The sequence below is a fragment of the Bifidobacterium bohemicum DSM 22767 genome, from assembly GCF_000741525.1.
In the GTDB taxonomy this organism is placed as follows: Bacteria; Actinomycetota; Actinomycetes; order Actinomycetales; family Bifidobacteriaceae; genus Bifidobacterium; species Bifidobacterium bohemicum.
Genome location: NZ_JGYP01000001.1, coordinates 519,045 through 576,715, shown reverse-complemented (window position 1 = coordinate 576,715; position 57,671 = coordinate 519,045). Strand labels below are relative to the sequence as shown.

The following is a 57,671-nucleotide window of genomic DNA, read 5'->3' as shown; positions in this document are numbered from 1 at the left end:
CCGCACCATCGACTCCGGCGGCGAAGGCGGCTCCGCCTCCGCCAACCCCGAAAAGGACCCTGCCGGAAGCGGTGAACCGACCGACTGGGAGGCCAAGTACAACGAGGCTGTGAAGCATTCCCGTGACTGGGAGAAGCGCGCCAAGGACAACAAGGCCGCCGACGAACTGGAACAGCTCAAGGCCAGCCGGATGACCGAAGCACAGAAGGCCGAGGCCCATGTCAGGGAGCTCGAAGGCAAGGTATCCGCCTACGAGGCCGAGAAACAGCAGGTCGACATCCCCGGGGGCTACTCGACAAGGTGTGGTTGAGGACGCACAAATCGGTGGGCAAATCCGTGTGGGCGAACTTAGTGTCGGTGCGGGGTGGCTGATCCACAGGTTCGACGGCTGGCATGCCGGGCTGTTCGTCTTCAACAAGAACTCTAGACGTGTCCATAGCATGGACCTGAAGGTCGGTCGGACCGCGTCAACGACGCCCAATTCCATGGCCATCACCCTCGTGTCCAACTCGGTAAATACGGGGCGCACAAACCGTCCGGGTTCTGGTTGAGCCTTACCGGGAAGGTCGCCTCATTACCGGGAAGACCGGCATTCCGCAGGAGCGACTTGACAAGGGTATGGTCAGGACCGTGAGGCTGCGCGCTACCACACAAATTGGTGATACCGTTGTTGCGGTACCTTGGAAGTTCAATACGGACGGTGACAAATATTCTCTGTCGGTTGGAATCAAGGATGTAAAACAGCGTTTTATCCGGCAGGACGCTAGGTGGGATGGTCACTTCTCTGGCGCGTCTGGTGTCAGTGGCATTGGTGGCGTTCAGGGAAACGAACCGACAGCAAGAGGGTCGACCTCATACTCGGCTTAGGTAAGCGGCTGGATGACGGGACGATCGTCTATCCGCCGCTGAGGCTCGGGCAGACCGATGGTCAATACAGAGCATCAATCAAACTCACGGCATCGGCTAAAACGAGCATGGATCTAGTGCTTGGACAGACGAAAATCGATCGCAAACCGGGGTTGTCGGTCACATTTTCCGCGTTGGCCAATATAAACGGTGGGCAAGGAATTACCTTGGTAATATCACACACCCGCTAGGATGCAGAAGGCGAAGGATACCTGCCTAATCACATTGGCGGGTCCGGCAGATGTGGACGGTCATCAGGGCGTCACGTTGCTGGCCAAGCCGGAACCCGCACGGCGTTCCCATGGTTGTCGGTTACGTTCCTGTGCAGCGTTGGCGTGCATGGTTCAATGAACATGCGTGAATGCTGCTGTTCCTCTAGTTGCTCGTTTTCACGGCATTGTCGTGTTTGTCTTTTTCGGCATGGGACCCGGGCGGTGGATGTATGTCCACCCCCGGTTTTCTTGTCCGGAAACGGCTTGTAGCGGGATGGGCATGTCTTGTTTCCGTGGAACCCCATCTTTTTCCTGCTCCTGTATACCGAATGTTCCCGCAAACCCCATCTGTAACGCTATATTGTGAATAGCTTCTTGGACGTTTTCCGGCAATGTGTTGTGGGATCTTTGTCCTATGCCGCGCTCCCGCGTTCGGCAAAGTCCGGAATCGCCGTATCCTCATCCATATCGACGGCAAGGTCGATATGTCGATCCGGTCGTCATTCATGGTTCCAAATATCGCGACTCTGCAAGATGTGGGTACCCGAGATTGTTGGGCAACAACACCGTGATTATTCTGGACTTGGTGCAGATAGTGCGGTGCCCTTTCCAGTTTGGTTCGTATGTTTGCCTGGAGGCATCCCGCGTCTGTCTCAGGGTCCGCTGATGGCGATACAAGACTTTGAACGCGATTGTTTTTTTTTTGAAGAAAATTCGGCATCTTCACAACGGGCGGAGCTCCTCGTAATTGCGGTCTTGGTAATTGCGGTCTTGTGCGCTGCGCCACGAGGTTGTCTTTTCGGAACCGCGATGTGTCGGACGGTCGCGAATGTCATTTGCGCCTGATGTGTCCGATTCATCGTCGGTTGTGCACGAACGAGGTAAGGATGGGGCCGTTGGGGTCCGTCAGCGGATTCGCCGGGTCAGTGCTGGCTGAGCAACCGGATATAAGACTGATTCCGTCTTATATCCACGGTGATGTTGAACTCGTCTGAGTAGGGACTGTATATGACGGTTGCTGTGGCTTCCATGGCGTGGTTGGTGTCGAGCAATCGCTTCCATCGGAAGGTTTGGTCGCGTGCGATGTGTCCGACGAGCTGTCCTCCGATCCAGACGCCTATGGCGTCTTTGTCGTAGGGATTGTCGGGTTGGGCCGCAATGAGGGCCGGGGCGGTTTCCTTATAGTCATGAGAAAGACTGTTGAGTTTCTCTTCCGTCATGCCCATCGCAGCCATGATGTTCGTGCGGTAAAAGTATTCGTCCACAATCGGCGTGACCGGTTCGGGTACATCCATCGGTTTGCCGCTTTGCTTGTATGCGTTGTAAGCGGGCGAAACGTATGAGGGGTTAACGGTTGTGTCGTTCAGCTGTACGGTTGGGAGCGAAGGATAATCATCGGGATAGTGATCGAGGGGTTGCATGGTTTCATCCGTTGGGCCCTGGAGTGATGGCGTGGCGGCGGGTGGCGGATCGAGCGGAAAGTCCTCTTCGGGAATGTCGTATGATGAACGCTGCCCGGTTTGTGAAAGGCGTTGCCTCTCTTTTTCGATGATTTCCTTGGCCAGTTGCGGCTCGGAGATATCAACGGCTTGTGATGAACTCTGCGCAAGTTCTGATTCGCGCGCATACTGGTCGAACGTGCGTTGTTTCCAGTCGAGCAGCTCATGAATGCGGCGGTCCGTCTCATTGGTGTTCAGGAGATGGTGGATGGTTACGGGGTTGATCTGTCCCATGCGATAGGCCCGAGCTATGGCTTGTTCCTCGGTTGATGGCTTCAGTTGTGGTTCGCAGATGATGATCACCGAAGCGGCTTGGATATTCAACCCGACACCACCTGCCGCAATCTGAGAGAGTAACACAGCAGGATAGGGATATTCTGAATATTCGTCGATTATTCGTTGTCGCTCCTCGGCGGTTACGCTCCCGATGATCGGCCCGAAGGTTTTGATGTTGTTGGTAAACAGGACTTGCTGTAGGTTACGCAGGGAAACATGGAAATATGAGAAGATGATCGTCTTCCTGTTATTCTCTATGGCCTGATTCAGTATTTCAATGATTTTCTTCGTTTTTGATGATTTTTCCGCATTGGCGATTCCCGCCGTTCTCATGCCGGTGAAGTTGTTCGCGTCGAGTGCCGCCAGGTAGGTTTCGCTGTCGCTGGCGGTGAACCCAAGCCAATCGTCGATGTCGATCCTTTTCGGTAATTCGGTGAGTACGTCTTCCTGATTACGGCGCAGGTAAATCGGGGCTATGGTCTTGCGAAACTCGACGGGCGTGTTCGCGGCGCCCAGTTTGGCCCGAATGTCTGGATTGATGTACTGGGCGAGGTTGGAGATTTCCTCAACGTTGTTCTCCAGTGGGGTCCCGGTCATGAGCATTGTATATTGAGCGTTCCCGATAAGCTTCCTGCAATGCGCTGTGCGTTGCGCGTAAGGGTTTTTGATGTAGTGCGCCTCGTCGATGATGAGGCAGTCGATGGTTGTTTCAGGGGCGATTTTGCTTGAGAGACCAGTCAGGGTCGTATAGGTTGTTATGCAGATTCCACCCTGCTTTTCCCAATTGTGCATTTCCCCGAGTTTGTTGCTGCCATAGGCCTTGTGGACTGTGAGTACCGTGTGCGTCTTGGCTTCGCGTGTCCAGTTCTCGATTACCGAAGCCGGGCAGATGACCATGAAATGATGCATGCCGGGCTTAGTCGCGCTCAGATGGGCGCATACCGCGAGCGCCTCTATGGTTTTACCCAGTCCCATCTCATCTCCGATGATGACTTTGTGTTGGGAGAGAGCGAATTTGGCGGCGAATGATTGATAGCCTCTCAGGGAAATGTCGTGTAGCTCACTGGTGTCAAGACGAGTCGTTTCGATTTTGCCGACCAGGTCGTCATCCAAGTCTCCGGTGGATGAGGTTTGCTTGTTTGGCAAGAGTCCTAAATTGTCGAGTATGGTTGCGTACTTGGCCGGATTGGATTTGAATCGGGCGATGGGGTCGGTTTCGTTGGTGTCTGATGGCAGGGTGTCGAACCATTCCGTCGTTGCCGTAAGTGCGGTTCCGATGAAAGAAAGACTGGCTTCGTCTTGGGGGAAGATGATGCCTGTTGCGTTTTCCGGAATCGAACTCAGCAGGGAGCGCAGAAAATCAACGCCTTGGGCAAGTTCGTCTGGTTTTGTGATATGCGTGAGGGAATCGTATGTGACAAGGCTTGATATCAGTCGTGTCATGGACGGATCGTGATTGTCGGTTGATAGGTTGATTTTGCTGGATTCTATGGCGGCGTTATAGAGATTGGTCGAGGCCGCTATGATTCTCTGGGCGAATACCTGTCCGATTCCGGGCAGTGATTCCAGGTCGTTGGCTTCTCTGAGCACTTGGTCGACGGTATCGATGCCGGCCTGCGTCAATGGCGCGGTTCGTATCTTACCGGTACTGACGCTGTCCAGCTCCTGTACCGCAGTCTTCCGCATCACGATTCGTGCCTCGCCTTTTCGTACCTGTTCGGCGCATGTTTGGATGGAGTCTCGGCATTCTTCTATGTTCCTGTCGATGGAGGCATAGGTGGAACAGGCTCGCCGTATTTTGCTCAGCTGCTGCATGGTAAGGATCAATGGTGCCTGTGTGGCTTTGAGCGTTGAGGAGATGATGGATAGGGCTCGGTCGTTTACGTCTGTGTCGGCTAGGTTGAGGTAGTAGGACTCTACCGAAAGGGTGCGATCGGCGAGCTCCTGTCTGATACGCCGCCAATCGTCGCTCTGATATATCTGACTGAGCGATTGGACGTCTGTCTGGTACTCTCGGCGTTTATTGGAATTGAAAAGGCGTTGTATCTTCGTTGAACCGGAGATTCGTTCGAGGATGGGCTTTGCGGTCTTCGATAGATATTCGGCTACGCCGACCAGTCTTTGATCGGGTACCGGTGCGTTTTGTCCTTTGGCTATTGCCGTCAGTGCGGCCTGATCGGATTCGTTCATCCACAGACAATTGAATTGAATCCGATCGTCGATGGAGGTATGGCGTGCGCGTTGGAGCATTGACTGCAGACTCTGGCGATAGCTGTTTTCGTGGCTGTCGATGGATGACAGGAGGCGCTCGCCTTCCTCCGTGGCGTCCTGCAGGCAGTCGCGCATGCTGTACACATCATCATCGCGCTTGCTCATTGGGTGTTGTCTCCTTGTCCATGGACCTATCGGTTCCCGTTTTGCGGGTCGGAACAATGTGCTTCCCTTGTGCTGTCGGTTCCAAAACTTCTTGAAACTCGGAGGTTGGCATTATGCCGTTCTGCTTTTATGGAGTGGTTTTCGGAACGCTTACTCAATTCGTCATTTGTCTCTTCCAATGAAATCCCTCCACGCGTCGTCTTCGTTCGCTCCTACCAGTGTAGGGAGCGTTGGGGATAACGATGTAGAGCTGAAAGTCCGCTCGTCATGGACGGTTGGTCACGAGCTGAAACGCGCCCGCGGCGGGTTTGGCCATCGGGAATAGGCTGCCGTCATCGGTGAAGTGTCCACGAAGGTCCTTCTGCACGCGTGGGTCGAACGCGGGCGCGCTGGCTGAAGGCCGTCCCCACCACCGGGCAGGATCGCCGTGTTTACAAACCGTTGCGAATGGTCGTGAATGGCATCAAGCCCGTGGTAAGGGAGATTCGTTCACCACGTCGGATTGTCAACGGGTTGTCGGTTGTATTAGAGAGTGAAATTCGTGCAGGTTTCTTTTTCGGATTCAGATTGAAATCGTCAGAGATGTTTACCTGCTGTTCGATATGGGTCACCAGATCGCCTTCCCGGTGTGTCCCACAGTGAGCGACCGTCTGTGCATCCGGTAAGTCGGCCTGTTCAAAGGCTGCGCTCTTGCACAGACATACGGAATGGTGTGTGGGAATGTCGATGGATTGCTGAGCCGCGGCTTGTGCATTCCATTCTATGGGCTCATTGGAGAACAGGAAGCGTGTCTGGCTGGTGAAGTTGGCGTTGTTGATGGTATTGACCCACTGCCGACTCATGCTGCCGTTCTGACTGGAAAGTGTGGATGTGACATGCCAAGCAATCATCCTGCGCCCCTGATCGTTCGGGTGAAGATAAACCCCGTAGCGGTCTGTGTTTCCCCATCCCCATATCCAGGCGTCCTCTATGGGAATAAGGCGTTGAGGCAGCGAGAATCGGCGTGCCACGTCGAGCATGACAGAATAGTTGTTTCGTTGGGTTTTGGTTCATGCGTCACATGCCGTCGTTCCAAAGGAATGGGATTATCAGGAATCTTGCGGAGGGATACAGGGCAGTGGCGCGGACGAGCCACTGTGTGAACAGGCTGTACACGTCTCAGAGACTGCCTCCGGGATGTCCGTCGTTTCACCGCCTGCCAACAGTCCGAGCCTTGCTTGGTCATCGGCACCGGCTTTGTCGAGCTGATCGGCGAAGGTGTTATGCTCTCCGACTCCACAGAAGCCTGCGCCATTGCTTGCGAAGCATCTGACGTCGTCATATCTCAGAGCGAAAGCCACATAATACCACTAGTGCTTTTCAATCTGCAATGTCGGTCCGTCGGTATTGCCGCGCAAATCAACTGCCCCTGCGCTGTATGAATCGCCGAATACAATCACTCTGCCAGGATGGCGCATCTCTCCATTGTCCAACATGTGAACTCCTGCAGGTCAATTCATAACGGTTTGTCAGTCCGCGCCATAATGGTGGTACCGGCAATCTCAGCGCCGTTTCTGCCAAGAGCCTTCGGTCCTTTTGTCGGCTACTATCTGCCACTTCCCTCATAGAAGGATCGGGATAGTTGCTCTTCCATATCGAGTATTTTAAAAAATTATAAACATTTTATATTTTTGTGAAGTAAGCGCTTGTTTTTTGGTGCGTAAGCGCTTACTATTAGAGCTGTGCAATGTAGCACACTGCTAAAAATCAGGCGTGAGGTTGCGTCTTGAACATACAAAAGGAGAAAAAGTGAGTAGTAGGCATTCAGCGCGGAAGTTTTTTGCCATCGTGGTGGGTTTATCGATTTTGATGGGGGCGTCAGCTTGCGGGGCCAACGGTTCTCAGAGCGCAAACGGAACTAAAACTGGGACTTCCGGTTCTAGTACGAGTAAAACTCCCAAGCCGGTGACCGTATATTTGGGCAGGCATGGCCAGACGACTTCCAACGTGATGCATCGTTCGCAGGGCTGGAGTGATTTCACTCTGACGCAAGAAGGAGTAGACGGTGCAAAATATTTGGGGTTTGGACTGAAAGGGACGAAGTTTGCCGCTGCCTATTCCGGCGATTTGACTCGGCAGGTTAAGACGGCTCAAGGTGCGTTGAAGTATTCTGGGAATTCTTCGGTAAAGTTGACACAGGATTGGCGTTTGAGGGAATGCAACTTTGGCAGTTTCGAAGGTCGTCTCGACGCTGCACAGAATGATGTTGACATTTCACGGTACTACGGTTATAAAGACCACGCTGACTTAGTTGCAAAAAATGGTAGGGATGCGGCAGTTGTACAGCAGAACGGATATTACGAGCTAGATAAAGCGAACAAGCTGGGCACTGATTTGCCTGAGCAGTTCCGGGCTGAAAGTGCTCAGGCGGTTGAGGACAGAATGACAAAGGTCATGACTTTAATCGCGCAGCAGCAGGAGAAGCGGGGTGGCGGAAACGTCCTGATAATCAGCTCAGGTTCCGCTATCAATTTCTTCCTCTATGCTCAGAAGTTCCCGGAGTACACCGGTGCGGCCATCGGTAATGATGCCATCACCAAGCTAACCTATAAAAATGGCAAATTCACCTTGGATGGTCCGATTGGATCGCTGGAGTACTTCAACTCAGGCAAGGAGAGGGTCGGCAAGTGAGCATTTCAATGTCTGCTCTTGATTCTGATTCGTGTTGTCGACATCGTTGCTGATGGGAAGTGATCTGTCTCTTCTGAGAAATATTTGAATGGGATTGTGCCTCGGTATTCAAGCAATGGAATCACTACGGGCATAACAAAGAAGCGTGTAAGCGTTTGCGTTTTCCTACGTAAGCGCTTACTATAAAAATTGCAATAAGAGGGTGCGCAGTCGCATCTTGTCAACAAGGAGGTAGAGAAGTGAGTGTTCACAACACCAACAAGGTCTTGGCGGTTGTCATAAGTGCCGCAACACTCGTCGGGATGGGCGCATGCGGGGGTTCGTCTAATTCCTCGGCGCCGAACGACAGTGCAAAAAATAGTGCGAAATGCGGCGATTACAAGCAGTATGGTGACCTTAAAGGCAAAACCGTCACCATGTATGCCAGCTGGATTGATGAGGAGGGTAGCGCGACCGATAAGTCGTTTGACGCTTTCCGTCAGTGCACTGGCGCCAATGTGAAATTCGAGGGTTCGCGTGATTTGGCCGTGCAGTTGCCTGTGCGCGTGAAATCCGGATCGGCTCCCGATGTTGCGGTGGTTCCCCAGCCGGGCCTGCTTAGGAGTATGGTTAAGACTGGTAAGGCCAAGCCTGCGCCCGATTCGGTCGTCAAGAACGTGGAGAAGTACTATTCCAAGGACTGGAAGGAATATGGCTCAGTCGACGGCAAACTCTATGGAGTCGCCATGGATGCTTCGTCGAAGTCGTTCATCTGGTATTCACCTAAGAAATTCAAGGAAAAAGGCTATACGGTTCCTCAGACTTGGGATGAGATGATGGATCTGACCAAGAAGATCGCTAAAGACAATAAGGGCGGGAACGTCAAGCCCTGGTCCGTGGGCATCGAAGGTGGTTCTGACACGGGTTGGCCTGCCACTGATTGGCTTGAGGATGCGGTCATTCGCTTCACGGATGCAGACACCTACAACAAGTGGGTATCACATGAGATTCCGTTCAACGATCCGAAGATCCTTTCCTCGTTCAAGGAGATAGGCAAGATCCTCAAGAACAACGACTATGTCAACGGTGGTTTCGGCGACTCGCAGTCGATCGCCTCCACGGCATGGCAGGATGCAGGCAATCCTCTGATTGAGGGGACCGGCTACATGATGCACATGGCGCCGTTCTATCAAACCAACTTCAAGAGCGCGGATGCGAACATCAAGATTGATCCGGATGGAGATGCATGGGTGTTCCAGATGCCAGGCAAGGAGAAGGGCAGCGCTCCAATGCTTGGAGGCGGCGATTTCGCATTCGCATTTTCCGATCGGCCTGAGGTCAAGGCCTTCCTGACCTATCTTTCGACGCCCCAGTGGGCGAATGAACGCGCCAAGCAGCTTGGCGGCTGGGTCTATCCGAACAAGGCCATGGACGAGTCACTTCTGGGGTCCAAGATCGATAAGCTCTCGTACGAGGCTCTGACAAACCCGAAGACCGAGTTCCGTTTCGATGCCTCTGATCTCATGCCGTCCGAAGTTGGGTCCGGTAGCTTCTGGAAGAAGATGACCGAATACTTTGCCCAAAACAAGTCAGAGAAGGAAACGCTCGACGCGATTGAGGCTTCGTGGCCTAAGGACAAGTAAATTTTTGTAGCATGGGCTCAAATGGTAAATGATGCGATGGTTCGGTATCTTGACACTCTAAATGCCGAACCTTCGCGTGTAAATGTTGTTTTATAAAACCGACCGCATGGAGGCGGTGTCATGAATATATTGCTGCACCCTGAAACGGGTGTCGAGAAAATGCTGGCGATGGCCGTGGCAATCTTGCTGTTCGTTGCAGTCGTAGCTTTGGTGCTTTTTATTACCAACCTGCCTAAGCGTATGCCCTCATGGGGTGTGGCACTGCTCTTTTTGTTCCCGGCAGTTCTTTTAATTTGTTTCGGTCTGATCTACCCCACGGTAGTCACGTTCAAAAATTCCTTCTATGGACGTGATGGAACCCAGGGGGTCGGATGGGCCAACTACATTCAGATTTTCACTAGTCCTGACTTCCTGAGAGTGCTGCTCAACACTGTGCTTTGGACGATTCTGGTACCATTGGTGGCTACCCTTGTCGGCCTAGTATATGCCGTTGTGGTCGATCGCACCCGTTATGAGAAGCTGGCCAAGACGCTGATTTTTCTGCCTATGGCCATCTCTATGGTTGGCGCTTCGATTATATGGAAGTTCGTCTACGACCAGCGTGTGGGCTTGCTTTCCGCCGCATATACGGGGATTGCAAAATTTTTCGGGCACACCGTGCAAGCGCCTCAATGGCTTATGAATGCTCCATTGAATACTTTCCTGTTGATTTTCGTGATGATTTGGATTGAAGCCGGTTATGCGATGACGGTCCTTTCGACGGCCATCAAAGGGATTCCCGAGGATTTGGTCGAGGCCTCGCGCCTTGATGGGCTCAATGCGTGGCAACAGTTCATCTATCTGACCATTCCGATGATTCGTCCGTCCATCGTGGTGGTCATCACCACCGTCGCTATGGCGGGATTGAAGTCCTTCGATATAGTGCGTACCATGACTGCGGGTAATTACGATACTTCGGTGATCGCAAATGAGTTCTATACGCAATCGTTCCAAAATCAAAATACGGGTCTTGGGGCGGCCTTGGCGGTGCTGATGTTCATCATCGTCATTCCGGTGGTCGTCTTCAATATCAGCCAACTGAGGAAGTCGCAGGATGTACGATGAGTGAGAAGAAAACGAGACTGACACGCCGCGAGAAGGCGTTGATTCGTACCAAGAATAAGTTGTCCTCGCCTTGGGCCACGGCGCTTTCCATCGTTATCGCCGTGCTGTGGACCATACCGACCGTTGGCCTTCTGGTCACGAGCTTTAGGCAGAATCGTGTGGCGATTTCCAATTCTGGATGGTGGACGAGTCTCATCCCCAAGAACTGGTCTGATTTCGGTTTTGGTAATTATAAAACCGTGCTTGGCGGAGGCTACAACCTTGGCGGCTACCTGATTAATTCGTTCGTCATTACGATTCCCGGCGTCTTGATTCCGATTACCCTGGCTCTTCTGGCCGCTTATGCGTTTGCATGGTGCGACTTCCCAGGCAAGAACATCCTGTTTATCGCGGTGTTTGCGCTGCAGGTCGTGCCCGTTCAGGTCACCATGATTCCGCTATTGACACAGTATGTAAAATGGGGTATCAATAACACGTTCTGGGTCCTGTGGCTCTCGCACACCATCTTTGGATTGCCATTGGCGATTTTTATGTTGCATAACTTCATGTGCGATATTCCCAAGGAGCTCGTGGAAGCCGCGAAGGTCGACGGCGCGGGAGATGTGCAGGTCTTCCTGAAGATCGTGCTGCCTCTGATGGTGCCTGCGGTGGCTTCATTCGCGATATTCCAGTTCCTTTGGGTGTGGAATGATTTGTTGGTGGCATTGGCCTTTGCCGGTAACACGCCGGCTACGGCTCCGCTGACTGCGCGTCTTTCCGATATGGTTGGCTCGCGTGGTTCTGCCTGGTACCTCTTGGCACCAGGTGCCTTCATCGCCATGATCGTGCCGGTGGCGGTGTTCCTGTTCCTGCAGCGTTACTTCGTGCGCGGTATGCTTGCCGGAGCTGTAAAGGGTTGATTTCGGTTATCGGTAATTTAGTGATTCCGACGAATGAATGCTGAGGAATCATCGTGATACATAGAGAGAAAGGTTCCGCTTTGAGCAAGTTGGCGGATGCTAACAAAGTCAGCTGGTCCCTCGACCGGTTCGACGCCCTGCTGTTTGATCTCGACGGGGTCCTGACACCGACGGTCGATCTGCACAAAAAAGCGTGGAAGCGGCTGTTCGATGCCGTGCTGCCGGCTGACGTGCCGCCGTATCGCGATGAGGATTACTTCATGTATGTGGACGGCAAGCCACGCTACGACGGCGTGCGGTCGCTTCTGCAGAGCAGGGGGGTGGAGCTGCCGGCAGGCGAGCCGTCCGATTCGCCGGACGCCAGGACCATATGTGGTCTGGGCAACCGGAAAAATGACGAATTCGAGGAGTTACTGCATGAGCAGGGCATCGAACCGTACGGCGATGTGGTTGACCTCTTGCGGCATCTGACCGCTGCCGGCAAGCGTCTGGCGGTGGTTTCCAGTTCGCGCAACGCTCGTGAGGTACTGTTCACCGCCGGCATCCTCAAGTATTTCGACCAGGTGGTCGACGGCAACGTGCGTGCCGCCCAGAGATTGAGAGGCAAACCGGAACCCGACACGTATCAGTATGCCGCCGGAGTGCTTGGCGTTCCCTACGATCGAGCGATCGTGCTCGAGGATGCCCTTTCGGGAGTGGCTTCCGGTCGAGCCGGCGGTTTTGGTCTGGTTGTCGGAGTCGATCGCGGGGCAGGTGCCCAGCCTCTTTTTGAAGCCGGGGCCGACATCGTGATCAACCAGTTGGGGGAGCTGCTGGGCGGAATCAGGCCTCAGGCCGCTGAAGTTGCCGCTGGCCTCAACGCAGACACCGATCCGCTTGATCCCAACAGATACCCCGTTGAAGCTTGGGGTTTCACTGAGCAAGGTGCCCCAAGCGCCGAAAGCGCCACATTGTTCTCCCTTTCCAACGGCACCATCGGAGTGCGCGGCGAGTCCGGCGGGCCGCGTTGCCTTGGATCGGGCACGTTCCTCAGCGGGTTCCATGAGACGTTCGCGATTCGTCACGCCGAAGAGGCCTATGGTTTCGCCAAAGTCGGTCAGGTGGTTCAGGGTGTGCCGGATACCCAGGACTTCAGTTTCACGGTCGATGGGGTCGAACTGCGCTCGCCGGGCTGCGTCGGCCAGTCGCTTGATTTCCGATCCGGGGTGCTCACGCGGCGATATCGTTATGATCTTGATGAAAACGTGCATCTTGAGGTGAAGGTCGAGACCATGACCTGTCTGGCCCGGGCGGACCTTTTGGCGACCAGGCTGACTATCCGTGCCGTAGGCGGTGATATGACGGTTCATCTGGAAAGTCGTGCCAACGGCGACAAGCCGGTGGTCTCTCGCGCCACCGACCCCCGTAAGGCCGACATGATCGCGGATGGAGGACTGGCCAGGCTCGAAATGGACGCCTTGACGCAGAACGACGACCATGAGGCCTATGGGGCTTATCATTGCAAGAATTCAGGGTTGACCATGGCCTTGGGCTTCAGCCAGCAGGCCGATGGCCGACCGGTCGGGCAGGTCTGCGACCTTGAAGTGCATGACGGTTCTGATGTCGTCGTGGTGCGTTACTCCTCATACAATTCGCTCCCGCTCAGCCCCGTTGGCGTTCGTTCCGGCCTTGAGGCGCGGTCCGATGGGGTCGTGGATTCCGTGGAATTGGTGAAGCGTTGCTCCGCCACCTTGGGATGGGCGCAGAGGCAAGGATTCGATGGGCTTGAGACGGCGCAGCGGCAGTGGCTTGACGATTTCTGGGACAGGGCGGATGTGCAGGTTGACGCTCATGGCGATGACGGGCGCACCCAGCAGATAATCCGCTGGGAGCTGTTCGAGCTGGCCCAGGCCACGGCCACCGTGCCCAACGGCATCTCGGCGAAAGGTCTTTCGGGCACCGGGTATTCCGGTCATTACTTCTGGGATACCGAAGGCTTCATTCTTCCCTTCCTGACGTATACGCAGCCGGAACGTGCGCGGCAGGCGCTTTCCTTCCGCTACCGCATGCTTCCGGCCGCCCGCAAGCGTGCTGCGGTGATGAGCATGGACGGCGCGCTGTTCCCCTGGCGTACCATCAACGGCGAAGAGGCCTCGGCGTTTTTCGAGGCCGGGACGGCTCAGTACCATATCGATGCGGACATCGCCTATGCGGTATGTCAGTATGTCGGAGCCACCGGAGACCATGAGTTCCTGGCCTCCGAAGGCATAGATATTCTTGTGGAGACCGCACGCATGTGGGCAAGTCTGGGCTGCGTCGGTGGCGATGGGGCGTTCCATATCAATACCGTCACCGGACCGGACGAATACAGCGCCCTGGTGGACGATAACTATTACACGAACGTCATGGCGAAATTCAATCTCAATCGTGCCGCGGACGCACTCGATTCCCTGACCCCTCAAGAGCGTAAGGACGCGGTCGAACGCCTGACCGTTGCATGATGATGAGCCGGCCAAATGGCGTGAAACGGCCGATATCATGAACTTGCCCTATGATGACGAACTTGGCATTCATCTCCAGGACGACGAGGTGATGCGCCGCGAGCCTTGGGACTTCAAGCATATGACCCAGCGCCCGCTGCTGCTGCACTATCATCCGATGGTCATTTATCGCCGGCGTGTGCTCAAACAGACCGATACGGTGCTCGCGCTGTACCTGCTTTCGGACCAGTTCGACGCGCAGGTCAAACGCCGTGACTTCGATTTCTACGATCCGCTGACCACCGGCGACTCCTCGCTCTCCGCCGCTGCGCAGTGCATTATTGCTGCTGAGGTCAGGCGTGACGAGGATGCTATGCGCTATTTCTATGAGTCGTTGTATGCCGATGTGGCGAACCTGCACAGCAACACCTCCGACGGCGTCCATCTGGCTTCGGCCGGTGGTGTGTGGATGAGCATCGTCGGCGGTTTCGGCGGGCTGCGAGACTCCGGCGGCCGAACCCCCTCGATCAGTCCCCGCCTGCCTCGGTCGTGGTCCGGTCTTACCTACCGTCTGAATGTGCACGGCTCGCTGATCAAGGTGACGGTGCGGCAGGACGGTGTAAGCCTTTCCAGACTCTCCGGCAATCCAGTCGAGCTGTCGGTTGAAGGTCGGGTCCGCACCGTCTGAAACGCCATTGCGTCGCCATCGGTCGGATTGTGAGTGCATCCGCTATGGGGATAAGACTCGCCTGCAGCGGGATGTGTCGCTGCAACCTTCCGTGTCGATCGAGCGTTCGCGGTGTATGGACAGCGTTCGGGCGGGCGGTGCGTGGACGCTCTGTTTTGCGTTTTTTGCCAAGGGTTCTCGCGGTGTGCGGGAGTGATCGGCGTTGTTTTCTGTTGTTGATATCAGTAGGATGGGAACAACGCCATCTGTTGCGCATGTCTTGTTTGAGACGGATGGGCGGGTTTCAAGGGAGGGCGTATGTCCGAAGGCAAAGTGCGGATTGAGGATGTTGCTCGCGAAGCCGGCGTGTCAACGGCGACTGTGTCCCGCACCATTCACGGGTTACCGGGAGTTGGAGCGGAGACTCGCGAACAGGTGCTTGAGATCACCCGTGAACTGGGATATATCCCATCCCATAGCGCCATGTCGTTGGCAAGCGGTTCGACTCATTCGATCGGTCTGGTCTTGCCGGATGTCTCGCGTTGGTTTTTCGCCAATGCGGTTGAGGCCGCCGAACAGATCCTGCGGACCAATGGATATGATGCCTTGATCTATTCTCTGCCGGACTATCGGGAGGGCGGCAGAAGACGATTCGATCCGCGGGTGCTGGATAGCAAAGTCGATGCGGTGGCGGTGATTTCACTCTTCTTCGATAATCGCGAAGTCCGGCTGTTGCGTTCCTTGGGGGTTCCCGCCGCTTTCCTCTCTGTTGACCAGCCGGGTTTCACGCATGTGGGCATTGATGATGAGGACGCCATGTCGAAAGCCTGTGAACATCTGATTGGACTTGGGCATAGGGTGATAGGCCATCTGTCGGGAATGACGAACGACAAGTGTCCGAACGCTCCCACGCAGCGCAGGCGCAACGGTTGGCGTAAGACGTTGCTTGCCCACGGTCTGGAATGTGGCTTGGACCTTGATTCGCCGGCCGATATCATGACCGCCAAAAACGGCTTTGTCGCGGCCAATGCATTGCTTGATCGCCGTCCCGATGTCACCGCGATTGTTGCCTCTTCGGACGAAATGGCGATGGGGGCGATTCAGGCGTTGCGTGACCGCTCGATTGAGCCGGGTCGTCAGGTGTCCGTGGTCGGTATCGATGGGCACGATCTCGATGAGGCCTTTGGGCTCACGTCCGTCGAGCAGCCGGTGCGCCGGGAGGCAGCCAGAATTATTCAACTGCTGCTCCAGCAGCTTGCCGGGGATGAGCGTGTACGTCGAGAGTTGTTTGACACGAATTTGGTGAGACGGGCGTCGTCTGCGCGATTGGAGGACAGGTGAGTCGAGTTTCACTCAAGGTTACCGTTCTCGCGGTTCGGAAAACGTCGAGAATTCGTTGCAGCGCACAGCAAGATTATTGCCTTGCTTTATGTCGGGTACGTTTCGTAACGATTTACGTAAAACGATTAATGTCATTGTAATGCGATAGGTTGGCGACTTTTGGCACTCTGGGCCGTCGTTTCTGTAATCAGAGGGGTTTCTATGGCTAATGCGCTATACGGATTTGGTCAGTAGTTCAATTGTGATAGTATGTATTTCAATTCGGATAAGCGTGTGAAGTTGCTCTCAAAGGCGAGCTGATAATCGTTTTTTGTAGGGCTTTTGTGCAAAAATTGCCATAAAGCTCTTAATGGTTTGGGATGTCGTTTTGTCGGGCGCTCGACGCTTCCTTCTCGAACCTTGAATGAAGAAGGGATGCATAATGAAAAAGATTGTGGTTCTCGGTGGCGGCTACGCGGGAATGCGGGCGATCAAGAAACTGGCTCATGCCAAGCTTGATGCCGAGATCGTGCTGGTAAATAAGAATCCTTACCACTACGAATCCACCCAATTGCACCAGTTGGCCGCTGGTACGCGCGAGGTCTCCGACATCACCTTCGATGTGCGTCAGGTGGTGCCCAAGAACGTCAAGGTCATAATTGACGAAGTCACGCACATCGACCAGAAGGCCAATCGGGTCGATCTGAAAAACGGTGGTCCGATCAATTACGATTACCTGGTCAACTGCCTCGGTTTTGAGTCCGAGACCTTCGGCATCAAAGGCGCGGAGGAGAACGGTCTGTCGATTGTCGACGTGAACACCGCCGAGGCCGCTCGCGACCATCTGGAAGCGGCTTTCAAGCGCTATCGCACCTCCCATGATGAGAACGATCTGCACGTGGTGGTCTGTGGGGCCGGTTTTACCAGTATCGAATACTTGGGTGAGCTTGCCTTCAGGCTGCCTAGGCTCGCCAAGGAATACGGTTTCCCTATGGACAAGGTCAGGCTCGACTGCATCGAGGCGGCTCCTAGAATCCTGCCGATGTTCGATCAGAAACTGTCCAATTGGGGTGTCCGATATCTTGAGAAGCGTGGTGTCGTCTTCCATACGAACACGCCAATCACGGAAGTCACACCCAATGCCGTGATGAGCAACGACACCGCGTATACGGCCAATACGATTATTTGGACCACCGGCGTCAAGGGCAGTCATATCATCGGCGATTCGGACTATGATCAGAAGCGGAATCGCGTGGTCGTCAAAGACGATCTGTCGATCGAAGGCCATCCCGAGGAATTCCTCATCGGGGACGTTTCCGCAGTGCCCAATCCCAACAACGGGCGTTTGTATCCCACTACTGCGCAGATCTCCATCGCGCAGGCTGACACCGCGGCCGCCAATGTCGTGGCGAGCATCAATGGGCAACCTACCAGGAAATTTGTTTTCAAACCGTTGGGGACCGTGTGCTCGCTGGGGCCCAACGCGGGCATCGCCATGGTCGAGGTGTTCGGCCATTGGAAGCTCAAGGGCGTTCTTGCGGCCATCGCTAAGGTGTTTATCGCCGATGAGGCGGTGCTCAAGTTGGCTAATCTCAAGACTATGCTGGAAAGCAAGTGATCCCTTCAGGGTTGCGAATATTACAATAGAGAGGAAAAGTAATGAGCGTCTTAGGGTTGTCGCGATTTCAGTTCGCGATGACGACGGTATTTCATTTCTTCTTCGTGCCATTGTCCATTGGCCTTGCATTCTGTGTGGCTGTTATGGAAACGATGTACGTGGTGAAGAAAAAAGACATTTACCGTCGTATGGCTCAGTTCTGGGGAAAGATTTTCCTTCTGAGCTTCGCCGTCGGTATTGTCACCGGCATCATCCAGGAGTTCCAGTTCGGCATGAACTGGTCCAACTATTCACGGTTCATGGGTGACATCTTTGGCGCGCCTCTGGCCATCGAGGCTCTGTTGGCCTTCTTCATGGAGTCCACTTTCGTCGGTGTGTGGATGTTCACTTGGAATCGGTTCAAGCCGGCTGTCCATGTCGTCTTCATTTGGCTGACATGCATCGGCTCAGCGGTTTCGGCCGTGTGGATTCTGGCGGCCAACAGCTTCATGCAGCATCCGGTCGGTTTCAAGATCGATTCGGATGGTCGTGCGAAGATGACCAGCTTCGGTGCAGTCATCTCCAATCCGCAGCTCTGGCGTGAGTTTCCGCACGTCATCACCGGTGCTCTCATGCTTGCTGGGTTCGTGATTGTGGGAATGAGTGCTTTCGGCTTGCTTCGCAACCGGGACAATGCCTCCAACCGTGCCTTCTTCACCCGCTCGATCCGTGTGGGTGCCATCATCTCCTTGATTTTTGCGGTTTTGGTGATTATCGCGGGCGATTTCCAGACGCTGTACATCATTCACGATCAGCCGATGAAGTTCGCCGCCACCGAAGGCATTTACGATAGCACCGGTGACCCCGCTCCTTGGAAGGTCATCGCCCTGATCAACGAGCAGGCCCAGACTGCTAAGGGCATTGAGATTCCGGGCATGCTGTCGTTGCTTGCGTATCACAGCCTGCACGGCTCGGTCAAGGGCATGAACGCGATCAATCAGGACTTCCTTGCCTCCAAAGGCAAGTTGATTCAGTCCGGTACCGAGCACCCCGAGATTTCGAACTACTATGTGCCCACCAACGTGCTGTTCTGGAGCTTCCGCTTCATGGCTGCCGTCGGCTTCGCCGTGCTGGTGCTGTCGATTCTGGTGCTGTGGTTCACCCGTCGTTCGAAGAACACTCTGGCCTCAAGCCCGTGGAAGCTTTGGATCCTCGGCGTTTGCACCTATCTGCCGTTCGTTGGTACCACCGGCGGCTGGCTGATCACCGAGCTTGGCCGCTACCCGTGGATCGTCTATGGCTTGCAGACCATCGCCGACGCGGTTTCGCCGCACGCCACGGTCGGGAGCCTGTTGTTCACAAACATCGTGTACTTCCTCCTGTTCGTGGTGATGGGTGGAGTCATGATCTTCTACTCGCGGCGCGTATTGCACCAAGGTCCGGAGCAGGCACCTGCAGGAGAGCCGGTTGACGATCCTGAGTATGCTCCGGCGACTGCGACGGCAAGAAAGGTGGCGTTGGCATGATTGACGGAATCGGTATTTTGCAACTGCTTTGGTACTTCGTGATCGCGTTGCTTTTCGCGGGGTTCCTCTTCCTGGAAGGAATTGACTTCGGTGTCGGCATGGCGACTCGCCTTATCGCCCGTGATGGTGACGAACGCGCCATGTATATGCGTGCGGTCGCCCCGCACTGGGATGGCAACGAGGTATGGCTCATTACCGCGGGTGGCGCGATGTTCGCCGCATTCCCGCTGTGGTATGCAAGCCTGTTTTCCGGCTATTACATCCTGCTGTTCCTTGTTCTGGTCGGTCTGATTCTGCGCGGTGTATCGTTCGAGTTCTCGAATCATGCAATCACCGACCGTGAGCGCGATATCTGGCAGTGGGCGAATTTCGTCGGCAGCGTTTTGCCTCCATTCTTCCTTGGCATGATGCTCACGAGCCTCATCCAGGGCATACCGATGGGTGCGGGTTCCGTCGCCTTCAAGAACGGCAAGGCCATCGGCGACGCCAGCAATGCTGTGCCGGGCTTCTTCGACGTGTGCAACCTTCTGTCGATCGTTGGCGGTGTCGCGGTGGTGTTCTTCTGCTTCGTGCATGGTCTGCACTTCCTGAGCCTTAAACTCAGCAAGTCCGATTCACACCACATGCTCAACGCCTCCTCAAAGGTCTACTGGATTGCCTATCCGGCGCTCGTGGTCTTTGTGATTCTGGTATTCTTCTTCACTGACTTCTACCAGAAGCGCACCATCTCCTCGTTGGTGATCACTGTCATCATTCTCGCAGCAGTGATTTGCGGCCATGTGGCGGCTCGTCACGAGCGCGGAGGGTACGCGTTCATCGCTTCGGGTGTCACGCTCGCGGCCGTCATTGCGTTCATCTTTAATGGACTGTTCCCCAGGGTGATGATCTCCAAGGATGGAACGGCCGATCTGTTGATCAAGGATGCGGCCGCTTCGCCGGTCACTTCCAAGGCCATGACCATCGTGCTGTGCTGCCTGCTGCCGATCATGCTCGCATACTTCATCTGGAGCTACTACATCCAGCGTAAGCGGCTTTATACCGACGAAACGACGGCTGAAGAGAAGAAAGCCATCGCTGAATACGGTGTGTGAGCGGCGTTCCACTCAGATGAAACGATGCCTGGCGTTCCACAACGCACCGACCGTTAGGTTCCTTTGAATGGGCCTTACGGTTGATGCCGGGATGTCGGGCATCTTTTATGTTTGATTATTGTCGGAATGATTCAAAGCATAAAACATGGATCACATGACACTTCTGAGCCTCATGGACCGACGAGACATCAATACAGCTGGAGTCTGTCAGCGGCTGATTGCTACCGTGTCGCTCCCCGCGTTGTGCAACGATCAGGGAGCGGCAGGAAAATCCAAGGAAAAGGGAACCAGTGATTGATAAAAGCCTATTCACATTCGATTCGGTGCGTTCGCGCCTCGGGCTGTTGGCGGCGCTTGCGTTTGCGCAGGCGCTTTGCGTTGTGGCCCAGGCGTACGGATTGACCTTGGGATTGGTCGAAGTCTGGCGTCAGCATTCGCTTTCCGCCATCGTCGTGCCTTTGGCGATATTTTTGGGCGCCTATCTGGTGCGTCAGTTGTGCGACGTGGGCAAAGCGCGTGTCGCCAACCGTTATGGCGAACGGATTATAGCTCAATTACGTCCCGAACTGCAACGGAAGGTGTTCACTCTCGGTCCTTCGGCCTTGGCCGACCGCGGCACTGGTTCAACCGTCACCATGCTCATCGACGGGCTCGATCAGGTCAAGGACTATATCGAAATTCTGTTGCCTCGAATGATGGATATGACCTTCATCCCGCTGATTGTGCTCGTGTTCGTGTGGACGCAGGATTGGGTCAGTGGAGTGGTGCTGCTTGCGATGTTCCCCCTGCTCATTTTCTTCATGGTCATCCTCGGTATGGCCGCCCGGGACCGTTCGAACAAACAGTATGCGCAGTTCCGCATCCTCAATAGCAAATTCGTTGACAGCATCCTCGGTCTTCCGACGTTGAAGATGCTCGGTGTGGCGGATGATTACGAGGATGAGATATACAGCGTCTCCGAACGTTTCCGTAAGCGCACGATCAGCGTGATCACCGTGGCGATGACCTCGACGTTCGCACTTGACTTCTTTGCGACCCTCGGTATCGCAATCATGGCCGTGTTCTTAGGCGTCCGGCTGGTCGACGGCACCATTGATCTGATGCCTTCGATGTTCGCCCTCATTCTGGCCCCTGAATACTTCCTGCCGATCAGACAATTCGGTGAGAACTACCATGCGACGCTCAACGGCAAAAATGCCTTGCATGATGCAATGACGTTTCTGGACACCCCGGAACCGCCGCAGGACGACACCCTTGAATGGGACGGCTGGAACGAGGACAGTGAACTGACCATATCGGCTCTTGATTTTGCCTATCCCAAGACAAAGGCCGACGGCGATACCTCGGTTGGCGGTGGTGTAGCCATGAAAGCCGTCGAACAGCAACGTGACGATGAGGATGGGGCCGCAGACGCCTCTTCGACGCCCACAACCAATGCTCTGACGGACATCAGCCTAAGATTCCATGGGTATGAAAAGGTCGCAATCATCGGACGGTCCGGCGCAGGTAAGTCCACGTTGGCGAACGTGCTGGCCGGATTCGATATTCCTCAATCCGGACGGATTGAACTGGATGGCCGACGGCTTGAACACTTCAACGTCACTGCATGGCAACGACACATCGCCTACATTCCTCAGACTCCGTACACGTTCAGCGGCACCATCGCCGACAATATACGGTTCTACGAGCCCGACGCAAGTCGTGAGGCGGTCGGGCGTGCGGCGCATGAGGCCGGGCTCGATTCGTGGCTTTCTCAACTTCCCGAAGGCCTCGATACTCTGATAGGGGAGGGCAACCGAGGTATCAGCGGTGGACAGGCACAGCGCATCGCCCTCGCCCGTGTGCTGGTCGACCAGTCGCGAGAAGTGCTGTTGTTTGACGAACCGACCGCGCACTTGGACATTGAGACCGAATATGAACTCAAGCAAACGTTGCTGCCGTTGATGGAACGGCATTTGGTCGTCTTTGCCACGCATCGCCTGCATTGGCTGGCCGATGTCGATCAGGTGGTCGTGCTTGACCAAGGCAAGGTCGTACAGGCCGGTCGACCCACGGAACTCATCGGGGCAGGTGGCCCCTTGGACGCTTTGATCAATCAGATGGGAGGCAACCAGATTGATGGATATGCCCAATGAACCTGAGGCGACCGGAACGAAGACCGCTTCCGGGCGTGACTATCTTAAGCTATGGCATCGTGACAGCTGGTTCTGGCCTTATTTACGGCAGAACAAGCTGCGACTTGTCCTCATCTTTTTCCTCGGCGTGATGACGTTCGTGTGTGCATCCGGGCTTATGTTCACATCCGGCTATCTGATCAGTCGTTCGGCCCGCCATCCGTATAACATTCTGATGGTTTATGTGCCGATCGTGCTCACCCGTGCCTTTGGCTTGGGTCGGCCCGCATTCAAATATGCTGAACGACTGGCCAGCCACAACTGGGTGTTGCATGTGGTCTCCAAGCTGCGTGTGCAACTGTACAAGACCCTTGCCAAGGACGCCGCCTTCCTGAACGAGCATGAGCGCACGGGCAGCGTGCTTAGCCTGCTGGCGGACGATCTCGATCATCTCGAGAATTTCTATCTGCGCACCATCTTTCCCACCATCGTGGCCTATGCGATGTGGGTTCTGGTCACGCTTTTGATGGGCGTGTTCTCATGGACCTCGAGCCTACTGCTCTTCTTGGCATTGGCGGTTGTGCTGGTGCTCATCCCCTTGATTTCGCTGAACTTCTCGACCGGCCACTATGTGCTCGAAAAGGAGGGGCAGCGTGCACAATACACCGCCATCACCGAAAGCTATCTGGGTCTGAGTGATTGGGTCATCGCTCATCGTGCAGACGATTTCACGAGGCTCGCCGCCTTGGACTTTACAAGAGTGAGGGACAGTAAGAGCAGGCAGAAGGATTTCGATCGCTGGCGCAACTTTGCAATACAAATGGTTTTCGCTCTCATCGCGAGCGGACTAATGGTGGGTGCCGTGTTTACCATGACGGCCACCAAGGATATCGCCAACTGGGCCGCGGCGGTGGTGCTCGCCGTCTTTCCTTTGGTGGATTGCTTCATCGCCGTTGCCCAGGCCGCCGCCGAAGTCCCGCTCTACAGCGATTCCATCGCTCATCTTAACGATTTGACCGATCGGGTCGAATCCCGCCAGGAACCTGAGGCCAAGCAGGTCAAACTGGATGGCCCCGTGCGTTCCATCGACTTCGATCATGTGACTTTCTCATATGGACCCGGTCAGCCGGTTCTGCTCGATGATTTCAGTTTGCATGTCGAGGCGGGGCGGAAGGTCGCTCTCCTGGGACCCAGCGGCGAAGGCAAAACCACCATCCTGCAGCTGCTGCTTGGCGACCTGAAACCGCAATCCGGCCGGGTCCTGATCAACGATGTGCCCGTTGAGGCTTTGCAGTCCCAGCGTTCGGAGCTTTTTGGCTACCTTAATCAGGAGGCTTTCCTGTTCAACTCCACCGTGGCCGAAAACGTGCGGCTTGGACGGCCGGACGCAAGCGACGATCAGGTGTGGGATGCGTTGAAGGCCGTCGAGCTTGATGAAGTGGTGCGCGAGTTGCCTGAGGGGTTGGATACCTCGGTTGAGGAGGCCGGCAGGCGTTTTTCGGGTGGACAACGCCAACGGATCGCCCTTGCCCGAATCGTCTTGAAGAACACGCCGGTGATTCTGTTGGACGAACCGACCATCGGCCTTGATCCGATTACGGAACGGAGCCTGATGGCGATGATTTTCTCGGCCGCAAGCTCCCGCACGCTTTTGTGGGTCACCCATCATCTGCAAGGTTTGGAGCAGGCCGATGAGGTGGTGTTCCTGCAAGACGGGCATATAGCGATCCAGGGTGCTCCTTCCGAGCTGTACCGCACGAATCCTCGTTTCCGCGAGCTTTACCGTCTCGACGCTGGTGACATACGGACTTCCATGGCTGTGTCGCGGTGATGTGGCAGCGGCGTTGAGCTCGCCTGAGGTTGAGGAAAGAAGTAGGGACGGTCGGATTGAATTGGGGTTATTACTTGGTGGTGGTGAGCCGGTGGTTCGTTGGACCGAGACGGGCCTTTCTTTGCCGATATGGTGTTTCAAGGCGCGGTTGATGCCTATCCTGTTGATATCCGTGCAGTAAGCGGTCTGTTAGCCAGGGGCGGCTTCCTGTTGAACCGGTTGTTCTGAATATGAGATGGCGCCCATTCCTGCCGGATGGGCGCCATCTCATATTCAGGTGATGACCGTCGTGGGTTTACTGGAACTGCATGCCGCCATCGACGATCAGCGTTTGTCCGGTGATGTAATCGGAATCCGGGCCTGCCAGGAACGAGACTGCCGCGGCAACGTCCTCCGGCTCGGAAAGACGGCCCAAGGCAATGTCCTTGGAGAATGTTGACATGCCCCATTCGTCACTCTTGCCGGCGTTCTTGCCGACGTTATGAGCGATGTCCATCATCATCGGGGTCTTGACGATGCCGGGCGCGTAGGCATTGGCGGTGATGCCCTCGCCTGCGAGGTCACGCGCAGCCACCTGCGTGATGCCGCGGATGGCGAATTTGGTGGAGCAGTACAGCATCAGGTTCGGGTTGCCCACCACGCCGGCCTGGCTGGTCGCGTTGATGATTTTGCCTTTGGTGCCGTTCTCACGGAACTTGCGCACTGCCGCCTGAATACCCCAGATGGTGCCCGCAACGTTGACGTGGACGACCTTGTCGAACAGTTCCGGGGTGATGCTCTCGATAGGGGTTGTGGGTCCAAGGCCCGCGTTGTTGACGATCACGTCAAAGCCTCCGAAATGGTCCGCGACCTTGTCCACGGCATCCGAGAACGCCTGCTGGTCGGCAACGTCGAGCGTGACGGCCATGGCTTTTCCGCCGGACCGTTCGATGTCGTTGGCCACTTGGCTGGCCTTGTCCTCGTTCAGGTCGGCTACGGCCACGGCGAATCCATCGGCGGCCAGACGCCTTGAGATGGCCTCTCCGATACCTTGCGCACCGCCAGTCACCATTGCGACTTTGGTCATGTTGTCCTCCAATGGTAGATGTTTGCAGAGTGACCTAAATAATCGTAATGCACTATCGGTTCCAACACGCCGAGTAACATGTCAGCGTTTGCTTTTCGTTTTCGCGATGCTTCTGCGGATTATTCGGAGCATGGTCCGAAGCGAACTCTCGTTGTCCACGCCGAGTGCGAAGGGCAAGGTGGACTGAACATTATCCGAAGCCGCTGTGCTCGCACCTCATGGTCTTGGCGATGAATACCGTTTCGATGATTTTTGCCGAGTGGCGCGAGGTCCTGGCCTCCTCAGATGGTCGATGCGAATTTATCGACGGTCTTATCAATCAGCGCGCGCACTGTCCTGTCGATGGTCGGACATGATTCCTCGCTCAGGGCGTCCTTCGCTGCTTTGGCATGCCTGCGGGCCTCGTCTTTTGAGGCTTGGATATACTGCGGGTTGGCTTCAAGATAGTCGAGCGTTCTGTGGGGGTCGCCGAGGTCGAGAATCGATTCGAAACCAGGATCGGCCTCGAGGGCCAGGATCACCGGCAACGTATAGATGCCTTCCCGGATGTCTTCGAGTTTTGGCTTGCCGGCATCACGGTTGACCTCGAAGTCCGTCACGTCGTCCGCGATTTGGAAAGCCTGTCCCAGCTGTGTGCCGAAAGTTTTCGCTTGCTCCAACATTGACCGGGGGGTATCGGTTCCCGTTTCGGCTGCGGAGAGCTCAAGTCCGGTGGTGCAGGCAAGGCGGAAAAGCGCTGCGGTTTTGCCGTCGATGGCCTGTTCATAATGACCTTTGTCGGCCTTCGTGTCGTGGCGTGCGGATTCCTGCAAGAGGTCTCCGGAAACGATTTCCCCGACGGTGCGAGCCTGGTTGATCATGAAGGCGTTGTTGGGCGAAATCTGCGCTATGACTTCCATATAGCGGGAAAGAATGAGGTCACCCAGGTAGATTGCGGTCTTGTTGCCGCGGGTCGTGTTGATGGTCGGCTTGTTGCGGCGGATTGGCGCGTTGTCCAGAACATCGTCATGCACCAAGGTCGCCAAATGAAGGAGTTCTATGGCTTTGGCTCCGTCGATGACTCGCTGCGGCGTCGGTTCGGTGCCGGCGCCACCGGCGTATGAGAAGAGCAGCAACAGGGAGGAGCGAAGCATTTTGCCGTGATTGGCCAGAAGGTCGTGATACTCCCGCTGATATGGGGTAAGGTCGGTTTCCTCATGGAGCAGTCCATCGACGACGCGCTGCATATCCCTAAGCAGTACCTTTTCCAGTCGAATGAGCATGCTGCCTTACCTCTCGGCCTGAAGTGGCATGATTGTAAAATGAATATTGTCAATATATCAAGGTATCCCTATTTTCCTTATATTAAAAACGATTTGACGCGTTTTTTGCATGATTTTTGCGGTTGATGGCGCATTTTAGGCAATCGTTCGACGTTCTGAATTTTGACATGCCTCCGTGAATCCACGGTTCTTTTGTTCCCGGCTCGGAAGTACGTTGTTGCGACCGTTCAGGGTCGTGGCATGGTCGCGGCATCTTGAAATCCGCCGATTCCAGCCTGACTGGATATGTTTAGTGACTCTGCGAGAAGGGGTGGTCACGCCTTCGATCGTAGGCATCGGTACAGGTTGATTATGGCAGCGAAGTTCCGAACCCGTCTTCCATGCCGGTGAATCCATCATCGAATACGTCGATGATCAATCCCCGTTGTTGACGCGAGTGACCGCAAGGACTCCATCAAGTTCTGAAAGATCGCGGATAAGCGCTGAGCTGTCGCGTCCTCGAATCTCGAGGTCCGCCGAAACGATGGACTCCGTATCTTTGCCGGAGGAATTGAGCTTTTTCGGTTTATATGTGGAAAACCCTTCTACGGACACTCCGTATGATGCGCAGACGGACAGTATGGAACGCAACGTGCCATGCCCGTCCGTATATCGCAGATGCAGCATGTCGTCGCTGCTCAAGCCGGGGCTTATGCGGCGTATGAGAGGTGGAAACAGTAGCACGGCCACGAAATATAGCGCGGTGCAGGCCAAGGCCGGCGCCCACATCCCTGCTCCGCATGCGGACCCGATTGCCGCGGTGATCCAGACCGAAGCCGCCGTGGTCAGTCCGTGTACGTGGTTGCGTTGGGTGAACACCACGCCGGCGCCGATGAATCCGATGCCGGAAACGATGGAAGCCGCCACGCGCGAAGGGTCGAGGCGCATCAACGAGCTATTCAGTGCGTCCTGGAATCCGTATTTGCTCAGAATGACGAAAAGCGCCGAGCCGACCCCCACCAATGCTTGCGTGCGCATTCCGGCGTCTTTGTGCCGAGCCTGCCGTTCGATGCCGATGGCGGTCGAAAGCACAAATGCCTCGATCAGCCATATGGTCTGCCAGGCCAATGTGTTCATTGTCGCACCCCTTATTGTTCCGACCGTTTACTGACAAAGTGATTCTCCATCATAGTTATACCCTTCAACAAATCTTGGAATTGAGCCGATTTTCAGCGGTACAAGAGTGCAATACTTTCCGACTGTTCTGGGAAACCTCGCATCGTCACGCAGCGCGCCGTGGCCCGCCGTTCATTGTTCCGTCGTTCTTGGCCGTAGACGATCCGTGTGAAGGCCGCGTTGCGACAGGGCATAGGCATTTTTTTTTAATTTGCAGGAGGCTTGATGCTTTGAAGTATCTGAATCATGCAAAACGACGTTATTCATCGTAGTCCATGGGCGAAGTTCGCGGCCTGCGACCAGGATGTTGCGGTACGAACTGCACGTGACGCGGCCTGCGCTAGTATGGAGTGCATGAATGAAAATGAGAGGCAGAAGTTCGATTTCGCCTCGGTGTTTCCGCAAAAGGGTGATACGCGTCGTCCGCCGGATTGGTGGGGTCGCGCGTTGCTTTATGCTGCCATAGCCGTGTTCGTGAGCCTGTTCGTCTGGCGTTCGTGGAGCAAGATAAGCTTCATCGTGCTCGACATCGTGGTGTCGGTGTTTATCGCTTTGGCCATCGAGCCGTTGGTCATTCGTCTTGTGCGACATGGATGGAAGCGCGGGGTCGCATCGAGTGCATGTATCGTCGGACTTGTGGTGGCGGTTATCGCCTTGCTGGTTTTATTCGGCAACATGTTCGTGGTTCAGGCCATCTCCATCGCCAAGGACGTGCCGGCCCTGTACCGGCAGGCCAACGACCTGACCAAACAATATGCCGACTTTGAGTTGCCGGCGATGGCCAATCTCGGCACTGAGATCGTCAGGAACGTGCAGACCTCCTGGGTCACGGATTTCGCCGGTCAGGCGCTGTCCACCGTTTCCGGCCTGCTGAGCTTTTTCCTCAACCTCACAACGATTCTTATGACGACGTTCTACATGTCGGCGGCCGGTCCGAAGGTTCGCCGCAGTCTGTGCCAGTGGCTTGGGCCGAGTGCGCAACGCCGTTTCCTTCTGGTATGGACCGTGGTGCAGGGTCAAATCTCCAGTTTTCTTTTTTCGCGCACGATTCTCGCGCTGCTCAATGCCACATGCATCTCCGTCTTTTTGATAGTGATCAAGGTGCCGAACTGGTTGCCGCTGGCCATTTTCTGTGGTCTGGTCTCGCAGTTCGTGCCGACGGTGGGCACTTATATAGGCGGCGCCTTGCCGGTGATCTTCGCTTGGAGTTCACGCGGCCTGCTATATGCCGTGGCCGTGATCGTGTTCATCACGGTTTACCAACAGATTGAAAATCTCGTTTTCCTGCCGAAGGTTTCGCAGCGTACCATGGATTTGAATCCTGCGGTCGCCTTCCTTTGCGTGTTGGTGATGGGTGCGCTGTTCGGAGCGCTTGGCGCGTTTTTGGCGTTGCCTGTCACGGCCAGCCTCCAAGCGTTGTTCAAAATGGCCACGAAGCGTTACGAATTGGTGGATTCGCCGCTCATGAGCGACCCGATGCCCACCAAAAAGTCGAAAGTGGTCGAAGGAGCCGAGGTCTTCAGCGAGCACGTCATCAAACCGGTGGCCGTCCATATGCCGCGGGTTGCACAGGGGTCGAGCGCTCGAGTTCCCGTCAGCGAAGAGGACAAGGCCTTGCAGGATGAGGTGTATCACATTCTTTCTGAAGCGCACACCGAATCCAAGAGCGTCACCCTAGATGCCATGGACGAGTCCGAGACCGTTGCGATTCCCCAAGGTGTCGCGCCGCAATCGAATTCGCGCGCCGATAACAAACAGCTCAAGGGTGCTGCGGATAATCCAAGGAGCAGTTGGCACTGATGGTTCTTCTCAACATTCTCGACATCTTCACCGTTATTCTCGGCGTGGTCAGCATCGGCTACCAAGCCGTCTGCGTTGTCGCATCACTGTTTCACCATCGCATCACGTTCCCTGAGGCGCCGATGGATAAACGATATGCGGTGCTGATTTCGGCACGTAACGAACAACAGGTCGTGCCGGAGCTGATCAAGTCCATACGGGCGCAGACATACCCCTCGGAGCTTATAGACATCTGGCTGGTTGCCGACAACTGTACCGACGAAACCGCGAATGTGGTGCGGGATATGGGTTGCCATGTGGTCGAACGCACTGATACCGAGCATGTGGGAAAGGGTTACGCCCTGACATATCTGACCGAGGCGATGATGAAGCAGGGCGCGGATGACATCTACGATGCGTACTTCGTCTTTGATGCGGACAACAGGCTCGACAGGCACTATATGGAAGAGATGAACAAGGCGTTCCAATCGGGCTTCAAGATTCTGACCAGCTACCGCAACTCCGTAAATCTGTCAGACAACTGGGTCTCCTCCGGTTCGGCGCTCTGGTTCATTCGTGAATCGCGGTTCCTGAACAACTCACGTATGTTGTTCGGATCGAGCTGCCATGTGGGCGGTACGGGCTTCATGTTCTCACGGGAGATCATGAAACGTAACAAGGGGTGGAAATTCCATCTTCTGACCGAAGACCTCGAATTCACCATGGACTCCGTGCTGCATGGCGACCGTATCGGCTATTGCGGGACGGCGATACTGTATGATGAACAGCCCGTATCGTTCGAGCAAAGCTGGCGTCAGCGGTTGCGGTGGAGCAAGGGATTTCTGCAGGTCTTCCGCTATTACGGTCCGCAGTTGATGCGTCGAGCGGTGCGTGAACGCGATTTCTCGGCCATCGACCTGACGCTGTTGATCTGTCCGTTCACGGTGATCGGTACGTTGCGTGTGGTCCTCGGACTCCTGTTTGTACTGCTTGGCTTTGTTTCCTTGTCCTCGCAGCTGAACGCATTAGGCCGCTTGCTGGCGGGCGGGGTAATAGCGTTGCTGGGGATGATGGCGCTCGCGGCCCTGACCGTTGTGGCCGAGCGTGGACACGTCGGTGCATCCAACAAGGAGCTGTTCGCCTATGTGCTCAGCTTCCCGATTTACATGGCCAGCTACATACCGATTTCCTTCCAGGCCATCTTCTCGAAAGCGCAGTGGAAACCGATTCAACATCATGGTCAGTAGACGTGGGCGGTGTCGGATATGAACGAGGAGTTGTTGGTGGCTCAACATTGCCATTCAAACAAGGCAGGCGGTGTTCATGAGCCAAATTCAGTCGCCCGGGCGCATCGGCTGATTGTGCGGCGACGTTGGCGTGTGGTCGTGAGCGTGGTGACGACGCTGACGGTTGTGTGCGGCTACGCGTTAGCTGGCGTACTAAACCTCATCGACACACCACTTACGTTTTCCGTGGCGGCGCCCCGGAACCATATGCCGTTCAAGCATCCCACCGTGATATCGGCGACGCCGCTGTCCGGACCGGTGGATTCCCAACGGCCGATCGACAAGGATCAGGCTGAACGCCTCATTGATGATTTTGTGCATGCGTCCGGGGTCGACGACAATCATTTCTCGATTGGCATTGCCGACGGTGAAGGTCATATCGTCGCCTCTCGCCAAGCGGATCTGGCTCTTGAACCCGCCTCCACGATGAAGACCCTGACCGCGCTGGCCGCTTCGAGTGCACTGGATATGGGTTCGACGTTCACCACCGCCACTTATCTGGAAAGTTCCGGCGAACGGCAGCGCAACAGCCCCATCCTGACCATCAAAGGTGATGGCGATATGCTGTTGGGTCCAGGAGTGAACGATCCCGACCACATCAACGGACGTGCAGGACTTGCCTCCCTGGCGGATCAAACCGCCCGGGCATTGCTGTCCAGGGGAGTGAATCGGGTGCGGCTGTGTTATGACGATTCGCTTTTCGGAGACGAACGTTATCCTGCGAATATTTCGGATAACAATCCGAATCACGCCCAATACACGGCGGTTTCGTCCATGGCGATCGACGGTGGGCGGCAATGGGGCGGTCTTGCTTCCCATGATCCTGACACGTATACGGCATATCCCGAGCTTTCGCCGACGCCTGCCAGTGACGCCGCGAATCTGTTTGGTGAGCTGCTGGCGGCTCGTGGTGTGACGGTCGAATCCGGTCCCGATCAGCGTTCCCTGCCTGCCGGCGCAAGTCCGGTCTCGCAGGTGCGTTCCGCCACGCTTAGTGAGGTGCTGGCCTTTGCTTTACGCCACTCCGATAACACGTTGGCCGAACTGTTCGGCAGGCTCACCGCGTTGAAGTCAGGCACCGCGAACTCGCCTGAGGGAGCCATGAAGGCGGTACGTAGCAAGCTTGCGCATTTGGGGGTAGACCTCTCGAACACTCAAATGGCCGATTGCTCGGGTCTTTCTCCGGGTTCGCGGCTGACGACGAACACTCTTTTGGACGTGCAGGCCCACAACGTGAAGGCCGGACAGGGCGTCGCCGCTGCCGAAGGCCTTTCCGTGCCGGGGTTGGTGGGCACCGCAATGGGCTTTCTCGATGATCCTGACGTGGCGGGGCTTCTGCGTGTTAAGACAGGCTCGCTTGAGGGGGTTTCGACGTTGGCGGGCAATGTATCGCGTAAAGGGTCAGGTGTGCTTACGTTTGCGATCATGACCAATGGGGTGACGGATATCGACGCGGTTCACAAAGCCAGAGATGTTTTCATTTCGGGATTGGCCGCACTTTGAAAAAGCAGTAGTGTGCGCATTTTCTCACGGCTTGCGACGCTCTCCAGCCACAGGCGGGCCTGCTGCTTCAAACAGTGATTCATACGACTTTGGTTAGAGGTTGGACAGATGACATATTCGACAAGGCTTAAAAAGTCAATCGGCGAGGTTCGGCGTGCGCTCGATTCTGTTGGCATTGTACGTCAAAACGATCGTTTCGCACGGCATGGCGAGCATGAGCCCGATCCTGACGCTCCGTTGGTGTTGGTGGCGTGTTCTGGTGGGCGGGATTCACTGGCGTTGGCAGGTGTTGCCGGCATCGTATGCGCCATGCTGGGCGTCCGGTGTGGTGCGGTGATTGTCGACCATCGCATGCAGGTTGGCTCGTCACAGGTGGCCGGTCATGCTGCGGACCAATGCGAGGCATTGGGATTGATGCCGGTAGTCGTATGCGCCGTCAACGTTGATGAATCAAGGTCTGGGAGAGGAACCGAGGACGCGGCGCGTGCGGCTCGATACGAGGCTTTGGTCGAGCAGGCATTGCGGCTTGACGCGGCTGTGGTGCTCCTTGCCCATACCCGCGATGACCAGGCTGAGACGGTGCTGATTGATATGGCGCGGTCGGCCGGGGTCGACTCGTTGTCCGGCATGCCGTACTCCTTCCAACGGGATGGCGTGCGCTTCGTTCGTCCGTTCCTGAATGTGACACGCGAGGAGACCACCGGCATCTGCCGGGACCTCCAGCTGCAGTGGTGGGACGACCCTACCAATGGCGATGTGATACAGGCATCCGAACCATTGCCGAGCGACTATCCGTTGCGCTCTCGAGTTCGTCATACGTTAGTGCCATATCTGACTGAATTCTTCGGTGGTGACGTCTCGGCGCATCTTGCATCGGTGGCGTCTGTGGCCAGCCAGGACAAGGATTATCTCGAAAAAGCTGCTGATGGCGTGTATGCGCAGGCCGTGGTGACGTCCGATCGGGTGTCATCGTGTCCATCCAAGCCAGAGGCTCGCCTGGCGGTCGATCTGCTGCGAAACGAACACCCCGCGATCCGTTGTCGTGTCATCGCGCGTGCACTGGCCGGACTGGGTATTCCTTTCGCGTTTCGCCATGTCAAGGCGATCGAATCGCTGATCGTCGACTGGCATGGGCAAGGCGGCGTTCAGCTTCCCAGTCAATATTCAGCGAACAGACAGCGCCACGTCATTCGCGTGTGTCAGAATGGTACCTATGCAGATTGCTGATGTTCAGGAACAAATTGACCATGAACTGGTTTCGTCGCAGCAAATCGAAAGGAAGATTCGACAGGTAGCAGCACAAGTCAGTCACGATTATCAGGGCAGGAGGCCGTTGCTTGTCGCGGTTCTCAAAGGTGCCGTCAACACGTTGGTGGCGCTGTCCCAGGCCATGACCATCGATGCGCAAATCGATTTCATGAGCCTGTCGAGCTATGGTTCCGGTTCGTCAAGTTCCGGCAGGATAACGGTGCGTCAGGATCTTTCCACCGACGTCAAGGGGCGGAATGTGCTTATTGTCGAGGACATCATCGATTCGGGGTATACCCTCGATTGGACGGTGCGCGAACTCAAGCGTCGTGGGGCCGCCAGCGTCGAGGTTTTTGCGCTTTTGGAAAAACCTGCCCGTCGTAAAGTTGAAGTTCCAGTGAAATACAAGGGTTTTGAAGTGCCGGATGAGTTTGTGGTCGGCTTTGGTCTTGATTATGATGAACGGTTCCGTAATCTTGACTCGATAGCGGTCCTGAAGCCGGAAGTCTATGAAGGAAGTCTCGTATGAGTTATTCGCAGCCGCCGCAGCGTCCCAACGGCAACCGCCCCAATAATGGCAATCCGTTTACCAATCCGTTTAACCGCGATCCCAAAACCGGCAATAACGGTTCCAGTGGCAAGGACGACAAGAATCCCAGTAACGGCAAGCGGCCCTTCTGGCAGATTCCATGGGTATGGATCGCGCTGTTGGTGATATTAACGCTTGTCGGATTCCAGATGTTTCTTTCCAACGGCACCCAGACTATCGACACCGTCGACGGTCTGGGACTGCTTGCGCGTGACAATGAGGTGACCCGTGTACAAATCGTCGACAATAAGCAGCTGGTCAAACTTAAACTCAAGGACGATTTCAACAAGCAGGATCCCAAAACCAGGAACACGCACCACTATGGCCGCGATGTGCAGTTCTACTATACGCTCGCCCAAGGCGAGGATATCGTCAAGGCTGTGAAGAAGGCCCAGCCGGCTGACGGTTGGACTGCGGACATCGAGTCCGACGCGATATTGGGAGCACTGATCAGCTCACTGTTGCCCATTGTCCTTATCTTTGGACTGTGCTGGTGGATGTTCAGCCGAATGGGCTCCATGGGTAGCGAAATGTTCGGCATGGGCGGTAAGAAAAACGGCAAACTTCTTGAGGGGGAGCGGCCCACCACTAAATTCGCTGACGTGGCCGGTGAGGATGCAGCCGTCGCCGAAGTCGAAGAGATCAAGGACTTTTTGAAGGATCCTTCGAAGTACAAAGCCTTGGGAGCGCGCATCCCTCGTGGCGTCTTGCTGTATGGCCCTCCCGGAACCGGTAAGACACTTCTGGCTCGTGCGGTTGCGGGCGAGGCGGGCGTGCCCTTCTATGCGATGGCAGGTTCGGATTTCGTCGAGATGTTCGTGGGTCTGGGCGCCTCTCGTGTGCGTGACCTTTTCGAAGAGGCCAAAAAGAACGCTCCGGCCATTATCTTCATCGACGAAATCGACGCAGTGGGTCGTAAACGCGGTTCCGGCATGAACGGCGGGCATGATGAGCGCGAACAGACGCTGAATCAGCTGCTGGTGGAGATGGATGGTTTTGACAATGACACCAACCTGATCATCATTGCCGCAACCAACCGTCCGGACGTGCTCGACAGCGCCTTGTTGCGTCCTGGTCGTTTCGATCGCCAGGTCGCCGTTGAGGCTCCCGATCTCGAAGGTCGTGAAGCGATCCTTAAAGTGCATGCCAAGGGCAAGCCGTTCGTGCCGGATGTCGACCTGCACACCGTCGCGGTGCGTACACCCGGTTTCACCGGTGCCGACCTCGCCAATGTGCTCAATGAGGCGGCCCTGCTGTGTGCCCGTGCAGGTGCCCAACTGATCGACAACCGCGCCATCGACGAGGCCATTGATCGTGTGCAGTCCGGACCCAAGCGGCAGTCGCGGGGCATGGCCCTCGATGAAATGCGCAACACCGCCTACCATGAGGGCGGACACGCGCTGGTGGCCGCGGCACTGCACCACACCGATCCGGTTACCAAGGTCACCATTTTGCCGCGAGGCAGGGCTTTGGGCTACACGGCGGTCATGCCCACGGAAGACCGCTACTCCGAATCGCGCAATCAGCTGCTTGATCAGATGGCTTACGCGATGGGTGGGCGTACCGCCGAGGAGGTCGTCTTCCACGATCCCACCACCGGTGCCTCCAATGATATCGAGAAAGCCACGCAGATTGCGCGTCAGATGGTGCTCGAATACGGCCTTTCCTCCCGACTCGGTTCCGTCAAGTGGGGCAATGCCCAGCACGATTCTGATTCGAGCGATAACTTCATCCACGATTACTCCGACCATACGGCGGAAATCATCGATGAGGAAGTCGAAAAGCTTATCGAGACGGCGCATGACGAGGCATGGAAGATCATTACTCAGAATCGCGATATTCTCGATGAACTCGTGCGTCAGTTGCTGGTCAAAGAGACGCTTAATGCCAAGGAGCTTGAGGTCATCTTCGCGCCGATGAAGAAGGCGCCGGAACGTGAACTGTGGCTTTCCAGCGACGCGCGTCCTGATTCCTATCTGCCCCCGGTTCCGATTCCTGAATCGCTGAAGCGCTCGGTCGGCATAAAGCCCGGCGAGAGCCAACCGCCACTCGAGGGGCAATCGCAGTCATGACTGATCCCATTGAGTCCATATGCGTGTCATTAGGTGAGGTGCCGGTTGACGGCACCTGCCTGAAGGGCTCAGGGCTTGGGGGTGAGTCTGAAACGAAGCGAATGCGTGTGCGGGTGGAGCTGGAAGCTGCGGACGCGACTGACACGGGCCATGATTTGAACGCCATAACGGCGCAGATGGGCGAATATGCCGATCTTCTCAATCGATTGAAGCAGGCCGTTTCCGTAGGCGACATCACGCTGAAGGTTTCGATGCTTGATGGCTCCGTGGATCGGTCTTCCGCCTCCCCGCCGTTGATTGCGTCTTCTGCAACGTCAGGATATGCAGACCAACCTGCGCCTGTCTCTGCAGCTTCGCTGGCTTCTGCCGATGCCTCACTGGCGGTCACTCGAACCGAGGCCCTTGATAACAGGACGACAGTTGCCGTGAACCAGGCGATTGATCCCGCTTCGGCTTCGACTTCGGTCGCTCGGCGTGCCATCGTTGCCATGCGCAGCAAAGCACTCGATGCCGACCGCCGGTTCCGCTCAGTGATCGTGTCTCTTGATGCGGTGCCGGGCAATCAGGTCGAAGGAATATCGCCGCTGTATCAAGTGATGGGTGTGGATGAGTCCGACTCGATGTCCGCCGTGGTTGCCGTTACCGCAAGATGCGATCCAGCCGCCTTGGCAAGTGTGCTTGATTCACTCGAACGGGTTCACGAAGGCATGGTCAGACTGCGGTTGGTCGATTTTGAAGGCGAGGCTGTTTCTGGCGGTGCAGGTCAGGTGAGCGTCGAAGAATCGGCAGAATCGGCCTCCACTGATGCCGCGAATCCTGTGATGCCCCTCGAACAGGTTCGACAAGACGCCGTGATCCTCGCCCCATGGCTGGATATGGATCCGGATGCGCGTCTTGGGGGCGATCCGGTTTCGTACCTGTTGGCGATGGCACCCGATGTCGCCCGTGTAGGCCGCCTTTCCGACCGTTGGATTGTGGGGGATACGCAATGATGGCTCGCAGAACCCCGTGGTGGTACTACGTGGCCGCTCTCATGATCGGCGCGGCTTTCGGCGTTGCCATTGTCAAAACCGCCGAGGTGACAGGGCTTTCGTTGTTGGGGGCGCCTTGGATTGTCGCCGTCGTGCTGGTATTGCTCGGGGTCATCGTATTGATATTTGCCCTGCAGGTCCATCAGTATGCCATTACCGACCCGGCCAAACGTAGAAGTTGGATCAATCCCACCAAGGCCGTATATACCCTGGTTTCGGCCAAAGCGCTGGGACTTGCCGGTGCTGGCCTGGTCGGTTGGTATCTGGGACAGCTGTTGCTGTGTCTGCCGCATTTTGAAGCCTCATATTATCGCGAAGTCATTATTCAATGCGCTGTGAACGCAGTGGTATGCCTGGCGGATATGGTCGTTGGCATCGTCGGCGAGTGGTTATGTCAGTTGCCTCCCAGCGAGGGTCCGGAAAACCCGAATCTCAAGCGTAAATGGCGCAGGTCGCAACGAACCGCCTCTGCCGGAGCCGTATAAATCCGGGTGTCGTCATCAAGCTTTCCGCTCCGCAGACACTCGTATCATTGGCATGACGTAGATGTGACGTGAGAACTGTTGGATTGAGTTTTTGTTGTGCCCTTAATCTCTTCACGCCGTGGAAAGTACCTACGGATCAAAACACCAACGTATTGGGAAAACCGCAACATCCGGGGGTCTGGGCTACTGCTCGGGCACGCGGATGGTGGCCTCCTGGGTCATCGCGGCTATAAGCCGGCCGTCGGCACGGTAGACGCGGGCGGTGCCCAAAGCGCGTCCGTGCCCCGCTACGGGCGCGTCCTGCACATAGAGATGCCATTGATTCATGTCGATATCGTCGTACCACCACATTGAGTGATCGATGGAGGCATAGAAAATCCCCGGCGTTGAGCTGCTCAAACCGGCTCGCCGAAGATCCGGTTCCATCATCACCTGATCGCATTCGTACGCCAGCAGTGCGCGGTGCATGGTCTGTGGAATCGGTCGGGAGGCGTCGATCGGTGCAGTCAGTCGCATCCACACCATTTGACTGCCGCAATCGTTTGCGGCGCTTTCCTGATCGGGTTGAAGCATCACCGTCGAGCCGATGTGTCGGATGTCGAACGGCGACTCACGTGCGTAGTATTTGGCGAACCGTGCTTGTTCGGCGTACGGTTCCATCAGTTCCTGCGCACTCGTGAGCGTTTCGGGGGCTGGTAGGTTCTCGGGCATGGAATCGCTGAACTCAATACCTGTCTGCCCGATCTTCTGAAAGCTGGCCGTGGCCGTGAAAAGCAATTCGCCTTCCTGGGTGGCGTCGATGCGTCTGGTTGAGAATGAGCGTCCGTCTCGTAATGAAGCGACTTCATAGTGGGTGGTTTTATCGAGAGCGCCTACGGTGATGAACGATTCGTGGATGGAGTTGGGCACTTTGTCTTCGCCTACCGTGCCCGCAGCCGCAATGATGGATTGCGCCGAGAGTTGACCGCCATAGATGCGTTCGGTTGGATAGTAGAGGTTTTCGCCGTCGAAGCTGGAACTGCCTTGTTGTGGTCCGCCTTCGAGCGACAGAGCTTTAATGAGTTTGTTGACGGCCCGTTGTGCCCTCGTTTGTGCCATGTTCCACCTTCGTTTTCGGTCATGATTACTTATGAAAGTCTATCTGCGGGCGGCGAAGTTCGTATTAAGCGTTCCGTTATCATCAAAAGGCGTGGTCGATGACCGATTAGGCGATCGACTATTGCCGTTACCGATTTTTCCATGTTTGCGGATGAGCACGGGGAACGGCGATCTTCAGTGCATGATTGCACCAAGGCCTATGCGAAATCTTGATCATAAGATCTTATTTCGCACAACATCCTAAAACTACACAAAATCGCGGGATCTCAGTGAAGACCGCCTATTGGCCATCGTGTCCTATCGCACGTCGCGCCTCCCGGGCGACCGAAATATTCCGGCGGTTCAGGAAGCGCGACGTATCCGATGTCATCAACGCGTAAGCTTGCGATGGATGCGGTGGGGGCGTGAAGCCTCTTCGCCGAGACGCTTGACCTTGTCCTCCTGATAGGATTGGAAGTTGCCTTCGAACCAATGCCATCTGGCGGGATTGTCATCGTCGCCTTCCCACGCGAGGATATGCGTGGCGATGCGGTCGAGGAACCAGCGGTCGTGGGAGATCACCACGGCGCAGCCAGGGAACTCGATCAATGCGTTCTCCAATGATTCGAGCGTTTCGACATCAAGGTCATTGGTCGGTTCGTCGAGCAGCAGAAGATTGCCGCCCTGCTTCAAGGTCAGAGCGAGATTCAGGCGATTGCGTTCGCCACCGGAAAGCACTCCGGTGAGCTTCTGTTGGTCGGATCCTTTAAAGCCGAAACTGGCCACATAGGCGCGGGTCGGCACCTCCACACCGGCCACCTCGATGAAGTCCAATCCGCCGGAGACCGCCTCCCACAGGTTCTTCTTGGGATCGAGTCCCTCACGCCCCTGATCGACGTACGAGATTTTCACGGTATCGCCGATGGTCAGCTCGCCGCTGGTGAGTGGCTCCTGGCCGACGATGGTTTTGAACAATGTGGACTTACCCACGCCGTTGGGACCGATGATGCCCACGATGCCATTACGCGGCAGGGTGAAGGAAAGGTCGTCGATCAGCACGCGGTCACCGAAGGCCTTGTGCAGATGCTTGGCCTCCAACACCTGCGAGCCGAGACGCGGGCCTGCCGGAATCACGATTTCGGAGAAGTCGAGCTTCTTGGTGCGACGAGCCTCGTCTTCCATCTGGTCGTAGCGCTCAAGACGCGCCTTGTTCTTGGCCTGGCGGGCCTTGGGCGAACTCTTGACCCAGTCCAGCTCGTTCTTGAGTCGCTTGGCGAGTTTGGCGTCCTTGGCTCCTTGAATCTCCATGCGCTTTTCTTTGGTCTCAAGATAGGTCGTGTAGTTGCCCTTGTATGGGTATAGCTGGCCGCGGTCCACCTCGCAGATCCATTCGGCCACATTGTCCATGAAGTAACGATCGTGGGTCACCGCGATAACGGCGCCCTGATAATTATGCAGGAACTGTTCGAGCCACAGAATCGACTCGGCATCCAAATGGTTCGTGGGTTCGTCGAGTAGCAGTAGATCGGGAGCCTCCAAAAGCAGCTTGCACAGTGCGACCCGTCGGCGCTCGCCACCGGAGCACACGCTGATGGGTGTGTCGGAATCCGGGCACTGCAAGGCGTCCATGGCCTGTTCAAGTTGCGAATCGAGATCCCATCCGTTCGCTGCGTCGATGTCTTCCTGAAGCTTGCCCATTTCAGCCATCAGAGCGTCGTAATCGGCGTCGGGGTCGGCCATCTGTTCGCCGATTTCGTTGAAGCGAGTCACTTTGTCCGCGATGTCGCCGAACGCCATCTTGATGTTTTCGCCCACGGTTTTGGTTTCATCGAGCGGTGGCTCCTGTTGCAGAATCCCTACCGAATATCCTGGGGTGAGGTTCGCTTCACCGTTCGAAACGGTCTCAATGCCGGCCATGATCTTCAGCAGGGTCGACTTGCCCATGCCGTTGGGGCCTACCACGCCGATTTTCGCGCCAGGCAGGAAGCTCAGGGTCACATCATCCAAAATCACGCGATCCCCGTAGGCCTTGCGTGCCTTGATCATTTGATAAATAAACTCGGCCAAGTCGATGTCCTTACTGTTGTGAAGTCTGTGCGGCATGCGGAATTCGCGCCATTGCGCGTACCGGCATTTCGCTGTGTGTCTCGCGTGAAAGCTGACGGTTCCGGTTGATGCCACTTTCAAAGGTTTACGACAATTCTTCCATATTGAGCCGACAGGTCAGCCTCTGGCCGAAGTGCTTGATTCGGAAAGGCCCAGTGCGCTTTTGATGGCGGGCGTTGCGCGGCAACGAGCCATCGGTCGGACCTTCGATGGATAAGACCTGCGATACCTGCTGGAGACAAATGTGAATTTTTTATGCGCGGGGAACAACCCAAGCTCGAAACTGGTTAATTTTGCTAGTGTGCATCAGGTGGCCCGCGCCGGCGGTCGGCCAACGTGCGCCGTGGAAAGGTAATATAGGGGTAGTAGGAGGTGCGCAATGGACCAGGAGTTGACGAATCGATACGAGGCTTTGCCGATTGAGAACCCCTTGAGTTCTAGCGACGCAAGGGTGCCGGTGGAGATGGAGCAAAGCTCTGGCATTCTGTTGCAGGGACGACGCTTGCGTTCGTTCGCCTATACCACCGACGTTGCTGTAATACACAATACCAATGCGGACGCGATTCTCGCGGTATATCCCTTCACTGGTCAGCCGGTGATCAATCAGGCGGTGCTTTCGGTTGCCCGTGCGCCTGTGTTCGTCGGAGTCGGGGGCGGCACCACGGCAGGTCCACGTGTGCTTGAGCTTGCCGTATTCGCTGAAATGCAAGGAGTTTCAGGCGTCGTTCTCAACGCGCCCAGTGAGGTCGAGTTGGTGCGCGAAGTGGCCATGACCGTTCATATCCCCGTCATGGCGACCGTGATTGATTTCAACGACACGGCTCAGCGCAAGATTGAGGCCGGCGCTCGAATTATCAACGTGGCGGCGGGTCGTCGCACCGCCGAAGTCGTGGCGAAAATCAAGGAACGCTATCCTGAAGTCCCGCTTGTGGCCAGTTCCGGCGGGTCGCGAGAATCCATCATTGAAACAATCGCCGCAGGCGCGAACGCGTCGACATGGACGCCGCCAAGTGCGCAGGATCTGCAAAAGAGAATGATGGACAACTACCGTAACGGCCGTCCCGCCCACCCTGAGGAGGGTACACGCTTCCAGTCCCCGGCCTCCAACAGCTTCTACGCGCAGGGCGCCACCAATGGCATCGTCACCGCCGATGGCATGCCCGCCAAAGCTCCGCGGCACAAGCGTCAAAACCCTTCGGCGTGAGTGCTGTCTTGAACCGTGAACGTTGTAGATGCCATCTGATATTCTCAAGTGTCCATTGAAGCCGTTGCGCTCGAAATAGTGAAATGCGTTTGACGGCTTACCTTTTTGTGAAAGGCTATTGTGCCGAACCGTCATTTTCGTTCATCTCATTTTTCTTGTCCTTCAAAACAGTCAAAACGCGACGTATATATAGATTCCAAGAATTCCACTGATTTCTCAGTGTCTCCCGTTTCCGGAAGTCAGGCCGAAAGTGCCGCTGCCTATGCCAAGACCGGAGACCAGCCCGAGCGGTCATTCGCTGAGCTTGGCGTGCCCAATCCATTGGTGCGGGTACTGTCCAAAGACGGTAAAACCACCGCATTCCCCATTCAAGCCGCCACTCTTGAGGATTCCCTGAATGGTCGTGACATCCTCGGTCGTGGTGAGACGGGCAGTGGCAAGACGCTTGCCTTCGCGATTCCATTGGTCGCGCGATTGGGCGAGGGTGATGTACCGCTGGAGCAGGACTCCTCCGAAGACCTCGACGGCGGGAGTGACGCTCATTCGGGTCGTGATGCCAAACGTGGTAGCGGACGAGGTGGTTCTCGGCGCAGGGGTGGCTCGATGCCGCATCCGCGCGGGCTTATTCTCGCTCCGACCCGGGAACTGGTCAATCAGATCGACGAAGTCGTTGCGCCGTTGGCCGCTGCGTACGGCATGCACGCCACCACCGTGTATGGCGGTGTGAAATACAGTCGTCAAATCGCGGACCTGAACGCTGGAGCCGATATCGTGCTGGCCTGCCCCGGGCGGCTTGAAGATCTGTTGGAGCAGGGTGTCCTGAGTCTGGAATCCGTCGGAATCTCCGTGCTCGACGAGGCCGATGAGATGGCGGATATGGGCTTTTTGCCTGCTGTCGAACGCCTTTTGGAGCAGGTGGATCACTCAGGTCAGCGCATGCTGTTTTCCGCAACGCTCGACCATGGTGTGGACAAGGTGGTCAAGCGTTTCCTCCATGATCCCGTCGTGCATGAAATCGCGCCCGCGGACGCACAAGTGGGCACCATGACCCACCACATTTTCGGTGTCTCCCAAGGCAACAAATACGAGGTGATTCGTCAGTTGGCCAGCGGACGCGGCCGTCGAATCCTGTTCACAAGAACCAAGTTCCAAGCCAAGAAGATGGCCGATAAACTCGTCAAGGCCGGCATTCCGGCCGTCGATCTGCAGGGGAATCTTTCCCAGAACCAACGTGACCGCCATCTGGCGGCCTTCACCTCCGGCGAAGTGCGTGTATTGGTGGCCACTGATGTGGCCGCGCGCGGGATCGACGTAAGCGACGTGGAGCTCGTCGTGCAGACCGAACCGCCAGAGGATCCAAAGTCGTTCCTGCATCGTTCCGGCCGCACCGCCCGCGCCGGCCAGTCCGGCGACGTCGTGACGCTGGTGCTGCCTAATCAGCGGCGTGAAGCCCGCCAAATGCTACGTAGCGCAGGGCTGGAGGTCAAAAGCGTCGATGTCGTGCCCGGTTGCGATGAGATTATGGACCTGGTCGGTCAGCCGGCGCCGTTGGTGGAAGGTTGGTCCCTTCCGACCCCCTCTGCCGCTCGCGGCGGTAAACGCGGCGGGCGTTCAAGTCGTGGACGTGAGGGTTCTCGTAGAGGCCGGTCCGGTCGTGACACATCAGCGGATGGACGGGGTCGCAGTGGTCATGACCGTCATGACCGACGCGATGAGCGGGGTGGCTTCGAGGGGGATGAGCGTCGTGGGCGTCGTGATGGCGGTTCTTCTCGAGTCGGGGGCCGACAAGGCAATCCGCGTTATGAGGATGATGGGGCCGGTCCAATTGAAGCTCGGTCCGGTTATGGGCGTGGCGATCGGGATGTCCGTTTCGGCCATGAAGGCAACGGATATCACGATGGTAAGCGCCGACGTTCGGGCAATCGTGACCGGGCGTGGGACGATCGGTCGAACCCCCGCCGCAATGACCGCAGGTCCGGTGGTCATTCCCGTGGTTCGCGTTTTGATCGTGATTCCTATTCGTACGGCGACTCTGAACGTGACTCATATCAGTCGAGGGGTTCGGGTCGTTCGGGCAAATCACGCGGTGACGGTTTCGATCGTCGTACGCGCAAAGCGGATGGTTTCCGCAGGTCCCGTTCCAGGCGCAATTCCGCACCGTTCAGCAAAGGACGCTGATCCGTTTCCGTTTTCACGGTTCATCGCATGAAAGAAATCTCCGGCAAGAAGGCAGCGGATCCCATGTCTTCTTGCCTATGGTATTCCGTTTCGTTCGATCGAACGAGACGATGGCGCGTTCGAGACGGTTCGATGTCGGCTTGTCGTCGAACTTTAGGGCGTTGGCGGTTTCGTTACGGTTCTTGGATGAGCAATCAAGATTCCCTGGTTTGATAGGCGTAGACAGCCGTTCATCATTATGTCGTCACGTGCTCCGTATTGCTCGCTGCTTGGCCGCTTCTTATCGAACGGCTCTTGACGTCAAAAGGTGGTTATATCCGACTAAAGTTGATGCTGTGAGTGCAAAACGAAGAGGCGGCCAAGCGATGGATGATTGCATGACGGATAAGAGTGGTATGCCGGTAGTACAGGCGGATGCTTCTCCTGTTCCGGACGCTATCGAGGTGCGTGGCGCCAGAGTGCACAACCTTCATGGACTTGATCTCGATATTCCGCTCAACCGGCTTGTGGCCATCGCCGGCGTAAGCGGTTCGGGCAAATCCTCATTGGCTCTGGGCGTGCTCTACGCGGAGGGTTCAAGGCGATATCTTGATGCCTTGTCCACCTATACCAGAAGACGGATGACGCAGGCCGAAAAGGCGCAGGTCGATTCGGTGCGTTTCATCCCTCCGGCGCTCGCGCTGAGGCAGCGCCCCGGTGCCGGAGGCATGCGTTCGACATTCGGCACGTCCACGGAGACGCTGAATGTGCTTCGTCTGATGTTCTCCCGTCTGGCTTCGCACCGATGTCCAAACGGGCACTACTGCAAGCCGACGCTCGACGTGGCCGCCGAGATCCCGATTCATTGCGAACAGTGCGGCGCTCTGGTCGAGCCTCCCAGCGCCGAGGAACTTGCGTTCAACTCGACCGGAGCCTGTCCAACCTGCCAAGGGACGGGCGTGATTCGCCAGGTGGACGACGCGACGTTGGTGCCTGATGAAAGCCTGACGATCGATCAGGGCGCGGTGGTGCCTTGGCGCACGTTCGGTTTTAACGTCCAGCCGGACATCGTACGTGAGTTTGGCGTGCGCACCGACGTGCCTTTCCGTGAACTGACGGACGCGGAACGTGAGATTGTATTCAATGGGCCGGAAGAGAAGAAACACATCACGATCACCTCCATAAAAGGCGTGCACAATCTCGATTTCACCTTCCGCAACGCTCGTCTGACGGTCACCAAAGAGCTTGACCGCGCCACCGATGAAAAGCGGATGAAGAAGGTCGCCAAGTTTCTCGTTGAACGCACCTGCCCCGAATGCGGGGGTTCGCGGCTTAACGAAAGGGCGCGCGCCCCGAAGATAGGGCAGGTCAATCTGGCCGAGGCCACTTCGTGGCCCCTGCGTGATGTTCTCGACTGGGCTTCGACCGTGTCGGCTGGGCTGCCGACAGATATGCGCGGCATGGCCCAGAGTCTGGTCGATGCCCTTTGCGATATGGGTGCCAGGCTGATGCAACTGGGATTGGGTTACCTTACGCTGGACCGTTCCACGGCCTCGCTGTCCACGGGTGAGCGGCAGCGTGCCCAGCTCTCAAGAGCCGTGCGTAATGAGACCACCGGTGTGCTGTATGTGCTCGATGAGCCTTCAACGGGCCTGCACCCGGCCAATATCGAGGGCCTGGTCGGAGTCATGCGCGATTTATTGGCATCCGGCAATTCCGTGGTGTTCGTCGATCATGACGTGAGCGTCTTGAAAGCGGCCGACTATTTCATCGAGATGGGGCCAGGCGCCGGTTCGCGTGGTGGAACAATCGTGGCGCAGGGCGAGCCTGAACGGATACTGCAATCACCTAACTCGCGTATTGCCGGTTTTCTTGCTGGCACCGAGCCGGTCGTAGTGCGGGAGCGCAAAGCCTTGCCGCCTATGTCCACGGCGTTTCGGTCGTTTGTAGAAGGGGATTCAAGGGCGACCGTGAAGAACAATGGCGTTCATCTGATCGACGGCAACGGCGGCGGAACGGGAAGCGTCGCCACGCAAACCGCTGGCAAGGGTTCGAGCGCTTCCTCCAACCGGGTCATCCTGACTGAAGGCATGTCTTCCGGAAACGGCGAAACGGACTGGATCACCATGCGGACGGACCCCATCCACACCGTGCATCCGTTGCGAGTCGCGATTCCGAAAGGATGTATGACAGCCGTTACGGGTGTGTCGGGTTCAGGCAAAACCACGATGGTGCTTGAATCGCTGGTGCCGGCACTTGAGGCGGCGCAGACCGGCGTGGATGAATCCGCTGCCTCCGATGGCACGTCAGGCGATTCGGATTCCATTCGTGCATCCCGACGTCTGCCCTCTCATGTCCGTGCCGTCGATGCCGCTGGCATCAGACGTGTGCAGCTTGTGGATTCCACCCCGATCGGCATCAACGTGCGTTCTACCGTGGCCACCTACACCGGCGTCATGGATATGCTCAGGCGTGCCTTCGCCGCCACGGATGCGGCGAAACGGCGCAAACTCAAGCTCTCCGATTTCTCCTATAACACAGGCTCGTTGCGTTGCCCGCAATGTGACGGCACCGGGCAGATAAGTCTGGATATTCAGTTTCTGCCGGATGTTACGATCGCCTGCCCGCAATGTGACGGCAGACGTTACCGGTCCGAGGCCGATGAGGTGCTTCTGGCTACAGATGCCCACCCGCAAGGGCTGACGTTGCCTCAGGTGCTGGATCTCGAAGTGGACGATGCCCTTGACTTCTTCGTCTCTGATCGGTCGAAGCGCGCCAGGGAGCGGGATTCACCGGAAGCGTTGGACTTGGTGGGGTCAAACAACGGCGACCAACGGACGGATATGGTCTCGCCTTCCCTGTGCCGTCGGATTCATCAGGCGCTCTCGACCCTGCACGACCTGGGTTTGGGATATCTGACCCTGGGCGAGGATACGCCGAGTCTGTCGGGCGGCGAGGCTCAGCGTCTCAAACTGTCCAACGAACTGGGCAGACGGCAGGACGCCACGCTTTTTGTGTTGGACGAGCCGACCACCGGGCTGCATCCGCTCGACGTCCGTACGCTGATCGGCGTACTGGAGCGTTTGGTCGAAGGCGGTGCGACGGTGGTGTTCATCGAACATGACCTTGACATGATCGCCAACGCCGATTATGTGATCGATATGGGGCCGGGTGGAGGCGAGGAAGGCGGTCGTATCGTCGCCGCGGGCACGCCGGATGCAATCGCTTCGAATCCGGCGAGTCTGACGGGTCGTTATCTGGCGAGGCATTTGCGGGGATGATATCATCCGTTTCGAATCACGGATCGTGATATCGGCTTCGGCGTCTCGGATTCGTCGTAACCATTTCGGCAGTGGCTCGAACATCGTGTTTGTGTCCGTAAAGACGGATTTCGGCGGCGTCGCCCATCTGCGGTGTCTTCTTTGCGGTGACCATGCTTCATCGCCAAGAGCCAAGTGATTATGCGACGCTTCAGACGGGTAGTAGACTGAAGGTTTACGAACATGGTTGAGTCAGGTCATTGAACGGGCTGTGTTGCAACCGTGTCGTATGCGAACGCAATGGGATCTTATAAGGAAAGGCATCGGACATTTTGGATTGGCACACCTCGGTTTATGGTTCCCGCACGGGCGGTGCGGGTGGCTTCGGCCTCGATTCCGGTGACGATGAGGGTTTTGGAGGTGTGATTGATTCCGATGGGGGAGTCACCTATGGCTCGGCTGAACCGGTGGTTTCCGAACAAACCCTGCGGCAACTTGGAGGCAAATCATTCTACCGCGCATACGATGTCATCGAAAGCGGTCGAATTCACGATTTTACGTGTACTCCTGGTTCCGAAGGGACCAGACTGGCTGCATCCGTCGAGGCGGCCGACCAGTATGCCGACGACTATGAGGTCGAGACGCTCGTCGACGAGAATCACGGGCAAATACTGGATTCCAACTGTACCTGCCCGGCGTATGGCCGGTATGGATCACTGTGCAAACATGTTATCGCCCTGATAATGCAATATAACGATAAACCCCAAGTGTTCAGGGAACTGCCGCCATATGGGCTCGGGAAATCTTCTGACGGTGCGGTTGCGTCCCGTCGGGCTCGTCGCCCGCCCCGCCGCACCTCGCGTTCGCTGGTGTCTTATATGCATCAGCAGGATTCGCAGCTTGAACAGGAGGCCAAGAACCGCCAGCTCGAACTGTTGAAGGAGGTCAGCAGCCGCGCGTCGGGTGATTCGGGTGGCGTTACGGCCCTTACCCGCCATATGCCCATCGGTTCGGTCACGTTGCGCCCCATGCTTGAGCGGCAGGGCGGGGACTGGTATTTGCATCTGCACATCTGCGTGCCTTCCAAGGGTATTTCATATGTCATCAAGGATGTGCACGGCCTTATCGATTCGATCGGCCGTCGCGAATTCGTTTCGTATGGCAAGAAGCTCGCATTCGTCCATTCGGTTGATTCGTTTGACCGGCGTTCTCGGGATCTGATAGCGATTCTTTCACGCGCCATTGAGATCCGTCGCAGCGTTTCGGGTGACTATACGTTCTATCAGGCCAAAAACGAGGCTCAGCGGATGCGCCTATCGGATGACGAGACCGCTGAATTGCTTGATTTATATGTCAATCAGGATGTCACGCTCGATTATGCCGGAGGTTGGTATGGTTCGGCTATGCCGGTTTCGGTTGTGGATGGCGATCCGGACCTCGGTCTGGTGGTCGAGGCCGCGTCCGATGATGATGGCGTTCGGGATGCCGATACCGGGGAAAATGACGGTAAAAAGGGATACGTGATTCGGCATGATATGGTCATAGAGCAGTTTGTTGTTGGGCGTGTGACGTCCTATGTCATTGTGCATCGACGGCCTATGTCGGATCGCCAGGAACAGGCGGCCGTGAACGCCGAGACCATCGGTTATTCGCAGGATGTGGTCGATACGCCGGTTCATTCGCGACCGGATTCGGCGGCGACTCCGCTTATTTACCGCTGTTCCAAGGCATTTGTGGAGAATCGTGCGTTGCTTACCGTCTTATGCGGGGTCGGCGAGCGTGGCGATCTGTATTTGAGTGCCGACGACATAGAGGAGTTTTCGCGTACGGTATTGCCGGCTCTCGAGCCAGTGGGACAGGCGGAAAACGAGGCAAGGTTGGTTGGCGCCGTCGATGAGCCTGCCGCTGATGTCAATCATGGCGACAACGTCTCGCGTGCCCACGGCATTGCAGCGAAACTGCCTGCTGAACTATGGGCAAACCGACGTGTGCCATGCGTGATTGAAACATATCTGGATCGCGACAAATCCGGCATCACCTGTGATGTTCAGGCTCGCTACGGTGACGAGCGGTTCCACGTGTTTTCGGGTATCGCTCCGGGCGGATCCGTTGTTCGTGACAAGCAGGCCGAACGTCTGGCCGTCGAAGCGGTGCGACAGTATTTCCCTGAGCCGTTCGGGTCGGTCGCCCGTATCCCACAGGACGACGAGAAGGCGATTTACCGGCTGATCAGTGAAGGTCTGCCCGTGTTGCGTGGACTCGGAGACGTTTTTTCCACTCCGGCTTTTGACGGGTTGACGAACAGCCCGCATCCGGTGTTCAAAATAGGCCTGTCAATGAAATCCGGTTTGGTGGAGGTTTCGGCGATAGCCGATGAAATCGACCCTGCCGATGTGCCGGCTTTGCTTAATAGCTACCGTAAACGCCGTAAATTCCACCGTCTGCGTGACGGATCGTTCGTGAACATGGATGATGTCGATGTGAGCAAACTGGATGAGGTGAGCGGCGATTTGGGGCTCAAGCCTTCGGAGCTTGATTCCGGGAGCACTTCCGTGCCTGCGTATCAGGCATACTATCTTGACCATGAAGCGGATCGGCGGGAGAAAAGCGCTGATTTCAGACAATACGTGGATGATTTGAGATCCATTGATCCCCGACGGTACCAGGTTCCGCAAAGCTTTGAAAATGTACTGCGCCCATACCAGATGGAGGGGTTCCGCTGGCTCAATGCCGTGAGCGATAAGGGTTTCGGCGGTATTCTGGCTGACGAAATGGGCTTGGGCAAGACGGTGCAGATGCTGGCGTTCCTGCTTGCGCGACGATCCGAACAGCGCAAGGTCGGGCCTGATCTCATCGTATGTCCTGCCTCGTTGGTCTATAACTGGGCCGCGGAATGTGCCAAGTTCGCGCCGGGTCTGAGGGTCTCGGTGCTCGCCGGGTCAAAGGCTGAGCGTCGTACCATCCTGAATCGTTCGAAGATATGGTATGCGAATCAGCCCGTTGATGGCGCGTCAGGCTTCGATTCCGCTGATCGCCTGAGTTACGAGGTCGAAAACGCCATGAAGGGAGGTTCCTCGCTGAGCCGCGTCGACGGTTCGGCCATGTCCGTCGACTCGGCCGACAATCGTGGCACCGGTGATGCGGGCGGTGAGAATCCTGCGCCATATCATGACGGTTGGCGGAGTGCTGCTGGTCCCCTCCCGGCGGATAGTGAGTATGATGGAACCTTCACTCCGGGCTCTGACGATGCATCGTCTGGTGTATCCGGCTCCGTTCCGGACGTGATCATCACCTCATATGACCTGTTGCGTCGAGACATCGAGGATTACCAAGGTCTGACCTGCTATACCATGGTGTTGGACGAGGCCCAGTACATCAAGAATCATGCGACCAAGTCATCGCGTGCGGTTCGCAGTGTACTGGCGCAGCACCGTTTCGCCCTGACCGGCACGCCGATCGAAAACCGTCTTTCCGAGTTGTGGAGCATCGTTGATTTCCTCATGCCCGGAATGCTCGGATCATATAAGCGTTTTCGAGAGCGGTTCGAACAGCCGATCATGAGCGGCGACCCGGATGCCGAGGCGAAATTGCAGGCATTCGTCGGGCCGTTCATCCTGCGACGGTTGAAGTCGCAGGTTCTCAAGGATCTGCCCGATAAGATCGAGAACGTGATTACCGTGCGGTTGGAGGGGGAGCAGCGCAGACTATACGCCGCGCTTGAACAGCAGTTGCGGGCCACCGTGACCAAGCAGAAGGACATTGAGTTCAAGACCGGAAAGATTCAAGTCCTCGCACAACTGACCCGACTGCGTCAGGCCTGTTGTGACCCCCGTCTGCTTTTTGAAAACGTCGGCAGCAACGTCGTCAAAAAGGATACCCGCGCGTGGGGAGCCCCTGCCCGTCAGATCGAGCGTGCCGATGATGGTTGGGACGATGCGGAGCTTACGGCTGAGGTCGAGGCGAACACCGTTGGCGGTGGACGGAAAACCACAAAACCCCGTAATGTTCCCTCCGCCAAGCTCGACGCCATCGCGGAACTGGTCTCAAGCTGTCAGGACGCCGGTCGTAAGATGCTTATCTTCTCCCAGTTCACCAGCTTCCTGGATCTGATCGCCGAGCGTCTGCGCCGGGATGATGTGGCGTATGACGTCATTACCGGTGCGACCCCTAAGCGCAGACGTTTGGAGTTGGTCGACAAATTCAACGCAGATGACACCCCTGTCTTTCTGATCTCGTTGAAGGCGGGAAACACGGGACTGAACCTCACGGGTGCGTGCGTGGTGGTCCATGCCGATCCGTGGTGGAACGCCGCCGCGCAGGAGCAGGCGACCGACCGGGCCCACCGCATCGGCCAGACCCAGGATGTCAACGTCTACCAGATCGTCGCCAAGGATACCATCGAGGAACGAATCCTGAAGATGCAGCAGGCCAAAAGCGATCTGGCCACACGGTTCGTGGACGATGCGAGCTCCGGATCGGCGGCCGGCATCTCCGCCTTGACCAAGGACGACCTGTTGGAGCTGCTCGGATAGAATATCGTGGTCATATTCTGCTGGCCGGTTGGTTGCCGTCATTGTGGCTCTACGACTATAGTGTGGCGAGAGGTCATCCACAGTGCACCGTCTTCCATGAAAACGAGGGATTTGATGGGAGGAACAGGCGCATGTTGCGTACAGTGCCGGTTACGTTGGGCGCAAGACGCTTTTCTGACGGTTTTCACCGTACGGTTATTTCGGCCAGCACGGCATTTGTGTGAACGCCGAGCACACTCCGATGCGGGTGGATCGCGACCAATCCGTCATGCGTGACGTGATGCGCGATCAACTGGGCAGGGTGTGGCGGATTCTCGGTATCACGGCAGTGTTTAAAGGTCCGAAACGACATTGCAATTCTCGGAAAGCCCTGGTTTTGAAAGTTCATCAAAACGGAGGGTCCTCGTGGTTGGGTTTACGAGGTTTGTTGTATGGTATGTGTTGGGTCGGTGTCCGTGCTCTGGCCTGTCTGTGTGACATGTCGCTATTGAGAATTGCCGCAAAACGCCTGAATTGCCGTAAGGTGCAATGATGTTGTATGTGTGATAATGTTAGGTATTGTAAGTTTCTGTGAGATTATGATGTGTCAGTAATCAGTAAGGAGCAATCATGACGACCATTCTGGTAACCGGAGGTGCCGGCTATATCGGCACGCACACCGACGTCGAGCTGCTGAACAGGGGATACGACATCGTTTGTGTCGACAATTACACCAACTCGTCTCCTAAGGCGCTCGATCGCGTCGAGGAGATCACCGGCAAGCACGTGAAGCGCTATGAAGGCGACGTGCGGGACGAGGCCCTGATGGATCGCATCTTCGAAGAGAACAAGGTCGACTGGGTCATCCACTTCGCGAGCCTGAAGTCAGTGGGCGAATCCGTCGCCAAGCCGATTGAATACTATGACAACAATCTCAACAGCACGCTCGTGCTGCTTAAGGCCATGCGCTCGCATGACGTCAAGCGCATCGTATTCTCATCCTCCGCAACCGTTTATGGCACTCCGGAAAGCCTGCCCTTGACGGAGGAAAGCCCTGTCGGGGGCACGACCAATCCGTATGGCTCGACCAAGCTAATGGAGGAGCAGATGCTGCGCGATGTTCATGTGGCCGACGATTCCTGGACAATCGTCATCCTGCGTTACTTCAACCCGGTCGGTGCTCATGAGTCCGGTCTGATTGGTGAGGATCCGAAGGGCATTCCGGCAAATCTGACCCCTTATATCGCCAAAGTTGCGTTCGGCGAACTGCCTGCCGTGCAAGTGTTCGGCGACGATTACGACACGCCTGACGGAACAGGTGTGCGCGACTATCTTCATGTGGTCGACTTGGCCAAAGGACACGTTGCCGTGATCGACAGGATTGCGAAGCCGGGCGTGTATACCTACAATCTGGGAACAGGCCATGGCTACTCGGTTCTGGAAGTCGTCAAGGCATACGAGAAGGCCGCAGGGCATTCCATCGCCTACGTCATGAAGCCGCGTCGTCCCGGCGACATCTCGGCCTGCTACGCGGATTGCTCCAAGGCCGAGCGTGAGCTGGGCTGGAAGGCCGAGCTGGGCATCGACGACATGGCCGCCTCCTCGATCAACTGGCAGACCAAGAATCCCAACGGCTATAGAGGCGAATAGCAATCGTTCTGAAAACCGATGTCCGGCCACGGCGTTCATGCGTCGTGACCGGTTTTGTTTATTGCGAGCGAAAGGCACACGCAAAAGGTACTAAAGCGTTTTAGTCCTCTATGGTTTGTAAACTTGCTTAGGTATGGAGGCACGGCTCAGTCGCCGAGCGCACGACCTGATGGAGGTTTTGTCAATGATGTCTCAGCTGTTGTTGCGCCAATCCGGTCAGAGCGCGTCCTGTCTCGGGTCGGCGTTGGACTGCGCCGAACAGCCACAGGTCGTTTTCGGACGACGATGAGCCCTTATGCCCATCATATTGATCATCAGTACTGATGTCATGGCAGTGGTACTGATTCGAATCTAAGGAAGGATTCCACATGTTCCTCGCTCCTGACCAAGAGCTTTGCCGCTGCGACCGGGTGCGCCAGCAACGGCTGGAGCCTCATGTCGAGACGGTTCTCGATCATTGCTCGGTGCGTGCATTCGCCAATCCTGGCGAGCCCGAGCCTTTTATGGGCTTCTTGGACCGTGCCCGCGCAGGGCAGGTCGATTTTCAAGTATTTGAGATTCCGGGGTCGTGGGGCACCACTTGGGGCACGACATGGTTTGAGGTCTCTGGTCGGATTGATTTGGCGGCGGCCCAAGGACGCCAGATAGAGCTGGTGGCCGACCTCGGCTGGCTTGCCGAGCGTGGCCCTGGTTTCCAGTCCGAAGCACTTGCTTATACCGCCGACGGCACTGCCATTAAAGCCGTCAATCCCCGCAACAGCTGGGTTCCGCTTATCGATGCTGATGGCACCCGCCATGTTCCTCTCGATGCGGACGGCAATTTCGTTGTTTATCTCGAGGCCGCAGCCAATCCCGTCGTTGAGGGGCCGACGCCGTTCTCACCCACGCATGTAGGGCTCAAGGCAACCGGTAAGCCGGATCAGCCGTATACGTTGCGTCGTATGGATGTCTGCTGTTTCAATCGTGACCTTTTCGACTACGGCATGGATCTTGAAGTCGTGTCTTCCTTGATGCGCGAGCTGAAGGACGATGATCCTCGCTACTGGCAGTTGGCCAAGGCGCTTCAACGTTCGCTCAACGTCTATGACGAGCGGAACATCGTAGGAACGGTGGCTCAGGCGCGTGCGCAGCTGAAGGATGTTCTGTCCCGTCCCGCCGTCAGTTCCAGTGTCAAACATACCGCGGTGGCTCACGCGCACATCGACTCCGCGTGGCTTTGGCCGGTGCGTGAGACCCGACGCAAGGTCGCCCGCACCGTTTCGAACGTACTGGCTTTGATGGATCAGGACCCCGATTTCATTTACGCGATGAGTTCTGCGCAGCAGTACGCGTGGCTGGAAGCGGAGCATCCCGATCTGTTCAATCGCATGAAGGAGCGCATCGCTGAAGGCCGTTTCATTCCCGTCGGCGGAATGTGGGTCGAGTCCGATGGCATGGTGCCCTGCGGCGAGTCTCTGGTGCGGCAGATCACTTTCGGCCAGCGATACTACAAAGAGCACTTGGGGGCTGTGGCCAAGGGTGTATGGTTGCCCGACAGTTTCGGCTACACCGGGTCGTGGCCGCAGATTGCGCTCCGTGCCGGCTTCGAGTGGTTCCTGACTCAGAAGATCTCCTGGAACGACACGACCAAGTTCCCGCATCACTCATTCATCTGGCAGGGCATCGACGGCACGGGCATCCTCACCCACTTCCCGCCTTCCGACACCTATTGCGCTCCCGCGGAAGTCAAGGATGTCGTCTACTCGCAGAAGAACTATCTGGACAAGGACCTTTCGGACCACGCCATCATGCTCTACGGTTACGGCGATGGTGGTGGCGGCCCTAATCGCGAGATGGTAAGCCGCATTCACCGTATGCGCGACCTTGAAGGAGTGCCGCAGATCGACTTCGGCACTCCTGACGACCTGTATGCCAAGATCCGGCAGGACGTCGTCGATGAGGCCAGGGGAGAGACCCCGATTTATCGAGGCGAGCTTTATCTTGAACTCCATCGTGCGACACTGACCGCGCAGCAGGACATGAAGCGCGGATGCAGGCAGGAGGAGTCCATGCTGCGTGTGGTGGAATACCTGTGCGCGGAGGCGAGTCTGAAGGATTCGAACTACCGGTATCCGCGCCAGCAGCTTGACGCCATCTGGCAGAAGCTGCTGCTCAATCAGTTCCACGACATTCTTCCAGGTTCCGCGCTCGCATGGGCGGAGCTTGAGGCTCGCGAGGATTATCAGCGTGACATTCACGCTTTGTTCGAAATCGCTGATCAGGCGGCCTCCGCGATTCATCAGGCTGATTCCTCGCTGCCGGTTGTGGACGACGCCGTGGTACTGCCGGTGGCTGATTCCGGGGACGATTCGAACCATCGCGGTGGCAACTGGGTTGTGCAGCCGGGCGCATGCGCTCATCCGGCCGGCAATGTGTGGCAGGATCGCGTCAAGGATCTTGCTTCGACTGACTTAGAGCTTACCTCGAATGCCGTGTTGCCGGATGTTGGTGCTCCACTTGCTGCGCAAGCGCAGAAGGACGCTGATGGCTCGGCCGTGCTTTCCAACGGGGTATTGTCCGTCAAGGTGGAGGCTGATGGTTCCGTATCCTCGCTGGTTGACTTGGTGAACGGACGCGAACTGGTGCCCGCCGGAACCCGACTCGGACGATATGAACTGATGCGTGATGAGCCGTATCAGTGGGATGCGTGGGATATCCAGCGTGATGCCTTCCTGATGGCGAACGGTTTGGAGGAGTCCCGTTTGGTTGACGTTGCGACGCGTGATTCTGATGGCGCTGCGATCGCTACTGTCAAGTCACATGCCGAGGGTGTGGATATCAAGACTCGGATCATTCTGCACAGCGGTGCGAGCACGCTTGATTTCGAGGCGGGCGTAGAGTGGCACACGCAGGAGCAATTCCTCAAAGTGGACGTGCCGCTGGCACTCGATGTGTCCAATGCCCAATATGAGGCCCAGTATGGCATGGTTGAACGTCCTGTTCAGAAGAATTCACGCAGCCAGGAAGCCATGTTCGAAAGTTGCACGCACCGGTTTGTGCGCTTGGCCGAGGCGGGATATGCAGCCGCAGTGGTCAACGCTACGACTTATGGCTCGGATGTGAGTCCGATTGGCAATGTGACGGGCAATAATACGTCGGCGGGAGCTTTGGACGGCACCGTGCCGGCAGGTCATGGCACGATGGTCAGGCTCTCGCTGCTTTCCGCGCCGCTGTATCCTGATCCGGACACCGATCAGGGGCATCACGAGTTCGCGTGGTCCGTGGTTGTCGATGCCTCCGTTGACCGTACACTTGCTCAGGCCGCTCGGGTCAATGCTCCGGTCTTCTCGGCTTTGCCGGTATTCGAGCCGATCGCGGTTGCGCAAGCCGAGCGGGGGAGCATCGTGGTCGATTGGGTCAAGATGGCTGATGACGGTTCCGGTGACGTGATTGTGCGTCTCTATGAGCCTGCTGGCGGCGAGGCGTCTGGCAGATTGCATGTCTGCGCCGAACTGGCGGGCGCTGTGGTCAGTGAAGTCAGTGAACTTGAGGATGCTCAGTCCCTGCCGGCCGAGCTGCCTCGTGCCGTTGCCGCTTCTTCGCAACCCGTTCAAGGCGCTGCGTTGAGGCTGCACCCATACCAGCAGGCGACGCTGCGCATCGCTCGATGAACCGATGGAAACCGTCGAAACTTGCAGGGGCATGTGAATTCTAGATTCCATGCCCCTGTGAAGTTCTTCTTCAGGGTTCCAGGAGACATGGGAAGATAAAGTGCCTCAATGTCGGACATGGGGGGGGGAACTGCATGAGATTGACAAATCGAATTCGTAGGTTTTATAATAATAACTAAAGCGTTTTAGTGCTTTGTTTCGAGCTGAAACGTAATGCTTCCTCCAATGCCGGAGGAGGTGCAGAAGAAAGGAAATCAGATGTTTTCTTTGAAGAAGACCGTTGCCGCCGCTGGTGCCGCGGTAATGCTCCTGTCCGTTGGGGCTTGTGGTGGTCAGGGGGATAAAAACGCAGATGGAAAAACTGAGATTTCATTCCAGACGTGGAATCTTAAGAACGATAAATACACCCCG

At 56.4% G+C, this 57,671-nt stretch carries 36 protein-coding genes and 1 pseudogene (2 of these 37 cut by a window edge); 29 read left to right on the top strand and 8 right to left on the bottom strand.

The window, feature by feature from the left end:
• Positions 1-310: the 3' portion of a hypothetical protein gene (locus BBOH_RS02340; protein ID WP_052118124.1), read on the top strand. It extends 29 nt beyond the left edge of the window; only the last 310 of its 339 coding nucleotides appear in the window; its start codon lies beyond the left edge, outside the window; it ends in the stop codon at positions 308-310.
• Between the two features lie 1,731 nt (positions 311-2,041).
• On the opposite strand, the gene BBOH_RS08200 is transcribed toward BBOH_RS02340, so the two are convergent.
• The 3 genes from BBOH_RS08200 to BBOH_RS09385 form a co-directional block, all read right to left on the bottom strand.
• Positions 2,042-5,269 (bottom strand): SNF2-related protein, encoded by a 3,228-nt coding sequence (locus BBOH_RS08200; RefSeq protein WP_052118123.1) that lies wholly within the window; start codon positions 5,267-5,269, stop codon positions 2,042-2,044.
• A 431-nt stretch (positions 5,270-5,700) separates the two neighbouring features.
• Positions 5,701-6,288, bottom strand: coding sequence for a hypothetical protein (locus BBOH_RS02320; RefSeq protein WP_033520537.1), 588 nt, complete (start codon positions 6,286-6,288; stop codon positions 5,701-5,703).
• 330 nt (positions 6,289-6,618) lie between these two features.
• On the bottom strand, positions 6,619-6,744 hold the full coding sequence (locus BBOH_RS09385) for a hypothetical protein (protein WP_272945333.1): 126 nt from the start codon (positions 6,742-6,744) through the stop codon (positions 6,619-6,621).
• Positions 6,745-7,057: 313 nt separating this feature from the next.
• On the opposite strand from BBOH_RS09385, the gene BBOH_RS02315 reads away from it, so the two are divergent.
• The 12 genes from BBOH_RS02315 to cydC all read left to right on the top strand — a co-directional run bounded on the left by BBOH_RS02315 (position 7,058) and on the right by cydC (position 24,169).
• Positions 7,058-7,939 (top strand): histidine phosphatase family protein, encoded by an 882-nt coding sequence (locus tag BBOH_RS02315; RefSeq protein ID WP_052118122.1) that lies wholly within the window; start codon positions 7,058-7,060, stop codon positions 7,937-7,939.
• A gap of 239 nt (positions 7,940-8,178) precedes the next feature.
• Positions 8,179-9,561: an ABC transporter substrate-binding protein gene (locus BBOH_RS02310; protein WP_033520536.1), complete on the top strand. Its 1,383-nt coding sequence runs from the start codon at positions 8,179-8,181 to the stop codon at positions 9,559-9,561.
• Between the two features lie 159 nt (positions 9,562-9,720).
• A complete protein-coding gene (locus BBOH_RS02305; RefSeq protein WP_202805392.1) occupies positions 9,721-10,665 on the top strand; it encodes a carbohydrate ABC transporter permease in 945 nt (314 codons plus the stop codon).
• Positions 10,662-11,564 (top strand): carbohydrate ABC transporter permease, encoded by a 903-nt coding sequence (locus tag BBOH_RS02300; protein ID WP_033520534.1) that lies wholly within the window; start codon positions 10,662-10,664, stop codon positions 11,562-11,564. Before BBOH_RS02305 ends, BBOH_RS02300 begins: the two co-directional genes overlap by 4 nt.
• 53 nt (positions 11,565-11,617) lie before the next feature.
• Complete coding sequence (locus BBOH_RS02295) at positions 11,618-14,044, top strand: HAD-IA family hydrolase (protein ID WP_052362746.1); 2,427 nt, start codon at positions 11,618-11,620, stop codon at positions 14,042-14,044.
• A gap of 37 nt (positions 14,045-14,081) precedes the next feature.
• Positions 14,082-14,711 carry a glycosyl hydrolase family 65 domain-containing protein gene (locus BBOH_RS09380; RefSeq protein WP_156097518.1) on the top strand — a complete coding sequence of 210 codons (630 nt, stop codon included), beginning with the start codon at positions 14,082-14,084 and terminating at the stop codon, positions 14,709-14,711.
• A 297-nt stretch (positions 14,712-15,008) separates the two neighbouring features.
• Positions 15,009-16,031 carry a LacI family DNA-binding transcriptional regulator gene (locus BBOH_RS02290; protein ID WP_033520533.1) on the top strand — a complete coding sequence of 341 codons (1,023 nt, stop codon included), beginning with the start codon at positions 15,009-15,011 and terminating at the stop codon, positions 16,029-16,031.
• Between the two features lie 421 nt (positions 16,032-16,452).
• Positions 16,453-17,628: an NAD(P)/FAD-dependent oxidoreductase gene (locus BBOH_RS02285; RefSeq protein ID WP_033520532.1), complete on the top strand. Its 1,176-nt coding sequence runs from the start codon at positions 16,453-16,455 to the stop codon at positions 17,626-17,628.
• A gap of 41 nt (positions 17,629-17,669) precedes the next feature.
• Positions 17,670-19,133 carry a cytochrome ubiquinol oxidase subunit I gene (locus BBOH_RS02280; RefSeq protein WP_033520531.1) on the top strand — a complete coding sequence of 488 codons (1,464 nt, stop codon included), beginning with the start codon at positions 17,670-17,672 and terminating at the stop codon, positions 19,131-19,133.
• A complete protein-coding gene (gene cydB, locus BBOH_RS02275) occupies positions 19,130-20,224 on the top strand; it encodes a cytochrome d ubiquinol oxidase subunit II (RefSeq protein WP_044098032.1) in 1,095 nt (364 codons plus the stop codon). Before BBOH_RS02280 ends, cydB begins: the two co-directional genes overlap by 4 nt.
• 290 nt (positions 20,225-20,514) lie before the next feature.
• Positions 20,515-22,359 carry an ABC transporter ATP-binding protein/permease gene (locus BBOH_RS02270; protein WP_033520530.1) on the top strand — a complete coding sequence of 615 codons (1,845 nt, stop codon included), beginning with the start codon at positions 20,515-20,517 and terminating at the stop codon, positions 22,357-22,359.
• Positions 22,349-24,169 (top strand): thiol reductant ABC exporter subunit CydC, encoded by a 1,821-nt coding sequence (gene cydC / locus BBOH_RS02265; protein ID WP_044098076.1) that lies wholly within the window; start codon positions 22,349-22,351, stop codon positions 24,167-24,169. Before BBOH_RS02270 ends, cydC begins: the two co-directional genes overlap by 11 nt.
• A 295-nt stretch (positions 24,170-24,464) precedes the next feature.
• On the opposite strand, the gene BBOH_RS02260 is transcribed toward cydC, so the two are convergent.
• The 3 genes from BBOH_RS02260 to BBOH_RS02250 all read right to left on the bottom strand — a co-directional run bounded on the left by BBOH_RS02260 (position 24,465) and on the right by BBOH_RS02250 (position 27,613).
• Positions 24,465-25,235: a (S)-acetoin forming diacetyl reductase gene (locus tag BBOH_RS02260; RefSeq protein WP_033520528.1), complete on the bottom strand. Its 771-nt coding sequence runs from the start codon at positions 25,233-25,235 to the stop codon at positions 24,465-24,467.
• 281 nt (positions 25,236-25,516) lie between these two features.
• Positions 25,517-26,497, bottom strand: coding sequence for a polyprenyl synthetase family protein (locus BBOH_RS02255; RefSeq protein ID WP_052118120.1), 981 nt, complete (start codon positions 26,495-26,497; stop codon positions 25,517-25,519).
• A 414-nt stretch (positions 26,498-26,911) separates the two neighbouring features.
• On the bottom strand, positions 26,912-27,613 hold the full coding sequence (locus tag BBOH_RS02250) for an MgtC/SapB family protein (protein ID WP_033520526.1): 702 nt from the start codon (positions 27,611-27,613) through the stop codon (positions 26,912-26,914).
• Between the two features lie 393 nt (positions 27,614-28,006).
• On the opposite strand from BBOH_RS02250, the gene BBOH_RS02245 reads away from it, so the two are divergent.
• From BBOH_RS02245 to BBOH_RS02210, 8 genes are all read left to right on the top strand, one after another.
• Entirely contained in the window at positions 28,007-29,452 is a 1,446-nt protein-coding gene (locus BBOH_RS02245) for an AI-2E family transporter (RefSeq protein WP_044098031.1), read from the top strand.
• Positions 29,452-30,678 carry a glycosyltransferase family 2 protein gene (locus tag BBOH_RS02240; protein ID WP_033520524.1) on the top strand — a complete coding sequence of 409 codons (1,227 nt, stop codon included), beginning with the start codon at positions 29,452-29,454 and terminating at the stop codon, positions 30,676-30,678. The genes BBOH_RS02245 and BBOH_RS02240 overlap by 1 nt, the downstream gene beginning before the upstream one ends.
• 36 nt (positions 30,679-30,714) lie before the next feature.
• The gene (locus tag BBOH_RS02235) at positions 30,715-32,220 is read left to right on the top strand and encodes a D-alanyl-D-alanine carboxypeptidase/D-alanyl-D-alanine-endopeptidase (protein WP_237743105.1); all 1,506 of its coding nucleotides are present in this window, start codon (positions 30,715-30,717) and stop codon (positions 32,218-32,220) included.
• 108 nt (positions 32,221-32,328) lie between these two features.
• Entirely contained in the window at positions 32,329-33,447 is a 1,119-nt protein-coding gene (gene tilS, locus BBOH_RS02230; protein WP_033520523.1) for a tRNA lysidine(34) synthetase TilS, read from the top strand.
• Complete coding sequence (gene hpt, locus BBOH_RS02225) at positions 33,434-33,997, top strand: hypoxanthine phosphoribosyltransferase (RefSeq protein ID WP_143242353.1); 564 nt, start codon at positions 33,434-33,436, stop codon at positions 33,995-33,997. Before tilS ends, hpt begins: the two co-directional genes overlap by 14 nt.
• Entirely contained in the window at positions 33,994-36,129 is a 2,136-nt protein-coding gene (gene ftsH, locus BBOH_RS02220; RefSeq protein WP_044098030.1) for an ATP-dependent zinc metalloprotease FtsH, read from the top strand. The genes hpt and ftsH overlap by 4 nt, the downstream gene beginning before the upstream one ends.
• Positions 36,126-37,121, top strand: a complete 996-nt coding sequence (locus tag BBOH_RS08190) for a 2-amino-4-hydroxy-6-hydroxymethyldihydropteridine diphosphokinase (RefSeq protein ID WP_143242352.1) — start codon at positions 36,126-36,128, stop codon at positions 37,119-37,121. The genes ftsH and BBOH_RS08190 overlap by 4 nt, the downstream gene beginning before the upstream one ends.
• Positions 37,118-37,645 carry a DUF3180 domain-containing protein gene (locus BBOH_RS02210; protein WP_033520519.1) on the top strand — a complete coding sequence of 176 codons (528 nt, stop codon included), beginning with the start codon at positions 37,118-37,120 and terminating at the stop codon, positions 37,643-37,645. Before BBOH_RS08190 ends, BBOH_RS02210 begins: the two co-directional genes overlap by 4 nt.
• A gap of 183 nt (positions 37,646-37,828) precedes the next feature.
• Here BBOH_RS02210 and BBOH_RS02205 read toward each other — a convergent pair whose 3' ends face one another.
• Both BBOH_RS02205 and ettA read right to left on the bottom strand, forming a co-directional pair.
• Positions 37,829-38,743: an acyl-CoA thioesterase gene (locus BBOH_RS02205; protein WP_033520517.1), complete on the bottom strand. Its 915-nt coding sequence runs from the start codon at positions 38,741-38,743 to the stop codon at positions 37,829-37,831.
• A 369-nt stretch (positions 38,744-39,112) separates the two neighbouring features.
• Positions 39,113-40,789, bottom strand: a complete 1,677-nt coding sequence (gene ettA / locus BBOH_RS02200) for an energy-dependent translational throttle protein EttA (RefSeq protein ID WP_033520776.1) — start codon at positions 40,787-40,789, stop codon at positions 39,113-39,115.
• A 418-nt stretch (positions 40,790-41,207) separates the two neighbouring features.
• Between ettA and BBOH_RS02195 the strand changes: the two genes are divergently transcribed.
• The 8 genes and pseudogenes from BBOH_RS02195 to BBOH_RS02165 form a co-directional block, all read left to right on the top strand.
• Complete coding sequence (locus tag BBOH_RS02195; RefSeq protein ID WP_074428501.1) at positions 41,208-42,032, top strand: hypothetical protein; 825 nt, start codon at positions 41,208-41,210, stop codon at positions 42,030-42,032.
• A 219-nt stretch (positions 42,033-42,251) separates the two neighbouring features.
• Entirely contained in the window at positions 42,252-44,210 is a 1,959-nt protein-coding gene (locus BBOH_RS02190; RefSeq protein WP_052118119.1) for a DEAD/DEAH box helicase, read from the top strand.
• A gap of 377 nt (positions 44,211-44,587) precedes the next feature.
• Complete coding sequence (locus BBOH_RS09180; protein WP_237743104.1) at positions 44,588-47,470, top strand: excinuclease ABC subunit UvrA; 2,883 nt, start codon at positions 44,588-44,590, stop codon at positions 47,468-47,470.
• A 311-nt stretch (positions 47,471-47,781) separates the two neighbouring features.
• Positions 47,782-51,981 (top strand): DEAD/DEAH box helicase, encoded by a 4,200-nt coding sequence (locus tag BBOH_RS08185; protein ID WP_052118118.1) that lies wholly within the window; start codon positions 47,782-47,784, stop codon positions 51,979-51,981.
• Positions 51,982-52,040: 59 nt separating this feature from the next.
• Positions 52,041-52,240, top strand: a pseudogene (locus tag BBOH_RS09435) (UDP-glucose--hexose-1-phosphate uridylyltransferase); the annotation flags it as partial.
• A gap of 350 nt (positions 52,241-52,590) precedes the next feature.
• A complete protein-coding gene (gene galE / locus BBOH_RS02175; RefSeq protein WP_033520515.1) occupies positions 52,591-53,610 on the top strand; it encodes a UDP-glucose 4-epimerase GalE in 1,020 nt (339 codons plus the stop codon).
• 368 nt (positions 53,611-53,978) lie between these two features.
• Positions 53,979-57,260 (top strand): alpha-mannosidase, encoded by a 3,282-nt coding sequence (locus BBOH_RS02170; protein WP_033520513.1) that lies wholly within the window; start codon positions 53,979-53,981, stop codon positions 57,258-57,260.
• A 258-nt stretch (positions 57,261-57,518) separates the two neighbouring features.
• Positions 57,519-57,671 carry the 5' end (the start) of an ABC transporter substrate-binding protein gene (locus BBOH_RS02165; RefSeq protein WP_033520766.1) on the top strand. Its footprint extends 1,137 nt past the window's final position, so only the first 153 of its 1,290 coding nucleotides appear in the window; its start codon is at positions 57,519-57,521; the stop codon falls past the right edge of the window.

Bases quoted from the DNA above. Each gene is read 5' to 3' on its own strand.
- BBOH_RS08200 (WP_052118123.1), bottom strand. From the start codon at position 5,269: ATGAGCAAGCGCGATGATGATGTGTACAGCATGCGCGACTGCCTGCAG.
- BBOH_RS02320 (WP_033520537.1), bottom strand. From the start codon at position 6,288: ATGCTCGACGTGGCACGCCGATTCTCGCTGCCTCAACGCCTTATTCCC.
- BBOH_RS09385 (WP_272945333.1), bottom strand. From the start codon at position 6,744: ATGTTGGACAATGGAGAGATGCGCCATCCTGGCAGAGTGATTGTATTC.
- BBOH_RS02305 (WP_202805392.1), top strand. From the start codon at position 9,721: ATGCTGGCGATGGCCGTGGCAATCTTGCTGTTCGTTGCAGTCGTAGCT.
- BBOH_RS02300 (WP_033520534.1), top strand. From the start codon at position 10,662: ATGAGTGAGAAGAAAACGAGACTGACACGCCGCGAGAAGGCGTTGATT.
- BBOH_RS09380 (WP_156097518.1), top strand. From the start codon at position 14,082: ATGAACTTGCCCTATGATGACGAACTTGGCATTCATCTCCAGGACGAC.
- BBOH_RS02290 (WP_033520533.1), top strand. From the start codon at position 15,009: ATGTCCGAAGGCAAAGTGCGGATTGAGGATGTTGCTCGCGAAGCCGGC.
- BBOH_RS02285 (WP_033520532.1), top strand. From the start codon at position 16,453: ATGAAAAAGATTGTGGTTCTCGGTGGCGGCTACGCGGGAATGCGGGCG.
- BBOH_RS02280 (WP_033520531.1), top strand. From the start codon at position 17,670: ATGAGCGTCTTAGGGTTGTCGCGATTTCAGTTCGCGATGACGACGGTA.
- cydB (WP_044098032.1), top strand. From the start codon at position 19,130: ATGATTGACGGAATCGGTATTTTGCAACTGCTTTGGTACTTCGTGATC.
- cydC (WP_044098076.1), top strand. From the start codon at position 22,349: ATGCCCAATGAACCTGAGGCGACCGGAACGAAGACCGCTTCCGGGCGT.
- BBOH_RS02260 (WP_033520528.1), bottom strand. From the start codon at position 25,235: ATGACCAAAGTCGCAATGGTGACTGGCGGTGCGCAAGGTATCGGAGAG.
- BBOH_RS02255 (WP_052118120.1), bottom strand. From the start codon at position 26,497: ATGCTCATTCGACTGGAAAAGGTACTGCTTAGGGATATGCAGCGCGTC.
- BBOH_RS02250 (WP_033520526.1), bottom strand. From the start codon at position 27,613: ATGAACACATTGGCCTGGCAGACCATATGGCTGATCGAGGCATTTGTG.
- BBOH_RS02245 (WP_044098031.1), top strand. From the start codon at position 28,007: ATGAATGAAAATGAGAGGCAGAAGTTCGATTTCGCCTCGGTGTTTCCG.
- BBOH_RS02240 (WP_033520524.1), top strand. From the start codon at position 29,452: ATGGTTCTTCTCAACATTCTCGACATCTTCACCGTTATTCTCGGCGTG.
- tilS (WP_033520523.1), top strand. From the start codon at position 32,329: ATGACATATTCGACAAGGCTTAAAAAGTCAATCGGCGAGGTTCGGCGT.
- hpt (WP_143242353.1), top strand. From the start codon at position 33,434: ATGCAGATTGCTGATGTTCAGGAACAAATTGACCATGAACTGGTTTCG.
- ftsH (WP_044098030.1), top strand. From the start codon at position 33,994: ATGAGTTATTCGCAGCCGCCGCAGCGTCCCAACGGCAACCGCCCCAAT.
- BBOH_RS08190 (WP_143242352.1), top strand. From the start codon at position 36,126: ATGACTGATCCCATTGAGTCCATATGCGTGTCATTAGGTGAGGTGCCG.
- BBOH_RS02210 (WP_033520519.1), top strand. From the start codon at position 37,118: ATGATGGCTCGCAGAACCCCGTGGTGGTACTACGTGGCCGCTCTCATG.
- BBOH_RS02205 (WP_033520517.1), bottom strand. From the start codon at position 38,743: ATGGCACAAACGAGGGCACAACGGGCCGTCAACAAACTCATTAAAGCT.
- BBOH_RS02195 (WP_074428501.1), top strand. From the start codon at position 41,208: ATGGACCAGGAGTTGACGAATCGATACGAGGCTTTGCCGATTGAGAAC.
- BBOH_RS09180 (WP_237743104.1), top strand. From the start codon at position 44,588: ATGACGGATAAGAGTGGTATGCCGGTAGTACAGGCGGATGCTTCTCCT.
- galE (WP_033520515.1), top strand. From the start codon at position 52,591: ATGACGACCATTCTGGTAACCGGAGGTGCCGGCTATATCGGCACGCAC.
- BBOH_RS02170 (WP_033520513.1), top strand. From the start codon at position 53,979: ATGTTCCTCGCTCCTGACCAAGAGCTTTGCCGCTGCGACCGGGTGCGC.